This is a genomic window from Staphylococcus sp. HMSC06C11 (assembly GCF_001808345.1).
GTDB classification, from domain to species: domain Bacteria; phylum Bacillota; class Bacilli; order Staphylococcales; family Staphylococcaceae; genus Staphylococcus; species Staphylococcus capitis.
Genome location: NZ_KV793030.1, coordinates 230686 through 278083 on the forward strand (window position 1 = coordinate 230686; position 47398 = coordinate 278083).

44 protein-coding genes (1 of these 44 cut by a window edge) are annotated in these 47398 nt (G+C 33.1%); 19 read left to right on the top strand and 25 right to left on the bottom strand.

Translation table 11 applies throughout. From position 1 onward, the window contains the following. Together HMPREF3154_RS01205 and HMPREF3154_RS01210 are read right to left on the bottom strand one after the other, a co-directional pair. Positions 1 to 22, bottom strand: partial view of a transporter substrate-binding domain-containing protein gene (locus HMPREF3154_RS01205; RefSeq protein ID WP_023351194.1) — the 5' portion only. The gene continues 770 nt to the left of window position 1, outside the view; the window shows 22 of its 792 coding nt (coding positions 1-22); the start codon lies at positions 20 to 22; its stop codon lies beyond the left edge, outside the window. A gap of 129 nt (positions 23 to 151) precedes the next feature. After that, on the bottom strand, positions 152 to 1594 hold the full coding sequence (locus tag HMPREF3154_RS01210; protein WP_037550317.1) for an MDR family MFS transporter: 1443 nt from the start codon (positions 1592 to 1594) through the stop codon (positions 152 to 154). A 194-nt stretch (positions 1595 to 1788) separates the two neighbouring features. On the opposite strand from HMPREF3154_RS01210, the gene HMPREF3154_RS11305 reads away from it, so the two are divergent. Continuing rightward, complete coding sequence (locus HMPREF3154_RS11305; protein ID WP_000762708.1) at positions 1789 to 1893, top strand: putative metal homeostasis protein; 105 nt, start codon at positions 1789 to 1791, stop codon at positions 1891 to 1893. A gap of 176 nt (positions 1894 to 2069) precedes the next feature. Here HMPREF3154_RS11305 and HMPREF3154_RS01215 read toward each other — a convergent pair whose 3' ends face one another. Next, on the bottom strand, positions 2070 to 2756 hold the full coding sequence (locus HMPREF3154_RS01215; RefSeq protein ID WP_002432310.1) for a 2,3-diphosphoglycerate-dependent phosphoglycerate mutase: 687 nt from the start codon (positions 2754 to 2756) through the stop codon (positions 2070 to 2072). 406 nt (positions 2757 to 3162) lie between these two features. Between HMPREF3154_RS01215 and HMPREF3154_RS01220 the strand changes: the two genes are divergently transcribed. After that, positions 3163 to 3573 carry an aggregation-promoting factor C-terminal-like domain-containing protein gene (locus tag HMPREF3154_RS01220; protein WP_002432800.1) on the top strand — a complete coding sequence of 137 codons (411 nt, stop codon included), beginning with the start codon at positions 3163 to 3165 and terminating at the stop codon, positions 3571 to 3573. A 201-nt stretch (positions 3574 to 3774) separates the two neighbouring features. On the opposite strand, the gene HMPREF3154_RS01225 is transcribed toward HMPREF3154_RS01220, so the two are convergent. The 3 genes from HMPREF3154_RS01225 to HMPREF3154_RS01235 form a co-directional block, all read right to left on the bottom strand. Beyond that, positions 3775 to 4668: a cation diffusion facilitator family transporter gene (locus HMPREF3154_RS01225; protein WP_023351192.1), complete on the bottom strand. Its 894-nt coding sequence runs from the start codon at positions 4666 to 4668 to the stop codon at positions 3775 to 3777. A 232-nt stretch (positions 4669 to 4900) separates the two neighbouring features. Further along, positions 4901 to 5281: a GtrA family protein gene (locus tag HMPREF3154_RS01230; RefSeq protein ID WP_023351191.1), complete on the bottom strand. Its 381-nt coding sequence runs from the start codon at positions 5279 to 5281 to the stop codon at positions 4901 to 4903. 16 nt (positions 5282 to 5297) lie between these two features. Next, the gene (locus tag HMPREF3154_RS01235) at positions 5298 to 6809 is read right to left on the bottom strand and encodes a DUF6056 family protein (protein ID WP_306299728.1); all 1512 of its coding nucleotides are present in this window, start codon (positions 6807 to 6809) and stop codon (positions 5298 to 5300) included. A gap of 155 nt (positions 6810 to 6964) precedes the next feature. On the opposite strand from HMPREF3154_RS01235, the gene HMPREF3154_RS01240 reads away from it, so the two are divergent. The 3 genes from HMPREF3154_RS01240 (at position 6965) to HMPREF3154_RS01250 (ending at position 10206) form a co-directional block, all read left to right on the top strand. Further along, positions 6965 to 8122, top strand: a complete 1158-nt coding sequence (locus HMPREF3154_RS01240; RefSeq protein WP_023351189.1) for a glycerate kinase — start codon at positions 6965 to 6967, stop codon at positions 8120 to 8122. 33 nt (positions 8123 to 8155) lie between these two features. Next, a complete protein-coding gene (locus HMPREF3154_RS01245) occupies positions 8156 to 8854 on the top strand; it encodes a hypothetical protein (RefSeq protein ID WP_030063335.1) in 699 nt (232 codons plus the stop codon). A 143-nt stretch (positions 8855 to 8997) separates the two neighbouring features. Continuing rightward, positions 8998 to 10206 (top strand): putative multidrug effflux MFS transporter TcaB, encoded by a 1209-nt coding sequence (locus HMPREF3154_RS01250; RefSeq protein WP_023351187.1) that lies wholly within the window; start codon positions 8998 to 9000, stop codon positions 10204 to 10206. A 46-nt stretch (positions 10207 to 10252) separates the two neighbouring features. Here the strand turns inward: HMPREF3154_RS01250 and HMPREF3154_RS01255 are convergent, their stop codons facing one another. Further along, positions 10253 to 10720, bottom strand: coding sequence for a GyrI-like domain-containing protein (locus HMPREF3154_RS01255; RefSeq protein WP_023351186.1), 468 nt, complete (start codon positions 10718 to 10720; stop codon positions 10253 to 10255). Positions 10721 to 10877: 157 nt separating this feature from the next. On the opposite strand from HMPREF3154_RS01255, the gene HMPREF3154_RS01260 reads away from it, so the two are divergent. Continuing rightward, positions 10878 to 11489, top strand: coding sequence for a C39 family peptidase (locus HMPREF3154_RS01260; RefSeq protein WP_002432648.1), 612 nt, complete (start codon positions 10878 to 10880; stop codon positions 11487 to 11489). 64 nt (positions 11490 to 11553) lie between these two features. Here the strand turns inward: HMPREF3154_RS01260 and HMPREF3154_RS01265 are convergent, their stop codons facing one another. After that, the gene (locus HMPREF3154_RS01265) at positions 11554 to 12363 is read right to left on the bottom strand and encodes a metallophosphoesterase (RefSeq protein ID WP_023351185.1); all 810 of its coding nucleotides are present in this window, start codon (positions 12361 to 12363) and stop codon (positions 11554 to 11556) included. Positions 12364 to 12699: 336 nt separating this feature from the next. Between HMPREF3154_RS01265 and HMPREF3154_RS01270 the strand changes: the two genes are divergently transcribed. Continuing rightward, positions 12700 to 14103 carry an amino acid permease gene (locus HMPREF3154_RS01270; protein WP_002432511.1) on the top strand — a complete coding sequence of 468 codons (1404 nt, stop codon included), beginning with the start codon at positions 12700 to 12702 and terminating at the stop codon, positions 14101 to 14103. Between the two features lie 247 nt (positions 14104 to 14350). Continuing rightward, complete coding sequence (locus HMPREF3154_RS01275; protein ID WP_023351184.1) at positions 14351 to 16558, top strand: cation:proton antiporter; 2208 nt, start codon at positions 14351 to 14353, stop codon at positions 16556 to 16558. Positions 16559 to 16684: 126 nt separating this feature from the next. Here HMPREF3154_RS01275 and HMPREF3154_RS01280 read toward each other — a convergent pair whose 3' ends face one another. Next, complete coding sequence (locus HMPREF3154_RS01280; protein ID WP_002432693.1) at positions 16685 to 18514, bottom strand: APC family permease; 1830 nt, start codon at positions 18512 to 18514, stop codon at positions 16685 to 16687. A gap of 290 nt (positions 18515 to 18804) precedes the next feature. On the opposite strand from HMPREF3154_RS01280, the gene HMPREF3154_RS01285 reads away from it, so the two are divergent. Both HMPREF3154_RS01285 and yidC read left to right on the top strand, forming a co-directional pair. Further along, entirely contained in the window at positions 18805 to 20304 is a 1500-nt protein-coding gene (locus tag HMPREF3154_RS01285; protein WP_023351183.1) for a serine hydrolase domain-containing protein, read from the top strand. 180 nt (positions 20305 to 20484) lie between these two features. Further along, positions 20485 to 21306, top strand: a complete 822-nt coding sequence (gene yidC / locus HMPREF3154_RS01290; RefSeq protein ID WP_002432847.1) for a membrane protein insertase YidC — start codon at positions 20485 to 20487, stop codon at positions 21304 to 21306. 95 nt (positions 21307 to 21401) lie between these two features. Here yidC and HMPREF3154_RS01295 read toward each other — a convergent pair whose 3' ends face one another. The 4 genes from HMPREF3154_RS01295 to HMPREF3154_RS01310 form a co-directional block, all read right to left on the bottom strand. After that, positions 21402 to 22253, bottom strand: coding sequence for an NAD-dependent epimerase/dehydratase family protein (locus HMPREF3154_RS01295; RefSeq protein WP_023351181.1), 852 nt, complete (start codon positions 22251 to 22253; stop codon positions 21402 to 21404). Between the two features lie 56 nt (positions 22254 to 22309). Further along, positions 22310 to 22783: a DUF1440 domain-containing protein gene (locus HMPREF3154_RS01300; RefSeq protein ID WP_030063323.1), complete on the bottom strand. Its 474-nt coding sequence runs from the start codon at positions 22781 to 22783 to the stop codon at positions 22310 to 22312. A 140-nt stretch (positions 22784 to 22923) separates the two neighbouring features. After that, entirely contained in the window at positions 22924 to 23856 is a 933-nt protein-coding gene (locus tag HMPREF3154_RS01305; RefSeq protein WP_002453949.1) for a 2-dehydropantoate 2-reductase, read from the bottom strand. Between the two features lie 143 nt (positions 23857 to 23999). Further along, a complete protein-coding gene (locus HMPREF3154_RS01310) occupies positions 24000 to 25400 on the bottom strand; it encodes an MFS transporter (protein WP_030063319.1) in 1401 nt (466 codons plus the stop codon). A gap of 502 nt (positions 25401 to 25902) precedes the next feature. On the opposite strand from HMPREF3154_RS01310, the gene lrgA reads away from it, so the two are divergent. Both lrgA and lrgB read left to right on the top strand, forming a co-directional pair. Further along, a complete protein-coding gene (lrgA, locus tag HMPREF3154_RS01315) occupies positions 25903 to 26349 on the top strand; it encodes an antiholin-like murein hydrolase modulator LrgA (RefSeq protein ID WP_002432718.1) in 447 nt (148 codons plus the stop codon). Positions 26350 to 26352: 3 nt separating this feature from the next. Beyond that, entirely contained in the window at positions 26353 to 27054 is a 702-nt protein-coding gene (gene lrgB, locus HMPREF3154_RS01320; RefSeq protein ID WP_002453952.1) for an antiholin-like protein LrgB, read from the top strand. Positions 27055 to 27152: 98 nt separating this feature from the next. Here the strand turns inward: lrgB and HMPREF3154_RS01325 are convergent, their stop codons facing one another. Genes HMPREF3154_RS01325 through HMPREF3154_RS01340 form a run of 4 tightly spaced genes read right to left on the bottom strand, consistent with a single transcriptional unit; the run spans position 27153 to position 30714 of the window. Continuing rightward, the gene (locus tag HMPREF3154_RS01325) at positions 27153 to 27848 is read right to left on the bottom strand and encodes an ABC transporter permease (protein WP_023351178.1); all 696 of its coding nucleotides are present in this window, start codon (positions 27846 to 27848) and stop codon (positions 27153 to 27155) included. Continuing rightward, on the bottom strand, positions 27848 to 28792 hold the full coding sequence (locus tag HMPREF3154_RS01330; RefSeq protein ID WP_002432629.1) for an osmoprotectant ABC transporter substrate-binding protein: 945 nt from the start codon (positions 28790 to 28792) through the stop codon (positions 27848 to 27850). Before HMPREF3154_RS01330 ends, HMPREF3154_RS01325 begins: the two co-directional genes overlap by 1 nt. Positions 28793 to 28813: 21 nt before the next feature. Further along, complete coding sequence (locus HMPREF3154_RS01335; protein ID WP_002432732.1) at positions 28814 to 29449, bottom strand: ABC transporter permease; 636 nt, start codon at positions 29447 to 29449, stop codon at positions 28814 to 28816. Further along, entirely contained in the window at positions 29449 to 30714 is a 1266-nt protein-coding gene (locus HMPREF3154_RS01340; protein ID WP_023351176.1) for a betaine/proline/choline family ABC transporter ATP-binding protein, read from the bottom strand. Before HMPREF3154_RS01340 ends, HMPREF3154_RS01335 begins: the two co-directional genes overlap by 1 nt. Positions 30715 to 31240: 526 nt before the next feature. Between HMPREF3154_RS01340 and HMPREF3154_RS01345 the strand changes: the two genes are divergently transcribed. Then, positions 31241 to 32293, top strand: coding sequence for a 2,3-butanediol dehydrogenase (locus HMPREF3154_RS01345; RefSeq protein ID WP_070474235.1), 1053 nt, complete (start codon positions 31241 to 31243; stop codon positions 32291 to 32293). A 139-nt stretch (positions 32294 to 32432) separates the two neighbouring features. Here HMPREF3154_RS01345 and HMPREF3154_RS01350 read toward each other — a convergent pair whose 3' ends face one another. Then, positions 32433 to 33032 carry a YdeI/OmpD-associated family protein gene (locus HMPREF3154_RS01350; RefSeq protein ID WP_023351174.1) on the bottom strand — a complete coding sequence of 200 codons (600 nt, stop codon included), beginning with the start codon at positions 33030 to 33032 and terminating at the stop codon, positions 32433 to 32435. A gap of 185 nt (positions 33033 to 33217) precedes the next feature. On the opposite strand from HMPREF3154_RS01350, the gene HMPREF3154_RS01355 reads away from it, so the two are divergent. Both HMPREF3154_RS01355 and HMPREF3154_RS01360 read left to right on the top strand, forming a co-directional pair. Then, the gene (locus tag HMPREF3154_RS01355) at positions 33218 to 34897 is read left to right on the top strand and encodes an APC family permease (protein WP_002469890.1); all 1680 of its coding nucleotides are present in this window, start codon (positions 33218 to 33220) and stop codon (positions 34895 to 34897) included. Between the two features lie 88 nt (positions 34898 to 34985). After that, a complete protein-coding gene (locus tag HMPREF3154_RS01360; RefSeq protein ID WP_030063313.1) occupies positions 34986 to 36338 on the top strand; it encodes a carboxylesterase family protein in 1353 nt (450 codons plus the stop codon). A 39-nt stretch (positions 36339 to 36377) separates the two neighbouring features. Here HMPREF3154_RS01360 and HMPREF3154_RS01365 read toward each other — a convergent pair whose 3' ends face one another. From HMPREF3154_RS01365 to lnsB, 5 genes are all read right to left on the bottom strand, one after another. Continuing rightward, positions 36378 to 37553 (bottom strand): MFS transporter, encoded by a 1176-nt coding sequence (locus HMPREF3154_RS01365; RefSeq protein WP_023351172.1) that lies wholly within the window; start codon positions 37551 to 37553, stop codon positions 36378 to 36380. 139 nt (positions 37554 to 37692) lie between these two features. Beyond that, complete coding sequence (fetB, locus tag HMPREF3154_RS01370) at positions 37693 to 38469, bottom strand: ABC transporter permease (protein WP_002432324.1); 777 nt, start codon at positions 38467 to 38469, stop codon at positions 37693 to 37695. Further along, positions 38462 to 39124 carry an ABC transporter ATP-binding protein gene (locus tag HMPREF3154_RS01375; RefSeq protein WP_023351170.1) on the bottom strand — a complete coding sequence of 221 codons (663 nt, stop codon included), beginning with the start codon at positions 39122 to 39124 and terminating at the stop codon, positions 38462 to 38464. Before HMPREF3154_RS01375 ends, fetB begins: the two co-directional genes overlap by 8 nt. A 151-nt stretch (positions 39125 to 39275) precedes the next feature. Further along, entirely contained in the window at positions 39276 to 40067 is a 792-nt protein-coding gene (locus HMPREF3154_RS01380) for a CPBP family intramembrane glutamic endopeptidase (protein WP_023351169.1), read from the bottom strand. A gap of 24 nt (positions 40068 to 40091) precedes the next feature. Continuing rightward, positions 40092 to 40874, bottom strand: a complete 783-nt coding sequence (lnsB, locus tag HMPREF3154_RS01385; RefSeq protein ID WP_023351168.1) for a CPBP family lipoprotein N-acylation protein LnsB — start codon at positions 40872 to 40874, stop codon at positions 40092 to 40094. A 159-nt stretch (positions 40875 to 41033) separates the two neighbouring features. On the opposite strand from lnsB, the gene HMPREF3154_RS01390 reads away from it, so the two are divergent. Continuing rightward, positions 41034 to 42611, top strand: coding sequence for an FMN-binding glutamate synthase family protein (locus tag HMPREF3154_RS01390; protein WP_023351166.1), 1578 nt, complete (start codon positions 41034 to 41036; stop codon positions 42609 to 42611). Between the two features lie 74 nt (positions 42612 to 42685). Here the strand turns inward: HMPREF3154_RS01390 and HMPREF3154_RS01395 are convergent, their stop codons facing one another. Next, a complete protein-coding gene (locus HMPREF3154_RS01395) occupies positions 42686 to 43150 on the bottom strand; it encodes a YehR family lipoprotein (RefSeq protein ID WP_023351165.1) in 465 nt (154 codons plus the stop codon). Between the two features lie 188 nt (positions 43151 to 43338). Between HMPREF3154_RS01395 and HMPREF3154_RS01400 the strand changes: the two genes are divergently transcribed. Together HMPREF3154_RS01400 and HMPREF3154_RS01405 are read left to right on the top strand one after the other, a co-directional pair. Beyond that, positions 43339 to 44415, top strand: coding sequence for a M42 family metallopeptidase (locus HMPREF3154_RS01400; RefSeq protein ID WP_070474238.1), 1077 nt, complete (start codon positions 43339 to 43341; stop codon positions 44413 to 44415). Positions 44416 to 44437: 22 nt separating this feature from the next. After that, positions 44438 to 44629: a hypothetical protein gene (locus HMPREF3154_RS01405; RefSeq protein ID WP_023351163.1), complete on the top strand. Its 192-nt coding sequence runs from the start codon at positions 44438 to 44440 to the stop codon at positions 44627 to 44629. Positions 44630 to 44723: 94 nt separating this feature from the next. Here HMPREF3154_RS01405 and HMPREF3154_RS01410 read toward each other — a convergent pair whose 3' ends face one another. Continuing rightward, positions 44724 to 45542 (bottom strand): SDR family oxidoreductase, encoded by an 819-nt coding sequence (locus HMPREF3154_RS01410; RefSeq protein ID WP_023351162.1) that lies wholly within the window; start codon positions 45540 to 45542, stop codon positions 44724 to 44726. 281 nt (positions 45543 to 45823) lie between these two features. On the opposite strand from HMPREF3154_RS01410, the gene HMPREF3154_RS01415 reads away from it, so the two are divergent. Further along, positions 45824 to 47359, top strand: a complete 1536-nt coding sequence (locus HMPREF3154_RS01415) for an AbgT family transporter (RefSeq protein WP_023351161.1) — start codon at positions 45824 to 45826, stop codon at positions 47357 to 47359. Positions 47360 to 47398 lie beyond the last annotated feature (39 nt).

Here is a 47398-nt window from a genome sequence, read left to right on the forward strand (position 1 = left end):
TGCAAAATAAAAGTCTCTTCATTTAGTTAAACTCCTTAATCTTATTATTCTAATCGGAATAAAAATATTTTATCCCTTTAGAGTGTAATAGTCAATAAGAAGTTCCCTTATATCAAGTGTTCAGAAAGTTCTAATATATTTTTTATACCGTTCATGATGTTTGTTCTTTTTCTTTTTTAGTACGTTTTTTAAGCATAAATGTGCATAAGAAACTGATCACCGTAATTATCACTGCAAATAAAAATCCTGCATGATAGCCATGCAACATCGTATCTATTTTAATTTGACTGACCATTTCTTGTTTATTCATACCTTTATAATCACTCATTTTAGGTGAAAAATGTTGACTCGCTTGACTTAAAATAGTAATTAATCCAGCTGTTCCAATTGAACCTGCCACTTGTTGTACGGTGTTAGTCATAGACGAGCCATGCGCATTCATTTCAGGAGTTAATTGGTTCATGGTATGTGTCATTACTGGCATTAATCCTAATGCTATACCAATCATACGAATCGCGTAAACTGTAGCTAACATTACTGTTGAGGTATGTTCATCCATCACCACAAAATACGAAGTTGTTATGATTACAATTAACATTCCGATGATAGCTAAAGGCTTAGCACCAAACTTTTCATACATTGCTCCTGAAGTCATTGACATGATAGCCATCACGATTGCGCCAGGTAATAAAATGAGTCCTGAGTCTAATGCGGGCTTATTTAATAAATTTTGAACAAACATTGGTAATACTGTTTCTGAACCGATCATAGAAATCATTGTTACTGCCATAATAAGTAAACCAATTGCAAATTGTTTATTTTTAAAGACACCAAAATTGAGTAAAGGCGTATTCAAGCGTGATTGTCTCCAAATGAATAACACCACTAAAATAATACCGCCGATAATCGTAGACAAGACTATTGGATCGTCCCAACCATCATGTGAAATGGAGCTCGTACCATAAAGTAAACCACCGAATCCTAATATAGATAATATAATTGAGATTACATCAATAGGAACTTTAATATTTTGTCCTACATTCTTAACAGTGAATAAGGCGATAATAAACGTGATTGCTGCTATCGGTGCAACAACATGGAATAAAGATCTCCAATTAAAATATTCAACTAAATAACCAGATAATGTCGGACCAATCGCAGGTGCTAAACCGATCACAAGTCCGAAGAATCCCATATATTTACCGCGTTCATGAGGTTCAAAGATATCTAGAATCGACGTCATCATTAAAGGCATCATAATACCTGAACCTAAAGCTTGAACAATTCTTGCAAATAATAACGTTGTAAAATTGGGACTAAAACCTCCAACAATTGTACCTACAAAGAAGATTAAAATTCCTGTTAGGAAAACTTGTCTTGTAGTAAATCGTTGTATAACTAATGCTGATAATGGAATAACCACTCCATTGGTAAGTAAAAACGCTGTTGTTAACCATTGAACTTGAGAATACTGAATGTGAAAATCTTTCATTATACTTGGTAAAGCTGTTGTTAATAATGTCTCATTTAACAAACCAAAAAATCCACCAAGTAACATAGTGATAATCATGACTAACTTTGTTTTTAAAGACATGACCTTCCCCCTTTTATAACATCAAACAGATATTTGCCTATTATACATATTTTGAATAAGTTAATCATTTAGTTGGCTCACTTTTGTTTCTAAAAAAATACTACGACTTATGTATTTCTGTTAAATCGTAATAATTACTATTTACAAAAGCATTATTTTCTTCCATAATATAGATACACAAGGAGGAAGATAAAATGAAATTAGATTTACAAACTGCTAGACGCAATTTGAATAGCCCGAATATAAAAACAAGAAAACGTGCTCTGAAAATAATAAAACAACATAAAAGAGCGAAATAAAATCTTTTAAATTCTAACACTTATATTTAATTTGATATGTTAATCATTTACCCGAAATGAGTAAGACATATTTCCCAGACAATTTCCTTATTATTCTTTCAACTTATAACTTCACATAATAAAAGCCATTAAATGATTTAAACTTATCATTTAATGGCTTACTCTATTCTGGTCTATTATAAATAGTATTTATCTTTCACTTCCAAATCATCAGTTAATTCATAAACAAGTGGCGCACCTGTTTTTATTTCATAACCAACAATCTCTTCACTAGATAAATTTTCAAGGTATTTAATTAATGCTCTAATGGAGTTACCATGTGCAGACACAAGTACAGTTTCACCATCTAATAGATGTTGTGAAATTCGATCAGTCCAAATAGGCACAACGCGATCTAATGTATCCTTTAAACTTTCAGAATATGGCATCATTCTTTTATCTAAATGTCTATATCTACGATTGTTTAAATATTCTTCACGTTGTTCTTCACTTTCTGCTGGTGGTTGCACATCATAAGAACGTCTCCATTGATGAACTTGTTCTTCTCCCCATTTTTCACGTGCATCATCTTTATTTAAACCTTGTAATCCACCATAGTGACGTTCATTTAATCGCCAACTTTTATGCACTGGAATCCACTGTTGATTAGAACCTGCTAAAATATATTGTGTTGTTTCTAAAGCTCTAGTTAATAACGATGTATAGGCAACATCAATTTCTAATTTATTATCTGCTACTTTTTCACCTGCAGTTTTAGCTTCTTCAATTCCTTGTTCAGACAACTTCACATCTGCCCAACCGGTAAATAAGTTTTTAGCATTCCATTCACTTTGTCCGTGACGACATAATATTAATTTTGGCATAAAAAACACCTTCCTAATTTAAAATTACGTAATCAACCACTACACAATCTCAAAACATGAGCGTAAATATAACAATGAGATTGCTAACATGACTTAATGATTACATGAATAACTGACCTCATTTTTCTCTCTCACTACTATTATTATAGACCGTTAAAACTTATTTTCCCAAGTAATTGTATGGCTATTTTCGTAATATATTGTCACAAGACATTGATATATTGAAATGTTTGTTTTATGAATAAAATATCTGACTTTGTATTTTTACTTTGATGTAACCTATGAAAACAATTGCGATGATATAGTGTATTTACAACTTGAGAAAGACACAAATTAAAATAGATCTGTGATACCTGCATCATGAACTGCATTTTCAGACAGATTCTAGTAAAAGGAGTTATTAATTATGAAAAAATCAATACTAGCAATTCTAGCTACAGTTTCAATAGGCGCTACAGGTTTAGAAGCCGGTAATGCACATGCTGCCGAAAATACTAATCAAAATTATAATTCTACGGCTACTCAAACATCATCTAGCCATAGCTCAAATGCAAGTAGTGAGTCAACAAGCGAAGTATATCAAGAATTCATAAAAGCTGGAGGTACAAAAGCACTTTGGGAAAAAATCGTACTTCCTGAATCAGGCGGAGACCCAAATGCATCTAATGGACAATATCATGGATTAGGTCAAACTAATCAATCATGGGGATATGGTTCAGTCGCTACTCAAACTAAAGGTATGATTAATTATGCCAAAGAACGTTATGGTTCTATAGATGATGCTATTTCTTTCCGCGAAGCTAACGGGTATTGGTAATTTATAATTAGGTTAAACCTATAAAAATATAATGATTGTTTAAGATACGATCTACTATTAACTAAAGCTATATTTCAACTATTATCTTAATAATTCAACATCTCTCTACGTATTAATATAGCCAAAACCCCTAAATGAACTTTTTAAAATCAATTCATTTAGGGGTTTATTTTAAATCATTTTCTCACTCTAATTATGTTTTTACTCTTTAATCGTTTTATTATTATCTTCTTGATTATAAGGTTCAGGATGAACATATACTGAAGAAATACCTTTTTCATGTAAATGATGCTCTACTCTATCACAAATTTGATGAGCTTCATACAATGACAGATTCGGTTTCACGACGATAGTTACATCAAGAAAAATACTACTTCCATGATAACGCCCTTTAATATTATTAACGTCGATAACATCTTTTACTTCTAATATATCATTACGATAGTCTTCTAGATCTCTTTCATTAAATCCGTCACTTAAAGTAAAGATTGACTCTTTAAAAATCCCAAACCCGGTATAAATAATTAATAAACCTAGAAGTGTCGCTAAAATAATATCTACAATTGGAAATCCTATTTGCGTGAATATAAGACCTATAGCTGTACCGATACTGACTAAACTATCGGATAAGTTATCTTTTGCTGCAGATCGTAACGAGCTGCTATTAGTTTTTTTAGCGAGTCTATGATTAACATAAAATACACCTAACATAATCATACCACTGACTACACTGACAATAATTGTAATTACATTAGGTACATGTCTATCTTGTGTAATAAGTCTTGGTGCATTTTCCGTTACAACCTGTATCCCGACAAACATAATAATAAAAGATACAAGTAATGTCGAAATATTCTCAGATTTTAAATGACCGTATGGATGATTTTTATCTGCAGGTTTAATAGAAATTTTTAGTCCGACAATAACTGCAATTGAGACGATAATATCTGTCATATTATTTAACGCATCTGCTCGAACCGCTGCAGATTGGTATATATATCCAGTAACATATTTGGCTATTGAAAGAATAATATACACGACTAAACTAAGATAGGCACCACGTTGAGCAATCTTCAAATTTTCACTTTGAAACATGCTTATTTACCACCTTAATATGCTTTAATAACTTTAGTATGAAACAATAACTGAGGTATTACAACGTTTTTTTATTTCTATATTTTTTATGAAAATAAACTAATGAAATTTTTAGATTTGCCTAATTTATAATTTATATTTATTCAAATTTAATCACAATCTCAAATCTCTTTTTAAAAAAAGCAACCCACTCAGTACAACGTACTTAGTCGGTTGCTTTATCTAAACTCAATTAATCTCGTAAGATCCACTTAGACAAAATAAATGTTACCGGTATCGTAATAATTAATCCTACAAATGGGGCTATCTCTGAAGGGAAATGAAACCACTGCACAAATATGTATAAAAGTAATGTTTGCATTCCCATATTAACCACCTGTGTAAGTGGAAAACTTAAAAACTTTTTTAGCGTTGGTTTTACCCTATAAACAAAATAACAATTTAAGTAATAAGAAATGATGAAACTCACAATAAATCCTGTGATATGACTGACCAAGTAATTAACACCTAATAACTTTAGAAGTAATAAATATACAATATAGTAATTTAAAGTATTGATTCCACCCACTATTACAAATTTGATAATTTCAAAATGTGTCTGGGTTAATCTCATTCTCTATCTCCTTTAATTATTCTCCATCATAACCAAATGGTACTACTTTAAACTTTAGATCTTTTGGCAAATCATAATATGCTTTGAAGTCATTTAAATCCGTCTTCGTTGACGGTGTTGTTAAATGCGTATATTTTTCGAAAGGTAATCTCTCTAATATAATACTTTGATGACGCTTACCATTTTTTAATTGTTCTTCAACATTTTCAATTCTATTGACACTACTTTGATAAATCAAGCTAAATCCTATAACTAATATCAAACTATGAGCACATGCAATTGCCTTAACGATAGTCGTTACTTTATTGATATTTCCATCAAATTGCTTTACAAAACAAAGTAAAAATATTAACCACAGCACGTATATGAAATAAAAGTTTCTATTTCCTATTGGAGCCACAACCAATAATGGTAGCGTCGATAACACGATTGAAATTAAACATCCTAAAGCGATGGCTCTTAAAAATTTTTCTGATATTAATATGACTGTACTATATATCAAGACCGCAAAGAAAACTGCACAAATCAAGAAGTTTAATAAAGCTATTGAAAATGATTTTGTATATATTTCAAAATGGAATTGATCATAGATGAGTAATTTATAAAACGGTAAACTGTACAAACCATACATAATTGCAAATTTAATAACAACATGTTGGTTTACAAAAATTGTATTACGAACCAAAAGTATTGTAATGATAACCGAAATAACTACGAGTATTAAATATTGATTAAGAAATATATACTTAGGAAAGTCCATTAATAAAGTCGTTCCTATTTTATGTATAATGCCTACTTTATCTGAAATAGAATGGTAGACTGTTTTACCATCGATGATTTTAAAGTAAATAGGATTTAAAAACATAATGATTGCGCCAATGCAACTTAGCATAAAGCCTACAATTAAATAGTAGTTTAGCTTTTTATGTTGGATGCCATATATACTAGCACCAATTAAAATGATAAGACTATTGTATATAGTGATATTTTCAATAAATAACTGCCCAAACAAACAAGCTGTTAGAAACAGCCAAAGATGATTAATACTAGCCTCTTCATCTCCATAAAGAATATAAATGATAGTATATAAGATGAATAATGAGATTATTGATGAAGGAATATAATTGTAGAATCCTGCTAACCATCCATAAGTTTCACTATAAACTCCACTTGGAATCATTATTAAAAATGTAAAACATATCAAAATATATATAAACTTTTTATTTACATTCACTATTATGGTACAAAAGTATACCATTAAACACGATAAAGCAGTATAACTCAAATATTTGAAAATAGCGCTATGCATAGCGAGAATCTCTAAAAAATTCCCGAGATATCTTCCATTCGTTCTCATTAAATCTTGCCCAAGTGAACTTATGTGTGAATTTAAATACCAATGCCAGTCAACAAAAGATAATGGTGTTAGAATAGCCATAATGAAATAAAATAATATAATACCTATATACCAACATAATTGTTCGTGTTGTTTAAGTTGTTTCATAAGATGTCCTCTCTGCATGTTCATGATGTTTTATCGTAAGCTTAATTTATTTAATTTTATTATAGACTTAAAAACATATAAATGACTATCCCTTTCCAAAAGATAATTATAAGTGTGACTTTAGTTGAAGTTTATTTTTAAAAAAATAGCAATAAAACATAATAATAGGAAGTGATTGCGTGTCACAATTTAAAATAGTTATTGCCCCAGATTCGTTTAAAGAGAGTATGACAGCGACAGAGGCAGCTACTGCAATTCAAAATGGCTTTCAAGAAGTGTTTAATGATCAAGTTACTTACGACCTTATACCTATGGCGGATGGTGGCGAAGGAACAACTGAAGCTTTGAAAGAAGCTTTAAAGGCGACTTCCTATACCGTTCAAGTTAAAGACCCTCTCTTTAGAAATATTGATGCAAGTTATGCAAGAAGTGATCAATATGAAACAGCTATTATAGAAATGGCTGAGGCATCTGGCCTTCATTTATTAACCCATGAGGAGAGAAATCCACTTCAAACTTCCTCCTATGGAACTGGACAACTCATTAATGAAGCACTTAAACATGGTGTAAAGAAAATCATTTTAGGGATAGGAGGAAGCGCGACCAATGACGGTGGCGTGGGTATGTTGCAAGCATTAGGAGTTTCTTTTAAAGATGTTGAGCATAATGAAATTAAACCTGGTGGAGCAGCGTTAAACACAATTGATAAGATTGACACCTCTCATCTCAATCCTTTGCTACAAAACGTTGAAATTAAAGTAGCTTGTGACGTTACAAACCCATTATTGGGTGACCAAGGCACTACTGTAATATATGGACCTCAAAAAGGCGCTACTGAAAAGATGATACCAAAGTTGGATTCCGCATTAAGTCACTATCATGATAAAATTAAAGAAGAATTACAAAAGTCTGTCAAAGATATACCAGGTGCAGGCGCAGCTGGTGGCATGGGTACTGCTTTACTAGCTTTTCTTGATGCTAATTTGCAAGCAGGTATAGATGTAGTTCTAGATGAAACACGTTTTCAAGAGAGAGTGAAAGATGCTCAAATTGTTATTACAGGGGAAGGTAAAATGGATGAGCAAACGATTTATGGTAAAACACCCATAGGCGTTGCGAAAGTTGCAAAGGCATATGACATCCCGGTTATTGCAATTTGTGGTAGCCTCGGTGATCAGTATCAAGAAGTTTACCGCCACGGCATTGACACTGTCTTTAGCATTACTGAGTATCCTTCTGATTTAAAGACCACCCTTGAAAATGGACCACAATTCATGCAAAGAACTGCAACAAATATCGCCCGTCTCATCAAATTGAATTTGAAATTAAAACCATAAAATTGAAGTTTACCATTACAATGAGGTGACATTATGAAAAGAACAGATAAGTATAGAGATTCATACAAATACGATAATCAATATCAAAACCACCGACGTCGAGCTGAAGAAGACGAATTTCGAAATCGAGCTCAATCTCCAAATAAAATGAACGGTCAACGTTCTAATCAACGAGAATTTGATGATGAACCAGAACGTTACTATAATGGTCGTGATTATCGTCGTGAACAACAACTTGAAGAGGAAAATGAAAAATCAGGTCGAACTAAAAAATGGCTTATTGCTATCATAGTTATTTTACTTATTATAGTAGCCATTTTTGTTACCCGTGCCATCATGAATCACAATGATGATAAAGTAAATAATGATCCTAATGTGTCTCAAAATTATAAAAAACAAGTTGAAAGTCAAAATGATGATATCAACAAACAAGTTGACTCGGCGAAAAGTGATATTAAAAATAATAAAAATAGTGAATCTCAAATTAGCAAATTACAAAATGAAATTGATAAATTAAAACAAAAAGAAGAAAATAATGCTGATTCTAAATTCACACAATTTTATCAAAAACAACTTGATAAACTAAAAAATGCTAATAACGCACAACAAAACAATGAAAATCAAAGTAAAATTAATAGTATGCTTGAAGATATCAACACTAAATTTGATAGCATTAAATCAAAATTAGAAAGTATATTAAACGGTTCAAGCTCTGATGGACAAAGTAATTAATCACACTAACCTAGCAAGGTCGTTTAGGGTAACGACTTTGCTAGGTTTTTATGTATACACAAATTAGTATTTAAGTTTAGTACTTACAAACACATGTAAAACGTATATAATTGATGTTGTAATTTGTTCAAAGGAGATTATTTATGACTCATTCAAGTGCCAAGCACTTTTCAATGATATTAATCATTATCTTAGGTGTCATGACAGCATTCGGTCCACTTACGATCGATACATATACACCTTCTTTACCTAAAGTACAACATGATTTTGGAACTACAACTTCAGAAATCCAATTGACACTATCCTTTGCAATGATTGGACTCGCGCTTGGGCAATTCTTATTTGGACCTATTTCAGATGTCTTTGGTCGTAAACGAATTGCCACGATATTGATGATGATATATTTAGTAGCCACTTTTTTATCTATATTTACCGGTCACTTAACGTTATTTTTAATTCTACGATTGATACAAGGTTTAACAAGTGGCGGTGCTATCGTCATCGCCAAAGCGTCTGTTGGAGATAAATACCATGGTAATGAATTAGCTAAATTTTTAGCCTCATTAATGGTAGTTAACGGTATTATTTCCATATTAGCACCATTGCTAGGCGGTTTTGTATTATCTATATCTAACTGGAGAATGATATTTGCATTTTTAACGCTTATCGCTTTTATAGTTTTAATTGGTATTTTCTTAAAAATGCCAGCCCATACTCAAACAATGCAAACACGTCTTCAATTTAAAGATATACTTAAAGATTTCTTGTATTTACTTAAAAAACCGACATTCGTTATTCCTATGTTGCTACAAGGTTTAACCTATGTGATGTTATTTAGTTATTCATCAGCATCTCCTTTTATTACTCAAAAAATTTATCACATGAGTGCACCTCAATTCAGCGTGATGCTTGCTATTAACGGTGTAGGATTAATCGTAGTTAGCCAAATTGTTGCACTACTAGTAGAAAAAATTAGTCGTCAAAAATTATTAATTTATTTAACGATTGTGCAAATTGTAGGCGTAATATTACTTATTGCGACGTTAGCTTTACATCTTCCTTTATATGTATTACTCATCGCATTTTTCATTAATATTTCGCCAGTTACTTCAATTGCGCCATTAGGCTTTTCAATGGCAATGGAAGAGCGAACAGGAGGTAGTGGTAATGCCTCTAGCTTGCTAGGTTTGTTCCAATTTATATTAGGAGGAATTATCTCTCCATTAGTTGGTTTAAATGGTGAACATGATATGACTCCCTACTTACTTATAATTAGTGTTACTGCTATCTTACTAGTTTTACTACAATTCATTTATTTTAAGCTTTATTCAAAAAACACTATATCTCATTAAAAAGTAAAGCCTCACTTCAAAATGTAGAAGTGAGGTTTCATTATTATTATTGAATTGGCATCCATATCTCAGTGACGTAAGATTCACTTTGTGTATCACCTGGTCCGTATAGCTCAAAGAATGGGGCTTGTTTTATTTCAATATTTTCTCTAGGAATAAGTTCATGATGTATATCATTCATTGTTTGCTGAACACTTTTAGGGACAGGTCCTTTAGCTTCGACAACTAAATACTTTCCACCTTCTAAGTTGAATGTCTCTAAACCATCATGAGGATCTTCTGTACTTGGCACACCTATAGCGTAATCCATTGTTCTATCTTCTTTAGGCAGACAAACACCTAACAAACCGTTCAATTGGTTATCGCTTTTTTGCAATAATCGTTCATCTAATTTCATAGTATGCACATCTTCCCAGAAATCCGGAATATTACTTTGAGCGTGTCCTCCGCTTTTATAATGTCTATAAGCGCCTATGACTTTTGTGCTCTCAATATTTTCTATTCTGTAGTCCATGTTCATCTCCCCCATTTTAATTTTACTCAATTATCTTATAACCCATTTTCAAAATAATAACCTCATCAAATAGAACAAACATTTTAATATACTAAATGAATGGCACGTTATATAATATTAAATATTAAATGAATACCAGTTTGTTGAGGAAGAAATTATGAAGAAAACCATTTTACCAGTTAAACCTATAAGTCAATTATTTCCAATCCCTATGGTTATGGGATGTGAAGGCGTATCTGCAGCAATGTTACTACAATTTAATCATCATTCAATTAAAGCAACGGAAATTATGAGCAAATGGCCTAAACATCCTAACAATCCATATAAAGGTTACGTAGGCCACCCACTGTTAGTGAAGTTAGGTTACCACCAAACCATCTTTCCTGCTGCATTCGTTCCTTTCCTCAAGCAATATGACAATCGTGTTAAAGATGGTTCAGGTTCTAGCTTAAAACAACTTGAACGCGTAATTGATCAAGGACAACCTGTCATTATATATCATACAAGTTTAGGTGCTAGACCCTTTCACCGCGTGTTCCGTCTTGATAATAAACCTACTAGACTTGTATCGAACATTCATGTCACATTATTAATAGGTTATGATGATACTTATTACTATTATATTGATCCTTTGTGGACACAACTAACTAAAGGAATTGTCATACCTTCAATCATTCCAAATCATAAACAGATAATCAGAATTAAAAAACAAAAATTAGAACGTAGTTATAACGCACCAGGCCAAATGTGTGTATTCGTTCAACCATAATAGAAAGTGGAATCTCGAGACAAAGCGTTGTTGTCTCGAGATATTTTTTAATTATAATTAAATTTTAAATATGGAAATCTTTTAACGCATGATTGATTTCTTTAGCTAAATCAGACGTTCTCCATTGTCTTTGATAACCTAGACACGGGCACATATAAACTGTATCACTATCTCTTAGTTCTTTTCGAAAATGAACATGACCCATAATACTATATTTAATAGGATATTTCTCATAAATATAATCAAAATCTTGCGTCCCAATAAATGCATTAAAAAAATCAAAAATTCGATGTGGTGTAGGTACAACAAATTGTGGATGTGTAACCACATGTGTCATTAAAATAATATTACGGTCATCAACGTTCTTGATATCTTCATCTACCATTTGGGCAGCCACTTTTGACAACTGTTGGTCTGACGTAGTCCAGTCAATTCTTACTTTATCTTGCCATGTCGCCCCGTAATGTTTGCCTTTTTTAATTTTGTCTAATGAAAATCGCTTATCTGCAAAACTATAATCATACCAACCTGTATGACCAACGATGGCCCACTCATCATTAACAATTAATGGACGTCCTATTAAACATTCTTCTTGTGTTTTATAAAATTCTAAGATCTCAGTTGATGATTTATCCGAGCCATCGGACCACAAATCGTGATTCCCAGGTATAAAATAAGTTGGAATTTGTATCATGGCTTTTAAATGGACAATAAACTGATAACTCATTTTATAATCATTAGAAATATCTCCGGCAATCAATAATATATCCAATTTCCTCTCTTTAACTACCTCTGCCAAAATATTGAGATAGCTTTCCGGTTTGAGTTTTGGGTGGCGATCAATATGTAAATCTGAAATTGTACCTATTTTCATGATTTGACCCTTCTTACATTAGATTACAATAATTTTTATTATTACATATCCAGAAATTAAAGTTAATTAATCAGTTTAGTAATATTACTTGCTATTTACAAAAATAAGATTATAATTAAGTATATTTTTTAGCTTTACTGAATTTTTATAGTTACAAATAATATCAATCTAATTTTTTGATTATTCTAAAAAATCATAAGTATTTATTATCATAAACACTCTTATAAATGTATTTACTTATATTTCTGTAAATCATTGCTTTATCAAAATTGTTTCTATAATATTAGACGAAAGAAAACGCTTTCATAAACATTTGTTTTTCTGAGGAGGAAGTCTATGGCTAGACAATTGCATAGGGAGTTAAATAATAGGCATATCCAATTAATTGCTATTGGTGGTGCTATTGGAACTGGATTATTTCTAGGTTCTGGGCAAACTATTTCTTTAACTGGACCGTCACTATTATTTACTTATATGATTATTGGGATTATTTTATTCGCATTTATGCGTGCTTTGGGAGAATTGTTATTAAGTAACTCTAAATTTAATTCATTTGTAGATATCGCAAATGAATATTTAGGGCCTTTTGGAGGATTCGTAATAGGTTGGACTTATTGGATTTGTTGGGTCGTTTCGAGTATGTCAGATTTAACAGCCATGGGGCAATATTTCGCATTTTGGTATCCTCAGGTCCCTCATTGGTTAACTGTGTTATTTATTGTACTGATTTTAATTTCATTTAATTTATTAGGCGCTCGTTTATTTGGAGAACTTGAATTTTGGTTCTCAATCATTAAAGTTGTAACTATCGTAGCGATGGTAATTGTTGGATTGGTTTTAATTTTCCTATCATTTAAAACGCATTATGGTCATGCTTCATTTACCAATTTAGTTAAGCACGGAGGCATGTTCCCACATGGTCCTTTCGGATTCTTAATGTCATTTCAAATAGCAGTCTATTCCTTTATTGGTATTGAGCTTATCGGTGTAACAGCTGGTGAAACGAAAGATCCTGAAAAGACTATCCCTAAGGCTATTAATAACGTTCCTATTAGAATTTTACTCTTCTACATCGGTGGTTTATTAGTCATCATGTCAGTCATTCCATGGGATAACATTGACCCAGATAGTAGTCCTTTCGTAAAGCTATTTAGTATTATTGGCATACCTTTTGCAGCTGGTATAGTGAACTTTGTTGTCCTAACTGCAGCCGCTTCAGCTACAAATAGCGGTATTTACTCAAATAGTCGTATCTTGTTTGGTTTAGCTAAACAAGGTTTGGGACCTAAAGTATTAACTAAAACAAATTCTAACGGCGTGCCCTACCTTTCAATGTTCGTATCATCGATTACTTTACTTGTAGCAGCGTTGTTAAATTTTATCTTCCCAGATGCAATTAAACTATTTATATATGTTACGACTTTATCAACTGTACTCTTTTTAGTAGTTTGGGCAATGATTATCGTGTCATATATAGTTTATGTTAGAAAGGACCCTGAAGCACATAGAAATAGTAAATTTAAATTATTCGGTGGTCAAGGCGTCGCGTTTGTCGTATTAGCTTTCTTCTTCTTTGTATTTATATTATTATTCTTTAGTGCTGATACACGTGCAGCAATCTTTATTTCGCCAATCTGGTTCATATTCTTATTCTTCTACTATAAAAAATATAAATCAAATGCCAAAGCGTTAGCTGAAAAACAACATTTAAGCAATCAAAAGCAAACTAAAAACATATAAATGTTCTCTTTAAAAACATCTTAAAGAATATAATTTGTTATTCTTGCGCTTATATAAGATGTCTTCAATTATTACTCTTAGAGTGGCGGAACTATAAAAGAATTATAAACAATTCTTTTTGTTCCGCTTTCTTTTTTGGGGTAATAATTAATACAAATTAAAGTTAAATTCTGCTAAAAGTTGTGTATATGTGATTTACATTTTTAAATGGTAAAATATATGTTATTGATTTATAGAGGAGAATCATATGGAATTATTAGAAGCTTTTTTAATTTTTATATTTGCAGTCATTGTAAGTTCTGTCTTACATAATATGTTTCCTAAAATTCCAACTGCATTTATTCAGATTGGTTTAGGTGTTGTCATCTTTACTCTACCTATTCCAATGCATTTCGAATTTGATTCAGAAGTATTTATGATGGCCGTTATTGCCCCATTATTATTTGTTGAAGGAACGCATGTGTCTCGTTCTAAATTATTGGAATACCGTAAACCCGTCATTTTAATGGCAATGGCCTTAGTTTTTACAACGGTTATTGGCGTCGGTTACTTTATACATTGGATTTGGACCGATTTACCAATGCCAGCTGCTTTCGCGATAGCTGCGATTTTATGTCCTACTGATGCTGTGGCCGTATCAGCCATTACAAATGGGAAAGTTTTACCTAAAGGATCAATGTCTATTCTAGAAGGGGAATCATTGCTGAATGACGCAGCAGGTATCATTTCATTTAAAATTGCGGTCACTGCGCTTGTCACTGGTGCATTTTCAGCAATTAACGCTATCGAACAATTTATTATTTCGACAATCATCGGAATATTAGTCGGTGCCATCTTCGGTATTATTGTCGTGAGAATACGTATCTACCTTACAGCGAACAAAGGATTAAAAGATAATAACACATTAACATTTATCCAATTATTGACACCCTTCGCTATTTACTATATAGCTGAAACATTGCATGCATCAGGTATTATAGCTGTAGTAGTAGCAGGTTTAATTCATGGTTTAGAACGTGATAGATTAATCCGTGCACAAACAGAATTACAAATGAACTTTACACAAATTTGGAATACGTTTAGTTATGCACTGAATGGCTTTGTCTTTGTTGTACTTGGATTCATCGTACCTGAGGTTGTTATGGAAATTGTTAAAGATGAACCTGAAAATATTAAATTCTTAATTATGATTACCCTACTCATTGCGCTTGCTATTTATGTATTTCGTTTTATTTGGGTATTTGTATGGTATAAAGACTTTTATTTCCCGAAAAATATTCAATATTACATGGATAACTCAGATGAAGAAGAAACACCTCCCAATCGAGCACACTATGCTTTTATAATGACAATGTGTGGGATTCACGGAACGATTTCACTATCTATGGCATTGACCTTGCCGTATGTAATTAGTAATGGACATCGTTTTGAATATCGCAACGATTTATTATTCATTGCATCATTGATGGTATTAATCAGCTTAATATTAGCTCAAGTCATTTTACCGCTCATCACGCCTTCTGAAGAAGTATCTCATTTCAAAGGCATGAGTTACCAAGAAGCGAAAATATTTATCGTTCAGAATGTGATAGATCATTTTAAAAATGAATCTAAAAACAATCCTTCCATAGATTATAGACAAGTGATGAACCAATACTTTCAAGAATTAGGATTTCTATTAAATATTGAACCTGATAGTAAAAATACAAAAGAGTTGCGAAGATTAGAAGATATTGCAGAAGATGTGGAAACAAATACGTTACAAAAGCTTATCGATAATGGGAAAATTGATGCTACAAATGTTCGAGACTATCGTAATGTCATGGATGCTACTCAAGCTTATAATGAGAAAACGTTTGTAGAGAAATTTACTCGACTCTTCAAAATGATTTACTTGCGTTTTAAAGCTAGAAAAAATCGTAAAAAAGAAGAACGTTTAGTTCATAAACAAGAGCATGCGAGACTTAAAGAATTACACCAATCAACAAGTGACAATAAAACTAGAATTCGTGAGCAGCGTGAAGCATATAAAAATTCAAGACAAGAATTAAAAGAAGAACGTAAATTGAGAAAACAGCAGTTCCATGATAGTTACAAACAAGTTCAAAAAATCTTGCGCATCGTTAATCACCATATCGTGTTGAGATTACGAGAGGAACAAGATAGCTCGAATGTTTTAGAGGTAAGTTTAGTAATCAATCAGTATTATTCATTATTACGTATGTTACGTAGTCGTTCACGCCAAGACTTTAAATCCACTAAATCCCAAACACAAAGTAAAAATGACCTTGTTCCGCAAAATTTAAGAAAGTTAAAATTAGAAGGTTTATATAAACAAAGAACTATTCTGGATAAGTTAATCCAACGTAATAAAATAACGAATGATGTTGCAACACAAATTCGTGAAAATATTAATTACAATGAAATTGTTTTATCTCACGAATCAAAAGAATAAGGCGTATCATTTCAAAAATATGACTTTTAAATAGCTATGTATATAAAAAGGCTCAGAAAGAAGAGTGTGATCAATCTTTCTGAGCCTTATTTAGTATGGTTACTTGTTCTCTCATACTGTCTCACATTATTTAGTTAATTTAAATGGAATGGTACATAATATAACGTTTTTTTGATAGATCAAATGCATTTTCAATCTGAAGCTTGTTTGATTGTGAAGTAGATTGTGCCATGGTTTTTTGGGAATGAATTCTGGCACAACTACTGTGATTAAATAGTTTTGATCATTCGCTTTTTTACGAATTTTGTCGATAAATCTTGAGATTGGACGAATGATGCTTCTATATTCTGAATGTAGAATAACTAATCTTACATCTGGGAAGTGTCGTTTCCATTTCTCCATTAATGCTTTATCATCTTCATCTCCAAAAGTGACATGGACTGCGATAACATCATTATCAGCTAACATTTGAGCATAATAAATTGACTTATCAACCGCCGTCGTAATACTAGGTATTGGCACAATAGCTAAATTACGATCTACAACAGGAATGTCATGTACATCGATATCTGAGCGTAATTGTTGAGCTATATTTTTATAATGCGTATTAATTCTCATAAATACAGATACTACAAATGGTAAGAAGAATAATATTGGCCATACTTGAGTAAATTTAGTGATTAGAAGAATCATAAATACGATAAAAGTAATTGTTCCACCCACTAAGTTAAATGATAGTTTAATACCCCAACCTTTAGGACGTTCTTTTACCCACTTCAAGACCATACCAAATTGTGCTAATGTAAATGGAATAAACACACCTACAGCATATAATGGAATTAGATTTTCAGTCATTCCGTTAAACACAATAATTAAAATAATCGCCAAGACACCTAAAACAATAATTGAATTTGAATATCCTAAACGATCACCACGAACAATGAACATACGTGGCATATACTTATCTTTAGACATTGATGCAGCCAACATTGGAAATGCAGTAAATCCAGTATTGGCAGCTAATACTAATATCATTACTGTTGTTGCTTGAACGAAATAGAATGCAACGTTATTACCAAATATTTTTGAGGCCAGTTGAGATAACACAGTAGTCTCTGTTTGAGGCATTACACCATAAACGTAAGAGAGCCCCACGATTCCTACAAGTAAAACTGCTAGAATAGTCCCCATAGTTACTAATGTTTTGACTGCATTTTTCGGAGCAGGATCCTTAAAGTTGGTGACAGCATTAGAAATAGCTTCCACACCTGTTAAAGAAGAAGCTCCAGAAGAGAAAGCCTTTAACAGTAAGAATAATGTTACCCCCGGTACTGCAGTGCCAACAGTTGAATGCATATGTGGTTGCACGTCTCCTATAGCAACACGATATGTTCCTACAATAATTAATACAATTAATCCTATTATGAATAAATAGACTGGATAAGAAAGTACAGTGGCTGATTCTGTAAGCCCTCTTAAATTCATAATTAAAATGAACAAAACTAATAAACAAGCAATTAACACTTTAAAATGGTATAAGCTTGGAAAAGCAGCGACAAACGCATCTGCACCTGATGAAATACTAACTGCAACTGTTAGAATATAGTCTACTAATAGTGAACCACCTGCGAGCAATCCCCATTTCTCACCGAGGTTCGTTTTAGAAACCATATACGCACCTCCACCTTTAGGATATGCGTATATAACTTGTCTGTATGACATGATTAAAGCTGCAAGTAAGATAAGAACTGCACCAGCGATTGGTAAAGTATACCATGAAGCAACAGCACCAATTACTGATAAAGTGATCAATATTTGCTCTGGTCCATAGGCGACAGATGATAAAGCATCGGAAGACAGGATTGCTAAACCTTTAAATTTAGTAATTTTTTCATCCTTTAAGTCTCTATTTTTCTTTGGACGCCCGATTAAAAGTCTTTTAAATTGATTAAACATAACGCTTACCTCTTTAACTCTTTATCAATGGCTAAACTATACTCCCATCTCTATAAAATGTATAGGTTTTTAAGTCATCTTTTAATATATCATTTACTCCATTAGTGTTAAAGTACACTTATTTTTAGTTGCATTTTACAAAATTTTTTAACTATACAAAAGATTGATAGCAATGTAACGAGTCTTTTTATGAAGTATTTTTCAAGAAAGCTGGTATAATAATAAACACTTATCGCATTTGGGTTGTACACAATCGAATGTAAATACCAAGATTAATTGAGGAAAGCGCAATGAAAAAGAAACATTTTATCATCACTATTGTAGCCATGATGATTCTTATATTAAGTGGTATATTAACAAAACATTATACCGCTCATAGTAAAACGGAGAGTATACTTACCCATCATTCACAGAAACAAATCGATCATATCGTTCACTCAGCAATGAATAATGGTAAGATACCTGGTGTCTCCGTGCTTATTGTTAAAGATAATAAAGTCTTTTTAAACAAAGGTTATGGTTATGCCAATGTGGATCAAAAAATGAAAGTGACCCCTCAAACAAAATTTGAAATTGCTTCAAATACGAAAGCTTTTACTGGATATGGGATTCTTCAACTTGCTGAAGAAGGTAAATTAAATTTAAATGATAAAGTATCAAAGTACATTCCAGACTTTTATATGACATATAACGATGAGAAAAAAGATATCACTATTAAACAATTGCTAGGACATACAAGTGGCATACCGAGTGATATTACTGAAGAGGATCATTATTCGGAAGATTATAATAGTCTGAAACATATCGTTGAATATGCTAAAGGGAAAGAATTGAATAATGCGCCTGGTGACAGCTTCGAATATTCAAATATGAATTATGATATCCTAGGTTTAATTATTCAAAACGTCTCACATCAATCTTATCAATCATATATTAAAGAACATATATTAGAGCCGTTACACATGCGACATACTAGTTTCAAAACTACAAGTAAAAAAGGTAAAAACGAAGCTACTGGCTATGAATTAGTAAGTGGTGAAGCTATAAAGACTACACCTGAATTTAATATTGGTGATACCCCATCAGCTTTTATGATGACGAGCACCAAAGACTTAGAAAATTGGGTTAAACAACAATTAAAACCTTCATCTAAAATGAATTCTATAATCAAACACTCACATCAAAAGATTTCAGAAACTGAAAATCAATCAGACGATGATGGTTATGCTGCAGGTTGGTTTATTAATTCGAGCAGCCACATTATTTCTCATCCAGGTACTCTTAATAATTTCTCGTCAGAAATTTTACTCAATCCTACTAAATCTTACGGAATTGTCGTGTTAGGAAATATGAATTCATCTCAAGTGGCAAATCTAGCTGAAAACTTAAGTTCACAAATTTTAAATAATGATCACTATACAACTATTGAACAAAAAATTGATGAGTCTAAAAGTTTTAATCATACGATAACTATTATAACCGGTCTTGGGGCATTTGTGTTTTTACTTCTGAGTTTAATACGACTTAATCACTTAAAACACCAACGTGTAATCTATGATAAAAGGAAAGTTCCATTTATAACATTCCTCCTGATCATCACATTATTTGTCATATTGAGTATTGTTATTTATTTACTTCCTTTGTTTATATTAGGAAATGTAAGTTGGACATTTGTATTATCATGGTTACCTGCACATGCGAAGTGGCTGTTAACGAGTGTTTACCTTTTCTTGTTAATGATGATGATATGGTTAGCCATTAATGTTTTGACACGTCATCCCAAAAGTTAAATATCAGATTTTAACACTTAAGCAATGAATCTTTACATTTAAGAATGATTGCACATTCTAAAGTTTCAATTTTGATACTTTTAGAGTGTGCAATTTTTTATATCTATAAATACTTTGTACGTAATTTTTTGTTAAAATTCAATTATATTGTTAGAGATAGAGATAAAAAGGAAGATGACTATGCACAAACGACTTGCTTTAATATTGTTAAGTTTAATAATATTTTTAGCCGGCTGTGATTACTCGAAAAAAGAGAATCAAACAGGCTTTTTCTATAATTTATTTGTTAAACCAATGGACAGCTTACTTCACTTTTTAGGCAGATTATTTAATGACAATTATGGTTTAGCTATTATTGTTATTGTTCTTATTGTACGATTTATATTACTACCTTTAATGGTAATTCAAGTGAAAAATATGCATATGATGCGTGAGAAAACGAATGTGGTAAAACCAGAATTAGATGCGATTAGAGAGAAAATCAAAAAGGCTGACACTCAAGAAGAACGTAATGCGGCTAATCAATTATTAATGAAGAAATATAAATCATATGGAATTAACCCTTTTAAAAATATGATTGGATGCTTTCCGGTAATTATTCAAATACCAATACTAATGGGGTTATACATGAGTTTGAAATATCCAACAAGTGATGGAATCACTAAGTATCCTCATTTCTTGTGGTTTAACTTAACTGAACCAAATTTAATTATGACAATTATCGCAGCTAGTATGTACTTTATTCAACCATTAGTCAATTCAATTCATTACCCTAAAGATCAAAGAAAAACATATTATGTAATTATGGTAGTTTCGCCGATATTCATTACATATGCTTCTTTAACTTCCGCTTCAGCACTTGGTCTATACTGGAGTATCAGTGCAGCATTCCTAATAGTTCAAATGCATCTTGCACACTCTTATTATGGGAAACAAGCTAAAAAAGAAGCAGCCAAACTTAAAGATCAATTAGAACTAAACCAAGCTAATAAAACAGAGTAATAATTTGAATTAATAAACCATATAAATAGCACTATTTAGAGCGTGAAGACATCTATACAGAAGACGAACTAAACACTCTAAATAGTGCATTTCTTTTATTCTATAGGATTCATACCATCTTTCCACGTTGAATAGATGAGTTTACCACCTTGTGCTTTGAATTTGTCATTCGTCACACCTCGTTCAAATGGTTGTGCGGGTTGTATTGTTATTTTTGGATTAACCTGTAATTGATTCTTATACCATTCAGCAAAATCAGAACCTTTTACAGGTTCATCGTCTGCTACATTGTAAATACCATTATCAAAATTAATCGCTTGAATAGACGTTTCTACAGCATCATCAAGATGCACAAATGATGTAACACCATCGCTTAATGTAACATCGCCGTCGATAAATTGGTTATAAATCATGCCATCTTTGCCATACCAAGTTCCTGGTCCATATAACCAACCAAAACGTAAAACAACATATTCTCCTAGACGTTTAGTTTCATTTTCAAGACCTTCTACGCCATCGACTGTGACTTTTCTATCTCCGGTAGAATTATAGTCTAAAGGCGTTTCTTCTGTAGCTAATCCTTCACCAGCTTCATAGGTAAAAGCAATGCTCTGCGCGATTACTTTTCTAACGTTATGCTTAATTGCAGCATCCATTAAATTTTTAGAACCATCAATTCTCACTTTAGTATTCGCACTCATATCTACATTTTTTAAATCAGTAATTTGATTGATAATGATTTCAGGTTTAAAAGCTTCTATAGCTGCATCAATTGTGTCGGCTTTAAGAATATCACCGACATAAGGTTGCACACCTGCATTTTCCAATTTCTGTTTACCATGTTCTGATGTAGTAAAACCTGCGACTTCATGTCCCTCTTCTTTAAGACGTTTTACTAATTTCGTGCCAATTAAACCTGTTGCTCCTGTTACAAATATTTTAGTCATTTTATTCACCTTTTCTTTCTATTTTTTTAAAATGAATTTCCTCAATAACTTTAACTTTATTTTAAAGCTGATCTAACGTAATCAATAGTATTCATCCAAACAATATGACCTAGTAATTCAGAAATACGTTCTTCTTTAGGTAACTCATCAATTTCAGGAGTTAAACCTACACGAGGTAACAAGTATTCATGAAATGCAATATTTATAGCTATGCCAAATAAACTCCCTCTTAAAACAGCTACTTTGGAATATCTTTCAGCAAGAATCGCATATGCGAACGCATGTGCAATTGAAAAGCCATAATGAATGCCCATCACAACTATTGGTATTTCATTTTGATTGTAGTTATAAGTAGCATGTTTAACCTTTTCAGGTAAGCCTAATTGATTTAATAATGTCATAGGTGGTGGCTCTTCTTCACGTTCAGGAGTTCTCGGCGGTACTAACGCTTCCCATCCCATTTTAATAGCTCCTCCAATGAAGCCTCCAACAAGGCCTGTAACCATGATTCTTTTACATGTACTAGACATCATAACATCTCCTTTTATACTCACTTTTGTGTTTACCCTTTTCAAAAAAGCTAAAGCATATTGTAAAAAAAGAAGTAGCACATCGATTAACTTCTTCATCATCTTATAAAAAAGTTAAAACAAATGTCCTACTTCATTATTTATTGTGCGTTTAACTGACTTTCCTTTGAATGAATCAGATTTGTCACAAATTCATTCACTGGAGCGGGTATATGATTTTCTTTGCCTAATCGTGCAACTGCACCATTAATATAGTCAATTTCAGTTTTACGATGATCTTTGATTAAATCTTGATACATAGAAGGATAGTGCGGACCTACCTTTTCATTCAAGTCTATTAGATATTCAAAAACTTCATCAACATTAAGGTGAACATGATCAGATGTTGCAACATGAACAATTTCTTGTGTTAATTTATAAATTAAATTTTTGGCATAGCTACTTTCATTTAAAGTGGCTAAGTTACACTCCAAGATACTGCACAATGCATTCGCTGTGCCGTTAACACAAATCTTCTTCCAAATTGATTGATGTAAATCTTCGCTTACGACTCCATTTAATTCACTTTGATTGAGGATATCTACGATAATTTTTACGTTATCGATCCCCTCTGGAACAAGACAACCAACTTCTACGGGACCGCTTCCCATAAGGTGAGTATGACCCGGAACGTCTATACCCGCTGTCCATGTAGTGACACCACGAACAATACGGGCATCTTCTACATAATTGCGAATGAGTCGTTCATGTTTTAACCCATTCATCGTACAAACCACAATGGTTTCTTTATGAATATGAGGTTTGATTGCATCTAACACTGACTCTAATTGCATAGATTTAGGAAATAAAAATATAACATCGTAAAGTTCATTTGACGGAATTTGTGAGAGACAATGCATAGGAATGTCAAAATGATATCCCTCACCATTAATATCAATATGTAAGCCTTCCTGTTGAATAGATGTGACTTGGGGTTCCCAACCATCTATAAGAGATACGTCATAACCATTTTGAAACAGTTTGGCTCCAAACCCACTTCCAAGTGCGCCAGAACCCGCAATTGCTATTTTCATTCCTTACATCCCCTTTATTAAGTGATATTATTTTTAAACTACTACTTAAAAGATAAAGCGTCAATGCACATTTGCTCTTTTTTCTAAATTTTCTGTTAATTTTTATTTTAGAAAATGGATGGCCAATACGCCATCCATGATTTTTATAAATTTGATTGTTTTTTCGGAACTAAGAACAAGATAGCTACTAGAGCGAGGAGTGCTACAATTGCGTTAAATATCACACCCATAAAACCACCGAGTGATAAATTTAATTGCGCAGCAAGCACACTATAAACTGTACTTGAAATAGCGACACCAAAGGCATTCCCTAAAGAAGAAGCCATTTTGTATACACCTGAAGCTACACCTACTTTTTCGTCTGGTGCTTGAGCAACAGCTGTATCTGTTGAAGGCGTCGCATAGATACCTAAACCAGTACCAAATAATAAATACCCTACAACACTCGCTGCGATGTACCATGCGTCAGGTAAAAATGTTAAAGAAAGTAGAATTAAACCTATAACTGTAAAACCACTTCCCATAAGTAGTGGTCGTTTAGGTCCTAATGCTTGTAAAATCTTTTCACCTACACGAATCATAATTAATACCGCTACTAAATATGTAAGTGAAATATAGCCTGTTTGTTGAGAATTAAAATCTAATTGCTGTTGATAATAAGTGTTAACCACAATTAACGTACCACCTGCAACACCATTTAACATAAAGTTTGAAACTGTTGCACCGGTATAGCCTTTATTTTTAAATAAATCAAAGTCAACAAGAGGATGTTTGATTCTATTCTCATACATAACGAATATGATGAGTGAGATAACGAAAACGGCAATTAAACCTAATATAAGTGGAGACATCAAGCCATAATTAGATGTTTGAGTAATAATAACATTAATACTTAACATACAAATCACTAAAATGATTAATCCAATAACATCAAATTTCTTAGGTTCCAGAGGTTTATTGCCGATAGGTTCAGCTTTCGTCTCGGGTGTATGTTTCATTAAAATCATTGCTAATATCGTCAAAATAATAGAGATAATAAAAATAGAACGCCAGCCAAAATTTGTCGCCATTAATCCACCAAATAATGTACAGACGCCACTACCACCCCATGAGCCAATAGACCAATAACTGAGCGCGCGTTGTCTAGCTGTGCCGATGTAATATTCATTAATAATCGCTAACGTCGCGGGCATTATACATGCAGCAGAAAGTCCTTGAACTGCACGACCAATAATTAATAGACTCGGTAATGGTGTAATAATGATAAGAATTGAACCAATGATATTTAATGCTAATCCAATATATGTAAGTTTAACGCGTCCAAATTTATCTGCGATATCGCCAGCACCAACAATAAATAAGCCAGAAAATAATGCAGATAAACTTACAGCAATATTTATCGTACCGATATCACTGTTATAAGATGATTGTAATGGGACAACCAAGTTAACCAGTGACTGTGCAAATAACCAAAACGTGATAACTCCTAATATAATCCCTAGTAAAAGGCGGTTATCTCCCCTAAATTCTTTTGAAGTATTCATCTATCATTTATTCCTCCTACTTGAATTAGAAACCCTAAATCTGAAAGACTAACTCACTTTAAATATATTTATTTATCTTAATTAACGAAAATACCCCTGATTATTTTTTCGTAATTTTACATTAAGAAACTTTATCACATTTAAATTTACTTTTTAAATGATACCAACAAATATGGTAAAATTTTTAAATTAAGTCTTATTATGTATAGTACCTTCTATCAAGAAATGACTTCTTATAATTTTTAGAAAATTTGTAAATATAGAAACTTATTCTACACTATTTACTTTAATATTTCCATACTATAATGTTTGAACTTATAGGTTTAAGATATGTAAGGGCTTAATTTATTGATTGAATTCTTGGAACTCACAAAAATAAGTCAAAAAAATATAATTTCCATGACAATTTATTTACGTTTTTAGTATTATTTCAATAGAATTACCCTTAAAAAATAAATACATATTACAATGTGTTTTATAGAAAGCAAAGGAGGAATTAAAGTTGTCAAACTCTAATTCAAATAAGGAAGATAATAAAAACCCCCAAGAGAAAACATATAATGTTTTTCAACAAGCCTTAACACTGGCAGTTATTTTATTAATTTCTAAAATAATCGAATCATTTATCCCGATTCCTATGCCAGCTTCAGTTATTGGTTTAGTATTATTATTCATCGCTCTATGCACTGGCATAGTCAAGTTAGGACAAGTTGAATCTGTAGGAACTGCTTTAACTAATAATATTAGTTTCCTTTTCGTTCCAGCTGGTATTTCAGTTATTAACTCATTACCAATCTTAAGTAAGAGTCCTGTTTTAATTATTTTATTAATTATTATTTCAACTATTTTATTACTTATTAGCACTGGTTTTGCTTCACAACTTTTAGTTACGAAATCACTTTTCCCATCTAAAGAAAAAAATGAAGAAACTAGTCAAATCGGAGGTTAAACAATGCTTGATCATTTAGGAATTCACACACCATACTTTGGAATATTACTTTCATTAATTCCTTTCGTAATTGCTACATACTTATATAAAAAAACAAATGGTTTCTTCTTATTGGCACCATTATTTGTCAGTATGGTTGTAGGAATAGTGTTTTTAAAGGTAACTGGCATTAGCTATCAAGATTACAAAATTGGTGGTAATATCATTAACTTCTTTTTAGAACCGGCTACTATTAGTTTTGCGATACCTTTATATAAAAAACGTGATGTATTAAAAAAATACTGGATTCAAATATTTGGTGGAATTGCCATAGGTACAGTCGTAGCACTTATTCTAATATACCTAGTTGCTAGATTATTCCAATTTGGTTCTCAGATTACAGCATCAATGCTACCTCAAGCAGCAACAACAGCAATCGCTTTACCTGTATCTGAAGGTATTGGCGGAGTAAAAGAATTAACTTCCTTGGCGGTTATTTTAAATGCAGTAGTTATTTCTGCACTAGGTGCTAAAATAGTTAAAATGTTTAGAATTTCAAACCCCATTGCGAGAGGATTAGCTTTAGGTACTAGTGGCCACACTCTGGGTGTAGCTGCTGCTAAAGATTTAGGTGAAACAGAAGAATCTATGGGAAGTATCGCCGTTGTTATTGTAGGCGTAATTGTCGTAGCTGTTGTACCTATTCTCGCACCAATCTTATTATAAATTTTTAAACTTTATAATATAAAAATAGAGCTACATTTCCTTATACTTTTAATAGGAAATGTAGCTCTTTATTATTAACAATTACAAATCACTGAATATTATCCTAATTTTTGAACTTGGTCTTCTTGTGACTGAGTTTTTTTATTTTTGCGAGTTGGATCTAAACGCTTCTCTAAAAAGCGTAATCCAATGTCAATAATTATAGCGATTAATGCAATAGGAATGGCACCAGCTAAAATGAATGTTGTTCCATCTGTAGAATTTGTACCACGAATGATAATATCCCCAAGTGTTGGCGCACCTATAAATGAACCAATCGCTACAATACCAATTGCTACTACAAGTGCGATTCTAATACCTCCAATAATCACAGATAATGATAAAGGAAGCTCAATCATTCTTAAAATTTGGTTGCCCGTCATGCCCATACCTTTACCCGCATCTTTAATGTTATCATCAACTTCTACGATACCTGTGTACGTATTTTTAATAATTGGTAGTAAAGAATATAAGAACACGGTCACAACAACAGTAGTTGGTCCTAGACCCATAGCTAACATTAGAATCGCTAGCATCGCAATGGCAGGTACTGTTTGGATAATGTTAGCAATCGTAATGATTGGCCATGATAAGCGTTTATATTTCGCTATAAAAATCCCAATGGGTATACCAATGATACAAGCGAATAACACTCCATAAACAGACATAAGTAAGTGTTTAAAGAAAAGTTCTAAAAGGAAGGCCCAGTTGAGTGAATAATACTCTAGGATTGAATGCAATAAATTGCCTTTCATTATTTTTGCCCTCCTTTCTCATCATCAAAATAATGATGTTTCTTCAAGTACTCTTCCGCAATCACGGCAGGTTCTTTGCCTTTACCATCCGCTTCATAATTTAATTTTTGCATTTCTTTAGTATTAATTTTACCTTGTAGTTTTTTCAATGCTTTATCAATTTTAGGATTATCTTTAATTAATTTCTCCGTAGCTAGAGGACTGCCATCATATGGTGGGAAGAATTTACGATCATCTTTTAAGATTTTTAAATCATAGGCTGCAATACGCCCATCTGTAGAATATCCTACTGCTACATCTAATTTTTTATTTTTAAGTGCATCATAAACTAAACCAATTTGCATTGGACGAGCACTATCAAATTTAAAGCCATAATCCTTAACGAATGCAGGATAGCCATCTCCTGCACGATTCATCCATTGCGTATCCATACCTAAACGCAATTTATCTTTATACTTTTTAAGATCTGATACTTTTTCTAAATGATATTTCTTAGCTGTTTCTTTAGTAACCATAAAAGCGTATGTGTTAGCAAACCCTAGAGAATCATAATATTTTTGATCATATTTCTTTTTAAATAAGCGTTGCGTTTCTGACATCGCCTTTTTAGGGTCCTTCGTCGGTTTAGCATCAAGTACACTTGTTAGTTCCGTACCTGTGTATCGAACTGACGACATATTCACATCTCCGCGTTGTAACGCATTATGCTGAATAATACTTGATCCTAAGTTACCAATTAAAGTTGGTTTGATTTTGCCATTTGTTTCATGCTCAATCATTAATTTTTCCATATTACCAATAATTTTTGTTTCACTTGTTTCAGTCGTCGTAATTTTTACATCATCTTTTGCATTGCCATCACCAAGGCCTGGCAAACTACACCCAGATAATACTAAGAGGGACAATGCAATGAGAATGACTGTATATTTCATATGTTTCTTCAAAGACGTTTCCTCCCTTTTTAATTATCTAGATACTTTGAGACCTTTAGGCACTGCCCACTTTTCAACTAATGAAAGTAAGAAGTCAACAATTAACGCTAAAAGTGTTACTAAAATAGCTGCACTTATAATCATTGGTGGTTGATAAAGATTTAAACCGTTAAATACCAAGTCACCTAATCCGCCAGCTCCGACATAACTTGCAAGAGTTGCCCAACTAATAACATACACACTTGAAAGTCGGATACCACTAATGATAAGAGGTAATGCAAGTGGTAATTCAACATCTTTCATTAATTGCATCTTCGTCATCCCCATACTTTGACCTGCTTGAATAACATTTTTATCAATATTTTTTACACCTAATACTGTATTATTCAAAATCGGTAGTAAAACATAGATAAATAAAGCTACAATAGCCGGTGTCTTACCTACACCAAAGATAGGAATCATAATTGCTAATACTGCAAGTGTTGGTATTGTTTGGAGTACACCTGCAATGGTTAATACAACATTAGCTGTGCGAGTCGTTTTAGAAAGTAAAATACCCAGTGGCACCGCTACAACAATTGCTATTAGTAAAGCAATAATTGAAATATAGAAATGCTCAATTGTTTTCGATATGAGTTGACCGCCGTATTCTTGAAAGAATGCTCTCATTATTGATCAACTCCCGTTTTCTGAGTATCATCAGGCTCATTAGCTCCTTTATGTGAGTCAGACTCTTGAGCTACGTTAGCCTCTTGCTCCTCTTGAACACGGTTGTGGGTAGGATGATTATTTAAATGAGATGTCCTTAAGCCCTCATCACTCTCACCCCAAATTGAATCGTAAACAATGTCCACTAAGTTTGCACGAGTAATTAAACCAATTAATTCATTATCATCACCCACTACCGGTACGTTTCTTACATTACGTTTAAGAATCGTACGCACTGAATCTTGTAATTTTGAATCAATATGTACCTTATAAATATCACGTTGCATCGTATCAATTAATTCTTTTTTTGCTCTTAAACCTTGATTTATATCTTCAATATCTAAGAAACCTAATAATTTATTATGATTATTCACGACAAAGATGGTATCCACTCGACGTTCTCTCATAATATTAACTGCATCATTTAATGAATCATCCGCCTGTACTGTTACAGGTTTAATCATCGCACCTTCTACCGTCTTCATATTCGGACGATCTTGTATTAAACGATTTTGACCGATAAAGTCTTTAACGAAGTCATTCGCAGGATTTCTTAATATATTATCTGGTGTATCATACTGCACAACTTGCCCTTTAGACATGATACAAATTTTATCTGCCAGCTTAATCGCCTCATCCATATCATGTGTAACAAAAATAAATGTTTTACCAAGCTTTTGTTGTAACTCTTTAACTAAGTCTTGTAACGTATCTCGAGTTATAGGATCAAGTGCACCAAATGGTTCATCCATTAAAATGATATCCTGTTCAGCAGCAAGTGCACGCACTACTCCAATACGTTGTTGCTGTCCACCTGACAATTCAGCTGGATAGCGATCTAAGTATTCTTCAGGTAAATCGACTAATTTAATTAATTCTTTTGCCTTACTATCTTTCTTCTCTTTAGACCATTTTAAAAGTTTAGGTACTAAAACAATGTTCTCTCGAATGGTCATATGTGGCATTAAACCGATTTGTTGAATGACGTAACCAATGCTACGGCGTAATTCTACTGGATTCATATTACGTACATCCTTACCATTCATCGTAATCTGACCGTCAGTCGCTTCAATCATACGATTAATCATACGTAATGCGGTCGTTTTACCACTACCACTTGTCCCAATAAAGGCGATAAATTCACCAGATTCAATATCCAAGGAAATATTATCAACTGCTTTTTTATTCCCTGAATAAATTTTGGTTAAGTTTTTAATACTTAACATAGTTTTGTTCCCCTTTCCAATTGTTAAAGTGACGAAGTTTCCTCAAATTTCAAAAAATAAAAGGCCTCAAGAGCAGTTGTTAAACAAATAGGTTCATAAGTTAAACAAGAGCACAGAGGCCTTTGCTTTTAAAATTTTGAATATGTAATATTTCACATAATTATGTTAGCAATCTGAATATCATACTAACACTAATATGTGCACACGTGAACTTCGGCAGTTATATAAGTCTATACCCTATATTAATTTATTAAACATCAGTCAACTTACAAAGTCATATTTTTCTATGTTAACTTTTTTATAAAATAGAGCCTAAATAAATATTTACCATCTAAAAGTTAAATTTCGATGAAAATACAAATCAAACCACAAAAATTTGTGAATTTTTTCACATAAATTTGCTTTAACCTATTGAAAACCTACCATAATAGTATTATTCTCAAAGTGTGATAAGAATTATTACACCAAATGAAAGACTAAAGATGTAGTTTCGATGTCAAATAAACAATTGAGGGGTTGTTAAATTATGAAAGCAGCAGTCTGGTATGGACAAAAAGATGTTCGTGTAGAGGACCGCGATCCAAGAGTATTAAAAGATGATGAAGTTCAAGTGAAAGTCTCATGGACAGGTATTTGTGGTACAGATTTACATGAATATTTAGAAGGACCTATTTTCATTTCAACAAATAAACCTGATCCGTTGTTAGGTCAAAAAGCACCTGTAACATTGGGTCATGAGTTTTCTGGCGTAGTTGAAAACGTTGGTAAAGATGTCACACGTTTCAAAAAAGGTGATCGAGTTGTCGTAAACCCAACTGTTTCTAAACGTGAAAAAGAAGAAAATGTTGATTTATATGATGGTTATTCATTTATAGGTTTAGGTTCAGATGGAGGGTTTGCAGAGTTTACTAACGCACCTGAAACAAACGTCTATCATTTACCTGACAATGTATCAGCACGTGAAGGCGCACTTGTTGAACCTACAGCTGTAGCTGTTCAAGCTGTTAAGGAAGGCGAATTATTATTCGGTGACACAGTTGCGGTATTTGGAGCTGGACCTATTGGTTTACTAACTGTTATAGCAGCTAAAGCAACTGGTGCAAGTAAAATCTTTGTCTTCGATTTATCTGAAGAACGTTTAAAAAAAGCAAGAAGCGTTGGAGCAACTCATACCTTTAACTCTGGAAATGTAGACCCAGTAAAAGCTGTATATGATAACACTGAAAATGGTGTAGATGTTTCATTCGAAGTAGCTGGTGTTGGTATTACATTACAACAATCTATTGAAGTGACACGTCCACGTGGTACTTCAGTTATCGTAGCTATTTTCGGTCATCCAGTAGAATTTAATCCTCTTCTTCAAATGAATAGAGGGGTTAAATTAACTACTACAATTGCCTATACACCAACAACTTTCCAACAAACAATCGATTTAATCGCTAATGGCAGTTTAAATGTTAAAGATGTAGTTACTGATGAAATTGAATTAGAAAATATAGTCGAAAGTGGTTTCAATCAACTTGTTAATGATAAATCGCAAGCTAAAATTTTAGTCCGTTTAAATGGTGATCAAAAATAATTCAACAATTAGAGTGAAATAAATAAGCGAACAGGGTGGAATCTGTTCGCTTTAAAGCTGTCGGCATGGCCTCTGACGATGTAGACAGTTTTTTATTTATGCTTAGAGAATAAAATCATGCGCCTGCTCTTTCTTTTCATCACTTATCTTGCATGCCTTTTCCATTTAAAATGTGCTCATAATACTTTTCAATGCGATTAATTCTAGTTTGACTACGTTTCGCTTGTGAGATGTAATATATGTACTGATGCTGACGACCTGGAGTCAGATTATCAAACGCCTCTTTAAATTGTGGATTTTTTGAGAATTTTTCCTCTAACTCTTCAGGCACTTCATAATCTTCGGTTTTCTTCATTTCAACTTTCTTACCTGCTTTTTCAGTTTGAATGGCTTCATTTATATAGAATAAAATCTCATCTTTTCGTTCTTTAATTTCGTCTAAACTTTCAAAACGCAATTGACGGGCTGCTTGAACTTTCTCAGTTTGTTGCACTAACGTATGATATTTATCCTCTAAGATAGCCCCTTTATGAAATAGTAGTGCTACATAATGTTTAAAACCATGAATAAGCACTACATTCTTATTATTTAATGTGTAACATGGGTGCATCCATTTATATGTTTCTTCAAGTTCAGTTTCTTCAAAAATTAACTTTCTCAAATATTTATAACACGCCTGCCATTGACTATCTTTTTGTAAAAATTGTTCAACCTTTTCATTTTTTTGTTTATTCATCATTAGCTACCCCCTTCAATCCTTTTATTAAATATTATTAGCTATTGTATAATTAATTTTCAGAAAAATCTAATTATGTAACGTTAATTAAAATTTTACAAAAACACAATTTGACTATTAATTAAACTCGCGTATAATTGTACCAGTAATTTGTTGAAAAATCTTTCAGCACATAAGAAGGAGTAAATATGGAAAATAAAAATAAATCAAAAAGTAGTAAGATTAACCTCTCGCAACTCGTCTTACTAGGGCTTGGTTCATTAATCGGTTCTGGTTGGTTATTCGGAGCATGGGAGGCATCTTCTATCGCTGGTCCAGCCGCCATTATTTCATGGATCATCGGTTTCATAGTTATTGGAACGATAGCTTATAACTATATTGAAATTGGGACAATGTTCCCACAATCAGGTGGCATGAGTAATTATGCTCAATACACACATGGATCACTACTTGGATTCATAGCAGCATGGGCTAACTGGGTTTCACTCGTAACAATTATTCCAATTGAAGCTGTTTCAGCTGTACAATATATGAGTTCGTGGCCTTGGGAATGGGCTAAACCTATGGGAGCTTTAATGAAAGACGGCTCAATCAGTACAATTGGTTTGTTCGCCGTTTACGTTATTATCGCAATATTCTCCCTTTTAAACTACTGGTCTGTCAAACTATTAACTTCTTTCACTAGTTTAATTTCAGTGTTTAAATTAGGAGTACCTTTATTAACTATTATTATGTTAATGATTTCTGGATTTGATACAAATAACTATGGTCACTCAGCAAGTGCATTTATGCCATATGGTAGTGCACCAATTTTCGCTGCAACGACTACATCAGGTATCATTTTCTCATTCAACGCATTCCAAACTATCATTAATATGGGATCTGAGATTAAAAATCCCGAGAAAAATATCGCTCGAGGTATTGCGATTTCACTTACATTAAGTGCAATCTTATACATTGTACTTCAAAGTACGTTTATTACATCAATGCCAAGTTCAATGATTCATGAACATGGTTGGAATGGAATTAATTTCAATTCACCTTTCGCAGATATGGCAATTTTATTAGGTATCAATTGGTTAGCAATTTTACTTTATGTTGAGGCTGTTGTTTCACCATTTGGTACAGGTGTATCATTCGTAGCTGTTACTGGCCGTGTGTTACGCGCTATGGAAAAGAATGGTCATATTCCTAAATTCTTAGGTAAAATGAATGAACAATATAATATTCCACGTGTAGCAATTGCATTTAACGCAATTATCAGTATGATTATGGTTACACTTTTCCGTGACTGGGGTACGTTAGCAGCTGTTATTTCTACAGCAACATTAGTAGCATATTTAACAGGCCCAACAACAGTTATTTCATTACGTAAAATGGCACCAAAAATGACACGTCCATTTAAAGCAAATATCTTAAAATTTATGGCGCCATTATCATTCGTACTTGCGTCACTAGCAATTTATTGGGCTATGTGGCCTACGACTGCAGAAGTTATTTTCATTATCATTTTAGGTTTACCAATTTATTTCTTCTATGAATATAAGATGAATTGGAAAAACACTAAAAAACAAATCGGCGGTAGTTTATGGATTATTATTTACTTAGTCGTACTCGCATTCTTATCATTCATCGGAAGTAAAGAATTCAAGGGTATGAACTGGATTCATTACCCATGGGATTTCTTAGTTATCGCAATTGTAGCTTTAATCTTCTATCAATTAGGTACAACAAGTTACTTCGAAAGTATTTACTTCAAACGTGCCAATAAATTAAACAAGAAGATGGGCGATAAATTAAGAAAACGTCGCAGAAAAGCAAGACGTAAAGACTGGAAAGAAAGAGATCGTCAAGAACAAAATAACTAACGCATAACTTATAGCGCTCGAGATAAATATCTCGAGCGTTTTTTTAATGGTATAGTTTAAATTAAGAGATTGATAAGGAGATGGGAATATGGTTAAAGTAAATATCAATGAAGGAACGGTTATTGGAACAAGTGACGGTCATATCGATACATTTCTAGGTATACCTTATGCCCAATCATTTAATTCTAAGACACGTTTTCAACATTCACAGTTATACAACATTGTCGATGAAATGATTGATGCCAAGAAAGCTAAACCTATCCCTCCCCAACCTTATAATTCACTTGAAGATTTCTTCTCAAATGGTGTTCAGACGTTTGAAACTTTTAAAAAAGATGAGAATTGTCTTTATCTTAATATTTGGCGAGCAAGTAATACCCCAAATTTAAAACCCGTGGTTATTTATTTCTATGGAGGAGGATTTACTCAAGGGCACGGAACAGCAGATTTATACAATCCCTATCATCTCGTAGAACAAGAAGATATTATTGTTATTACCTTCAATTATCGTTTAGGTGCTTTAGGTTATTTAGACTGGTCTTATTTCAATAATCATTATGATTACAATAATGGTATGTCTGATCAAATCAACCTTTTAAAATGGGTACACGATCATATTGCCTACTTCGGTGGTAATCCTCAAAACATAACGTTGATGGGTCAATCTGCGGGAAGTATGAGCATAATGGCACTCATGCAAATACCAGAATTAGACCAGTATTATCACAAAGTGATGTTGCTCAGTGGCACATTACATAGTGATTCTCCTCTAACTGCAAATAATAAGGCGCAACAATTTGAATCTTTAGTTCACAAGCATTATCCTGATAAATCAATTGAATCATTAACTAGTAATGAAATTTTAGATTTAATGAGATTACATAAAGTAGAACGAGGGCCATCGAGAAGTCTTGATTTGATTTATCAACCTATCCAAAGCCCTGAAATGACACGATCTGTAACTGCATTTTCAAAACCAGTATTCGTTGGTTTCACGAATTCTGAGGGAGATATTTATATAGAGAATGATTCACGGAAACTGTCACCATTGCGCTTTAAAGAAATCATGCGCTTATTCGATATTCCCATTTTAGAAGAAGTTCAAAATGCACAACAACAAAGAGAAGTAATAACGACATCTTATTTTAAAAATATGGCATTGAACTTTCTACAATCTACACATTCTCAACATAAATGGTTAGCACGTTTCGACTGGTGTAAACCTAAAAGCATTCATTTTAAATCTGCTTACCATATTCTCGATATGATATTTTGGTTTGGCAACTTAAATATTTTATCAGCAAATAATTATCATTATACGCAATCAGATATTCAATTAAGTCATGACATGATGGCAGATTTAGGTCACTTTGTAAGATACAATAAAATGCCTTGGTCTAAATACCATAAAGATACTGAATACTTTCATATATATAAATAAACCTGAAACGCTCATCCACTAACATGAGCGATTCAGGTTTTAATTTTTAGCGTAATGAATGTTCTTTAAAGTTAAAACAACAATAAGTCCGAGTAAGCCAATTATAGCACTTGTATAGGTTATGGCTTGAACATTAATATGAGATATCACTAACCCTCCAACAATGCCACCAAAACCAATACCGGCGTTCAGACATGACATATTCCAACTCATTACTTGGCTTGTATCACCTTCAACGTGTTCTATAATCCCACTTTGAATCGCAGGGTTCGTACTCCATTGCATAATATTCCATACAAACAACCCAATAAGTAGAATAACAGTTCCTGCAAGTAATAGGTTTAACACAAGCATCATGATAATGAAGATTGATACTGATATCATCAACCAACGCTTACTTGTAATTTTATCTGCAAAGACTCCCCCAAGTGATGTTCCGATTACTCCAGCAACACCGTTGATTAACAATGCTAGAGATACAAAAGATAACTCGTGTCCCTTTGACAAAATTAATGGGTTAATATACACAAAAGTGACTGAGTTTGCTACTAAAACTAAGAAAGTGATAATTAAATATTTTACGATTTCCATAGGACGTAAGATACGTGAAGGTATTTCGGAATCATGGTCCGATGAATGATTAGAACGATTGGCATGTGCTAATTCGCTTTCTTTAGGAAGATAGATAATCATCAATATACCTACTAGAACACTAACTGCCATAATAAATAGAAATGTAAAGCGCCAACCAACCCAATCACCTATCATTGTTCCAATAGGGACACCAAATACGTTAGCACCACTAAATCCTGTATACACAACACCTATCATCTTACCTCTATTCTTCGGTTTCGTTAACATTGCAGTTAGGGCTAAGACCTTAACAATGATTAATGATGCTGCAGCTGACGATAGTATACGTCCTATAACTAAAATAGTGAAATTCGGTGCAATTGCGATGATTCCGTTACCAATGATAAAGGTGAATAACGTCCATAATAAAACTGGTCGTACAGCAAATCGATTCGTTAATTTAACTAAAATCGGACCACAAATTGCAAATGTTAATGCGTACATTGTAACCAGCTGACCTATAACCGCTTCGGAAACATTAAGATCATGGCTCATTAAATTCATAATACCAGCTACCATCATCTCCACCATTCCCACGATAAACACACTCAATATAAAAGTGGCAATACGCACGATAGACATAAATAAACTCCTTTCTTTTAAAACTAAATTGTATCGCAAAGGTTTGTAGCAAAAATAAAACAGCTACAAACGCTGTAATGTTCATAACTGTTTCATTATATAATAAGAAATTATGTTTTGTGTAGAATGGATTTAGATATTATTCGTCCCCTACTACATCTGAGTTTCGCGCTATCAACTGATGTCTAGCGTTAAAGAATTGGCCATAACTCATGTAAGTTGCAATTAATGCTGACATAATCGTTGCTGTCGTATGAATAAAGACTACTAATAGTTGGAATTTAATGGCTTGTAATGGAGGTACCCCACCAATAATTAAGCCAGTCATCATCCCAGGAATAGATACAAGTCCATACGTTTTCACAGAGTCAATAGTTGGTACAATGGCCAAACGGATACTCTCTCTAATAGAAGACTTTGATGCCATCTTCGGAGTTGCCGAGAGCGTTAATTTAGATTCAATACCTGAAATGTCCTGAACAAATGACCGATCTAAGTTTTGATAAGCTAAGTTAATGGCAATCAAGCCATTATTCGCCAACATCCCACCAATTGGAATAACTTCATTCGCAGTAAATTTTATCGCTCCGGTAGCTAAAGTGCCTGCTAATGGTAATGCTGTACCGATAAATATAGCTACGAATGAAATCCAGAATACATGATGCATCACTGGTGAAGCACGACTTATAGTATTCCATGATGCATTAATAATAATCACTAGCACACATAGCATGAGTAGCCATTTTTCATTAATTTTAAAAATGTAATGTAGCAAGAATCCTAAAATAAGTAATTGTATTGCAGCTCGTATCGTTGCCACTACTAAATCTTTAATGATATGTAAACCTTCTTTATATGAAATAAAGATTGGAATCAATAATAGTAGTGCTGTTAAACATAATGCTGTATTACTCATCACTATTCAACTCCTCGTCCTTGGTGATTTTACCGTCAGTAATGGTGATTCTTCTTTTAAAATGTCTCATACTCTGATCATCACTATGAGTAATCCAAAGAATGGCTACGCCTTTTTTAGCAAAATCAAAGATAATATTTTCAATATTTTCTTTGTTCTTAGTATCTAGTGCACTTGTCGATTCATCCAATAGTAACACTTCTGGCTCATACATTAATTGACGTGCAATCGTAATTCTTTGACGTTCCCCACCAGACATATGTTCAATTTCAGCATCTAAGTCATAATCTCCCAGTCCGACTTGTTTAATAAGTTGTTTTGCTTTTTCCCTATCAAACTTATCCCCTCTTGCCTCACAAGGGAATTTCATATTATGTTCAATCGTTGAACCTATTAAGCCACTTTGTTGCATAAGATAACTTACACGTGATCTTAATTCTTCTGGCGAATAGTCATTGTAATTTTTGCCATCTAGATATAGCTCACCTTCAGTAGGACTAATTAAATTATTAAGTTGCTTAAATAAGGTGCTCTTTCCACTTCCAGATGGCCCTATAACTGCTATGGTATCCCCTTTTTCAATATTTAAATTGATGTTGTTTAATATTGTACGTTTATCCGCTTCATATGTAAGATTCTCAACTTTTAATAGCAAGACTAACGCTCCTTTCTATGAAACTATTGTTGTTTATATTCCCTATTTTAAGTTTTATATTAACATTAAATAAATATTTATATTTTCTGAATATTATATTTATCATTAAACAAAAAATGAGTACACACTCACAAATGTGTACTCATTTACATTATAAACCCATTACCATTATTAGAAATGAAACAGCATTGTTTATAGTATGCATCGTAATGGTAGCTGCTAAATTTCTACCAGTTTTGTGATAAACAAAAACGATCATGGACGCGATGATAATATAGGGTCCTATTTCAAATGGTGATTTAGCACCCACACAATGTAAGCTAGCAAATATAAGTATCGAGACTATATACATGAGCCCGTAAGTTAATTTTTTACCTAATTCATGAATAATCAAATGTCTAAATATTAGCTCTTCAACAAAAGGTGTGAGTATAACAATATCTAAAAAAAGAAATGGCACTAACCATCCATGTGTAAACATTTTCGCTATATCTTTATTATTTTCAGTATCATTAAATTGAAACTTTTCCGGTAAAAACTGCATTAAAATCTGATAAAAAGATTCAAATACATAAATCATGATGATAGATCCTATAATTAATATAATATGTTTCTTAAGTGCTTTGAATCGTGATATAGCTATAGGTTTAATGTTGTTTTTATGCATGAGATAAAACACAATTAGTAAAATGAATGCTCCAATTACACTTCCAATGGTTGCAGCATCCATATAATAATCTTCAAATATTTTCTTTGACATGTTACCTACTATTGCATAACCAATGTAGGCACCAATAATTCCACATATAATAGGTATCGCTGTTAAGTTTAATATATAAATTGGAATTAACCAGAAGTCTCTCTTCACTATTTTCTTCGAATCAAATTCGTTCATAACTGGTGTATTTGTTTGTTGATGTATTTCATGTGATTCGTTGCTCATTGAATACTCCTTTATTTAATAACTTTAAAAGATATACACTTTACTCAATATCTCTAAAAATATGAAGCATTGCACACCTACTTGGTAAAGATAGGCTACTGCTAAATTTTGACCTGTTCTAATGTATAAATAAGTTGCACCACTCGCAATAAGTAAATACGGAATTATTTCGAAAATAGAAGCCATGTCATACGTATGTACTATAGATTCGATAACAATTGATATCACAATCATTATTTTCTTGTTCCATTTCTTACCTAACTCATGAATAATGATGTGTCTATAGATAAGTTGTTCAATCATAGGGCGTAAAATTACCATTGATATAAACGTAAAGCATAAGGCGATTGGGTGTAGAAATAATCCTTCCACTCGCCGTTCATATTGTGTTACACCAAATCTTAATGAGGCAGGTAGCCACTGAACAAGCCACTCAATAAGTAACATTAGCACAAATGTAATTATAACTACAATAAGTATTTGACGTACATACTTTTTAGCGTTTTTAAACTGTTTCCTTGCGACACTGGCAATATAAAACTTATGTAAGGCAAAAAACAGCATGAGCACTAAACCTTGTGCCAGAACAAAGCTTATACTTAATGAAAGGTTGTAAAACCAGTCAGGTGGTGCATGCTGTGTAATCATTGCAGTAATACCTAGTATTCCAAAAACAACGATGATAGGTATTATACTTTGAAAAAATATGTATGCTGGTATAAGTAGAATGTCTTTTTTAACAACCTTTTTACTGTTCCATAAAGGGATATGTCGTTTTTTCTCTATTGATTGTGTCTCTCTATTCATAGCTCACCTCTTATTACCTATCACTTAAACATTATCACTAAAGTACATAAATGTAATAATTTAATTGAAATTTTAAAATTAATTTTATACGCTTTCATTGTAAAACGCATACATTGATGTATCATAATAATGAAGAAACTAGTTTAGGGGGGAATGTTTATGTCTATATTGACAACGATGCAATTTATAGTCAATATCATCATAATGATTGTGCTATTAGGTATTGTTATCATGAGTTTAATTTGGCTATTTAAAGATAAAGGTCAAGATCAACATAGTGTACTTAGAAATTTTCCAGTTTTAGGACGTATCCGTTATATCTCTGAAAAAATAGGCCCCGAACTTCGTCAGTACTTCTTCGCTGATGATAATGAAGGTAAACCATTTTCAAGAAATGATTATAAACATATTGTTCTTGCAGGTAAATATAACTCTCGCATGACGAGTTACGGTACTCAAAGAGAATATAAAGATGGGTTTTACATACAAAACACAATGTTTCCATTACAAGCCTCAGAATTACATGTCGATAATTCAGATTTAATCTCAACATTTTTATATCAAATTGAAAACGAACGATTATTTAGTCGTGATGAACATAGAAAAAGATCTCAAATCGATCCTTTCTTCTTATCAGATGAACATGCAGTTGTCCTAGGACCTGAACTTAAACATCCATATAAAGTAAAACGTTTAGTAGGACAATCAGGTATGAGTTATGGTGCACTCGGTAGAAATGCTATAACTGCTTTATCAAAAGGGTTATCTAAAGCAGGCACTTGGATGAATACAGGTGAAGGTGGGCTATCAGATTACCATCTTAAGGGTGATGGTGATATCATTTTCCAAATTGGCCCAGGACTTTTTGGCGTGAGAGATAAAGAAGGACACTTTAATAAAGACATGTTTTTACAATTGGCTGATCGTGAAAATATTCGCGCATTTGAATTAAAGTTAGCTCAAGGCGCTAAAACACGTGGTGGTCATATGGAAGGCAATAAAGTTACAGAAGAAATTGCTAAAATTCGTAATGTTAAACCCCATGAAACAATTAATTCACCAAACCGTTTTGACTTTATTAAAAATCCAGAAGACTTACTCAAATTTGTTGATCAAATTAAGAATCTAGGTCAAAAACCTGTAGGATTTAAAATCGTAGTAAGTAAAGTTGATGAAATCGAAAAACTAGTAAAAACAATGGTTCAACTCGATACTTATCCAAGTTTTATCACTGTCGATGGCGGTGAAGGTGGCACGGGGGCTACTTTCCAAGAACTTGAAGATGGCGTCGGATTACCTTTACTTACCGCACTACCCATCGTCTCAGGTATGTTAGAAAAATATGGTGTCAGAGATAAAATTAAAATATTTGCATCTGGTAAACTCATCACACCCGATAAAATTGCCATTGCGTTAGGTTTAGGTGCTGATTTAGTAAATATTGCTAGAGGTATGATGATTAGTGTTGGTTGCATCATGAGTCAACAATGTCACTTAAATACATGTCCAGTTGGTGTCGCTACAACTGATCCTAAAAAAGAAAAAGCGCTCATCGTTGATGAGAAACAATACCGTGTGACAAATTATGTAACTAGTTTACATGAAGGTCTATTTAATATCGCAGCAGCTGTTGGTGTGAATAGCCCGACTGAAATCACATCAGAACATATTATTTATAGAGAGCTTGATGGAGCTACTCAAAAAATTAAAGATTATAAACTTAAATTAATTTCATAACTAAAAAAAAGAGTGCGAGATTCACGTCCCGCACTCTTCATCTTCTAAAATACTTGTTCAATCAACTTCAACAATTATTCATCATTCATTTTGCTTTTCTCTTTCAAACCGTTACGTTTCAATTGTTTAACTAATTTCTTCATACTTACATAATCTTTTTTCTTAGCTTTAGCAGACTCGAAACCTAAATTCTTTTTCAATTTATCTACGTCTACTTCTTTATAATCGACATCTATATGCTCGACAGCTTTTTGATCTTTGTAATCGACTTTATACGTTACACCTTTAACGCCTTTAAAAGCTTTCTCATCTTTTTTTAACATTTCTTTAGCTTGTGATTGATCAATTCCTAAATCATCATATTTAACCGTTCCAATGGTAGATTGCTTAAGTACTTCGTCATCCTTATATGTTAATGACGTAATGACATTCTTACCATTAACGTCTCCCTCATATGTCTTCGTTTGTTCCTTACTACACGCAGAAAGTGCAACCACACTTAGAACTAACACTGCTATAAGAGAAATCACTTTTTTCATTGTTGTCGCCTTCTCTCGTCTTTTTTTAAATAAATTATACCACCATCGATACAAATATGTTACTCATATTACTTTCCACTATTTGATTTTATTTCTTGAAAATGAACTCAAAAGCTACTGCCACATCATAAAGAATGTCACATGCATGTTATACTAAAATTGAAAACTTATTATTGGAGGAGATAGCTATGTCTGACTCAAAGGAACTACTTAAATCATTAACAGACGTTAACGGCATTGCTGGACATGAAAAAAATGTTAAATCACTAATGAAAGATTACTTAACTCCTGTAAGTGACGAGATCGTCGAAGATAATTTGGGAGGCATTTTCGGGAAAAAGCGTGCCCAAAATGATTCAAAATCATTAATGATTTCAGGTCATCTTGATGAAATCGGATTTATCGTGACTCAAATCGATAAAGACGGCTATATTTATTTCATACCTATCGGGGGCTGGTGGAACCAAGTGATGTTATCTCAGAAAGTAACAATCACTACTGAAAATGGTAAAGAAATTAGAGGTATTATCGGTTCAAAACCTCCTCATGCGCTCTCACAGGAAGAACGTAAGAAACCAGTTGAAATTAAACATATGTATATTGATATAGGTGTAGCAAACAAAGAAGAAGCTGAAGCTGCGGGAGTAGAGCTTGGAAATATGATTACACCATATAGTGAATTTGAAACACTTGCAAATGATAAATATTTAACTGCGAAGGCGTTTGATAATCGGTATGGTTGCGCATTAGCTATTGATGTCCTCAACCGTTTAAAAGATGACAGTATTGATATCAACTTATTCGCTGGTGCCACAGTTCAAGAAGAAGTCGGTTTACGTGGTGCTAAAGTCGCAGCTAATCTTATCAAACCAGATCTTGCAATAGCAGTAGATGTCGGCGTGGCATATGATGTTCCAGGTATGAGTAGTGAGAAGAATCAAGGCAACTTAGGTGATGGCCCTCTTGTTATCATGATGGATGCAACAAGTATTGCACATGATGGTTTCCGTAAACATATTAAAGAGGTTGCAGAAGCTCATCATATTCCTGTTCAATGGGCTACAACTCCTGGAGGCGGTACTGATGCTGGTAGCATTCATGTAGCCAATGAAGGAATTCCGACAATCACTATTGGTGTAGCATTAAGATATATGCATTCTAATGTTTCAGTCATGCACACAGATGATTATGAAAATTCTGTTCAACTGATTACTGAGATCGTACGCTCGTTAAATGATGACAGCTATCAATCATTAATGTGGTAACAAAAAGACAAGGAGGCAAATCATGTTTTCTAAAAATGATGATAAAAAGACAACTATTTTTGGAGCAATGAAATGTTCTAATTGTGGCAAAGAAATTGGTAAAGATGAAAATCTTACAATACAAGTTAAAGCGAAAGACTTAAAAGGTTATACCCATCTAGCAAATTGGGCTGATTCGCAATATAAATTATGTGAAAACTGCGCTCAACAATAGAATAAACGCCTAAATCTGAAACACATATAACCCCCAGTTCCTCATTTATGGAAACTGGGGGTTTGAGATTATATCAAATAAGATATGGTCATCATTATTTCGTTGATTTCTTCCAACTATCGTCACTTAACATTTCACCAGGCCATGTATATGCCATCACACCACCATCGATACGAATCGTTTCACCTGTAATAAATGAACTGTCATCAGAAGCAAGGAATGTCACTAGTTTACCTACTTCATCAGGCGTACCCAAACGGCCTAAAGGGGTAACCCATTTTTGATTTTCACGGAATGTTTTACCCGCTTCATCTTCTGAGGTACCTGCTAAATTATCAACTAATGGTGTTTCGATTGTACCAGGTGCTATCGCGTTTGCACGAATATTTTCACGACCATATTCAATGGCAATAGATTTTGTAAAGTTAATCACGCCACCTTTAGCAGCGTTGTAACCAGAACGATACAAGTCAGCTGCTTGACCTGAGAATGATGCCGTATTAATGATAGAGCCACCATGATCCATCATTAAAGGTAATAAGAACTTAGTTACTAAGAAAGTTCCTCTCATATCTACAGCCATAATTTTATCGAAGACCTCTACTGGATATTCATGAATACGACCCGCACCATGATCTACACCTGCATTATTAAATATCACGTCGATACGACCATATTTATCTTTAGCTTCCTCGGCAAATTGTTCTACTTGATGTTCATCGGAAATATCTACTTTATAGGCTGTAGCTTGACCACCAGCCTCATTAATTTCCTTCACTGTGTCATCTAACTTATCAGAAATGTCTAATGCTAAGACATGTGCACCTTCATTGGCTAAGACCTTTGCAGAACCTTGGCCTATACCTGTACTTGCGCCGGTTACTACTACAATTTTGTTTTCTAAACGTTTCATCGCTCGTCACTCTCCCGATTTTTTAATTCCTTCATAAAACTTTCTTCATTATTTATAATATATATCTTCCACTTTTAAATTCTTCTTAAACGCTGTTATATCAATGATATCGCTTTAGTTTATGATATTTATTTTCCGGAAAATGAACTTTAATATTATAGATAGCGTTTACATATATGTATTAATCATGTAAGCTTAGTTTTAAATTTCAGAAAATTCTTACCTAAAGATGGTATTGATGGGTATAGATTCAATAATGAATCAAAGGGGGCAAATGACTAATGGGGGCAAATGCAAAGGAGAAAAAGTCTTTCGTAAGTAAATTTTTAAACGGAGTCGAGTTTGTGGGGAATAAATTACCAGATCCTGCGGTACTCTTCTTCTTTATGTGTGTAGGACTCGCAATCATTACTTGGTTTGTATCATTATTCAACGTATCCGTAAAACATCCTGGTGATGGGAAAGTCATACATATTAAGAGTATATTAAGCCATGACGGCTTCGCTTATATCATGAATAACGCGATTAAGAACTTTTCAGAATTTCCCGCACTAGGTTTAGTATTAGGCGTGATGATTGGAATTGGCGCTGCTGAAAAGTCTGGCTACTTCGACAAATTAATGATTTCAGTCGTGAACAAAGCACCAAAAAAGTTAATTGTTCCAACGATTATATTAATTGGCATATTAGGAAGTACTGCTGGAGACGCGGCAACAATTATTTTACCACCACTTGCAGCAATGTTATTTATTAAGATTGGCTACCATCCTATCGCTGGTTTAGCCATGGCCTACGCTTCAGCAGTTGGAGGTTTTGCTGCAAATTTAGTAGTAGGTATGCAAGATGCGCTCGTCTATTCTTTCACAGACCCAGCAGCACGTATTGTTTCTAAAGACATTAAGACAAACGTGGCTATGAACTGGTACTTTATCGCAGCAAGTGTTGTTGTCTTATTACCAACAATCCATTTGGTTACGACAAAACTCATTATTCCTAGGTTAGGACGCTATGATGAAAGCCAGGCCCATGAAGACACAGAAGAAACATCTTCTCATATCACACCACAAGAGAATAAAGCACTCTTTTGGGCAAACATAAGCTTTGTAGTACTCATCGTTTTACTCATTATATGCGCAATACCAGAACATAGTTTCTTAAGAAATGCGAAGACTGGAAGTCTACTCGACGATGCACCGTTAATTAATGGTGTCGGATTAATTATTTTAGTTGTGTTCTTAGTACCAGGCACAATTTATGGGATATTAAGTGGAGAAATTAAAAATACTAAAGACTTAGGCAGTATGATCGCGGAATCTTTAGGTTCAATGGGGTCATTTATTGTCATCGTATTCTTCGCATCACAATTACTTGCCTTTTTAGAATGGAGTAACTTAGGTGTCATTGCAGCCGTTAAAGGTGCCAAATTATTACAACATCAAAATGGAATAGTTTTAATTATAGGAATTATTTTACTAAGTGCTTTAGTCAATATGTTGGTCGGTAGCGCTTCTGCCAAATGGGGTATTCTAGCACCTATCTTTGTACCAATGCTCATCTTAGTTGGATTCCATCCAGCATTTACACAAGCAATTTATCGTGTAGGCGATTCAATTACAAACCCTATTACACCGATGATGCCATATCTACCATTATTACTTTCATATGCACAAAAGTATGATAAAAATATGAAACTCGGTACACTACTATCAAGTTTGATGCCTTACTCTATCGCCCTCACTATTGTATGGATAGCCTTTACATTAATATGGTTCCTACTTGGTATACCAGTAGGCCCCGGAGGACCCCTAAAGGTGTGAAGAAAAGCGCTTAGGTCATGAGCAATAACTAGCAATGAG

Coding starts and splice junctions, on each gene's coding strand:
- HMPREF3154_RS01210 (WP_037550317.1), bottom strand. CDS start 1,594: ATGTCTTTAAAAACAAAGTTAGTCATGATTATCACTATGTTACTTGGT.
- HMPREF3154_RS11305 (WP_000762708.1), top strand. CDS start 1,789: ATGAAATTAGATTTACAAACTGCTAGACGCAATTTGAATAGCCCGAAT.
- HMPREF3154_RS01215 (WP_002432310.1), bottom strand. CDS start 2,756: ATGCCAAAATTAATATTATGTCGTCACGGACAAAGTGAATGGAATGCT.
- HMPREF3154_RS01220 (WP_002432800.1), top strand. CDS start 3,163: ATGAAAAAATCAATACTAGCAATTCTAGCTACAGTTTCAATAGGCGCT.
- HMPREF3154_RS01225 (WP_023351192.1), bottom strand. CDS start 4,668: ATGTTTCAAAGTGAAAATTTGAAGATTGCTCAACGTGGTGCCTATCTT.
- HMPREF3154_RS01230 (WP_023351191.1), bottom strand. CDS start 5,281: ATGAGATTAACCCAGACACATTTTGAAATTATCAAATTTGTAATAGTG.
- HMPREF3154_RS01235 (WP_306299728.1), bottom strand. CDS start 6,809: ATGAACATGCAGAGAGGACATCTTATGAAACAACTTAAACAACACGAA.
- HMPREF3154_RS01245 (WP_030063335.1), top strand. CDS start 8,156: ATGAAAAGAACAGATAAGTATAGAGATTCATACAAATACGATAATCAA.
- HMPREF3154_RS01250 (WP_023351187.1), top strand. CDS start 8,998: ATGACTCATTCAAGTGCCAAGCACTTTTCAATGATATTAATCATTATC.
- HMPREF3154_RS01255 (WP_023351186.1), bottom strand. CDS start 10,720: ATGGACTACAGAATAGAAAATATTGAGAGCACAAAAGTCATAGGCGCT.
- HMPREF3154_RS01260 (WP_002432648.1), top strand. CDS start 10,878: ATGAAGAAAACCATTTTACCAGTTAAACCTATAAGTCAATTATTTCCA.
- HMPREF3154_RS01265 (WP_023351185.1), bottom strand. CDS start 12,363: ATGAAAATAGGTACAATTTCAGATTTACATATTGATCGCCACCCAAAA.
- HMPREF3154_RS01270 (WP_002432511.1), top strand. CDS start 12,700: ATGGCTAGACAATTGCATAGGGAGTTAAATAATAGGCATATCCAATTA.
- HMPREF3154_RS01275 (WP_023351184.1), top strand. CDS start 14,351: ATGGAATTATTAGAAGCTTTTTTAATTTTTATATTTGCAGTCATTGTA.
- HMPREF3154_RS01280 (WP_002432693.1), bottom strand. CDS start 18,514: ATGTTTAATCAATTTAAAAGACTTTTAATCGGGCGTCCAAAGAAAAAT.
- HMPREF3154_RS01285 (WP_023351183.1), top strand. CDS start 18,805: ATGAAAAAGAAACATTTTATCATCACTATTGTAGCCATGATGATTCTT.
- yidC (WP_002432847.1), top strand. CDS start 20,485: ATGCACAAACGACTTGCTTTAATATTGTTAAGTTTAATAATATTTTTA.
- HMPREF3154_RS01295 (WP_023351181.1), bottom strand. CDS start 22,253: ATGACTAAAATATTTGTAACAGGAGCAACAGGTTTAATTGGCACGAAA.
- HMPREF3154_RS01300 (WP_030063323.1), bottom strand. CDS start 22,783: ATGTCTAGTACATGTAAAAGAATCATGGTTACAGGCCTTGTTGGAGGC.
- HMPREF3154_RS01305 (WP_002453949.1), bottom strand. CDS start 23,856: ATGAAAATAGCAATTGCGGGTTCTGGCGCACTTGGAAGTGGGTTTGGA.
- HMPREF3154_RS01310 (WP_030063319.1), bottom strand. CDS start 25,400: ATGAATACTTCAAAAGAATTTAGGGGAGATAACCGCCTTTTACTAGGG.
- lrgB (WP_002453952.1), top strand. CDS start 26,353: ATGCTTGATCATTTAGGAATTCACACACCATACTTTGGAATATTACTT.
- HMPREF3154_RS01325 (WP_023351178.1), bottom strand. CDS start 27,848: ATGAAAGGCAATTTATTGCATTCAATCCTAGAGTATTATTCACTCAAC.
- HMPREF3154_RS01335 (WP_002432732.1), bottom strand. CDS start 29,449: ATGAGAGCATTCTTTCAAGAATACGGCGGTCAACTCATATCGAAAACA.
- HMPREF3154_RS01340 (WP_023351176.1), bottom strand. CDS start 30,714: ATGTTAAGTATTAAAAACTTAACCAAAATTTATTCAGGGAATAAAAAA.
- HMPREF3154_RS01345 (WP_070474235.1), top strand. CDS start 31,241: ATGAAAGCAGCAGTCTGGTATGGACAAAAAGATGTTCGTGTAGAGGAC.
- HMPREF3154_RS01350 (WP_023351174.1), bottom strand. CDS start 33,032: ATGATGAATAAACAAAAAAATGAAAAGGTTGAACAATTTTTACAAAAA.
- HMPREF3154_RS01355 (WP_002469890.1), top strand. CDS start 33,218: ATGGAAAATAAAAATAAATCAAAAAGTAGTAAGATTAACCTCTCGCAA.
- HMPREF3154_RS01360 (WP_030063313.1), top strand. CDS start 34,986: ATGGTTAAAGTAAATATCAATGAAGGAACGGTTATTGGAACAAGTGAC.
- HMPREF3154_RS01365 (WP_023351172.1), bottom strand. CDS start 37,553: ATGTCTATCGTGCGTATTGCCACTTTTATATTGAGTGTGTTTATCGTG.
- fetB (WP_002432324.1), bottom strand. CDS start 38,469: ATGAGTAATACAGCATTATGTTTAACAGCACTACTATTATTGATTCCA.
- HMPREF3154_RS01380 (WP_023351169.1), bottom strand. CDS start 40,067: ATGAGCAACGAATCACATGAAATACATCAACAAACAAATACACCAGTT.
- lnsB (WP_023351168.1), bottom strand. CDS start 40,874: ATGAATAGAGAGACACAATCAATAGAGAAAAAACGACATATCCCTTTA.
- HMPREF3154_RS01390 (WP_023351166.1), top strand. CDS start 41,034: ATGTCTATATTGACAACGATGCAATTTATAGTCAATATCATCATAATG.
- HMPREF3154_RS01395 (WP_023351165.1), bottom strand. CDS start 43,150: ATGAAAAAAGTGATTTCTCTTATAGCAGTGTTAGTTCTAAGTGTGGTT.
- HMPREF3154_RS01400 (WP_070474238.1), top strand. CDS start 43,339: ATGTCTGACTCAAAGGAACTACTTAAATCATTAACAGACGTTAACGGC.
- HMPREF3154_RS01405 (WP_023351163.1), top strand. CDS start 44,438: ATGTTTTCTAAAAATGATGATAAAAAGACAACTATTTTTGGAGCAATG.
- HMPREF3154_RS01410 (WP_023351162.1), bottom strand. CDS start 45,542: ATGAAACGTTTAGAAAACAAAATTGTAGTAGTAACCGGCGCAAGTACA.
- HMPREF3154_RS01415 (WP_023351161.1), top strand. CDS start 45,824: ATGGGGGCAAATGCAAAGGAGAAAAAGTCTTTCGTAAGTAAATTTTTA.